General features: G+C 69.4%; 65 protein-coding genes, 4 tRNA genes and 1 pseudogene (1 of these 70 running past the window's edge). 7 read left to right on the top strand and 63 right to left on the bottom strand.

The window, feature by feature from the left end; translation table 11 throughout:
- From ABZ807_RS26095 to ABZ807_RS26085, 3 genes are all read right to left on the bottom strand, one after another.
- Positions 1-840, bottom strand: the 5' portion of a protein-coding gene (locus tag ABZ807_RS26095; protein ID WP_357163157.1) for an aldo/keto reductase. Its footprint begins 123 nt before the window's first position; the window shows 840 of its 963 coding nt (coding positions 1-840); it begins with the start codon at positions 838-840; its stop codon lies beyond the left edge, outside the window.
- Positions 841-938: 98 nt separating this feature from the next.
- Positions 939-2,618 (bottom strand): ATP-binding cassette domain-containing protein, encoded by a 1,680-nt coding sequence (locus ABZ807_RS26090; protein WP_357163154.1) that lies wholly within the window; start codon positions 2,616-2,618, stop codon positions 939-941.
- A 41-nt stretch (positions 2,619-2,659) separates the two neighbouring features.
- Positions 2,660-3,265: a methyltransferase gene (locus ABZ807_RS26085; RefSeq protein ID WP_357163151.1), complete on the bottom strand. Its 606-nt coding sequence runs from the start codon at positions 3,263-3,265 to the stop codon at positions 2,660-2,662.
- Positions 3,266-3,390: 125 nt separating this feature from the next.
- On the opposite strand from ABZ807_RS26085, the gene ABZ807_RS26080 reads away from it, so the two are divergent.
- The gene (locus ABZ807_RS26080; RefSeq protein ID WP_357163148.1) at positions 3,391-4,488 is read left to right on the top strand and encodes a hypothetical protein; all 1,098 of its coding nucleotides are present in this window, start codon (positions 3,391-3,393) and stop codon (positions 4,486-4,488) included.
- 101 nt (positions 4,489-4,589) lie between these two features.
- Here the strand turns inward: ABZ807_RS26080 and truA are convergent, their stop codons facing one another.
- The 58 genes and pseudogenes from truA to ABZ807_RS25790 form a co-directional block, all read right to left on the bottom strand.
- On the bottom strand, positions 4,590-5,420 hold the full coding sequence (gene truA, locus ABZ807_RS26075; protein WP_357163145.1) for a tRNA pseudouridine(38-40) synthase TruA: 831 nt from the start codon (positions 5,418-5,420) through the stop codon (positions 4,590-4,592).
- Positions 5,421-5,488: 68 nt separating this feature from the next.
- A complete protein-coding gene (rplQ, locus tag ABZ807_RS26070; protein ID WP_357163142.1) occupies positions 5,489-6,061 on the bottom strand; it encodes a 50S ribosomal protein L17 in 573 nt (190 codons plus the stop codon).
- Between the two features lie 34 nt (positions 6,062-6,095).
- Positions 6,096-7,118, bottom strand: a complete 1,023-nt coding sequence (locus ABZ807_RS26065) for a DNA-directed RNA polymerase subunit alpha (protein WP_007073009.1) — start codon at positions 7,116-7,118, stop codon at positions 6,096-6,098.
- A 96-nt stretch (positions 7,119-7,214) separates the two neighbouring features.
- The gene (gene rpsD, locus ABZ807_RS26060) at positions 7,215-7,841 is read right to left on the bottom strand and encodes a 30S ribosomal protein S4 (RefSeq protein ID WP_357163138.1); all 627 of its coding nucleotides are present in this window, start codon (positions 7,839-7,841) and stop codon (positions 7,215-7,217) included.
- Positions 7,842-7,854: 13 nt separating this feature from the next.
- The gene (rpsK, locus tag ABZ807_RS26055; RefSeq protein WP_007073011.1) at positions 7,855-8,262 is read right to left on the bottom strand and encodes a 30S ribosomal protein S11; all 408 of its coding nucleotides are present in this window, start codon (positions 8,260-8,262) and stop codon (positions 7,855-7,857) included.
- A gap of 129 nt (positions 8,263-8,391) precedes the next feature.
- A complete protein-coding gene (gene rpsM, locus ABZ807_RS26050) occupies positions 8,392-8,772 on the bottom strand; it encodes a 30S ribosomal protein S13 (protein WP_130340099.1) in 381 nt (126 codons plus the stop codon).
- 260 nt (positions 8,773-9,032) lie between these two features.
- Entirely contained in the window at positions 9,033-9,146 is a 114-nt protein-coding gene (gene rpmJ, locus ABZ807_RS26045) for a 50S ribosomal protein L36 (protein ID WP_012184307.1), read from the bottom strand.
- Positions 9,147-9,239: 93 nt separating this feature from the next.
- Entirely contained in the window at positions 9,240-9,461 is a 222-nt protein-coding gene (infA, locus tag ABZ807_RS26040; RefSeq protein ID WP_007073013.1) for a translation initiation factor IF-1, read from the bottom strand.
- A gap of 305 nt (positions 9,462-9,766) precedes the next feature.
- Positions 9,767-10,375, bottom strand: a complete 609-nt coding sequence (locus tag ABZ807_RS26035; RefSeq protein ID WP_357163134.1) for a DUF1707 domain-containing protein — start codon at positions 10,373-10,375, stop codon at positions 9,767-9,769.
- Between the two features lie 149 nt (positions 10,376-10,524).
- A complete protein-coding gene (map, locus tag ABZ807_RS26030) occupies positions 10,525-11,376 on the bottom strand; it encodes a type I methionyl aminopeptidase (protein ID WP_357163131.1) in 852 nt (283 codons plus the stop codon).
- 94 nt (positions 11,377-11,470) lie between these two features.
- The gene (locus tag ABZ807_RS26025; protein ID WP_200206271.1) at positions 11,471-12,124 is read right to left on the bottom strand and encodes an adenylate kinase; all 654 of its coding nucleotides are present in this window, start codon (positions 12,122-12,124) and stop codon (positions 11,471-11,473) included.
- Entirely contained in the window at positions 12,125-13,453 is a 1,329-nt protein-coding gene (gene secY, locus ABZ807_RS26020; protein WP_357163128.1) for a preprotein translocase subunit SecY, read from the bottom strand. It abuts the gene before it with no gap.
- Between the two features lie 233 nt (positions 13,454-13,686).
- Entirely contained in the window at positions 13,687-14,130 is a 444-nt protein-coding gene (rplO, locus tag ABZ807_RS26015) for a 50S ribosomal protein L15 (RefSeq protein WP_357163125.1), read from the bottom strand.
- Positions 14,130-14,312: a 50S ribosomal protein L30 gene (rpmD, locus tag ABZ807_RS26010; RefSeq protein WP_334488289.1), complete on the bottom strand. Its 183-nt coding sequence runs from the start codon at positions 14,310-14,312 to the stop codon at positions 14,130-14,132. Before rpmD ends, rplO begins: the two co-directional genes overlap by 1 nt.
- On the bottom strand, positions 14,312-14,926 hold the full coding sequence (gene rpsE / locus ABZ807_RS26005; protein ID WP_357163120.1) for a 30S ribosomal protein S5: 615 nt from the start codon (positions 14,924-14,926) through the stop codon (positions 14,312-14,314). Before rpsE ends, rpmD begins: the two co-directional genes overlap by 1 nt.
- A 33-nt stretch (positions 14,927-14,959) precedes the next feature.
- Positions 14,960-15,337 carry a 50S ribosomal protein L18 gene (gene rplR / locus ABZ807_RS26000; RefSeq protein ID WP_357163163.1) on the bottom strand — a complete coding sequence of 126 codons (378 nt, stop codon included), beginning with the start codon at positions 15,335-15,337 and terminating at the stop codon, positions 14,960-14,962.
- 8 nt (positions 15,338-15,345) lie between these two features.
- Positions 15,346-15,888, bottom strand: a complete 543-nt coding sequence (gene rplF / locus ABZ807_RS25995) for a 50S ribosomal protein L6 (protein ID WP_357163117.1) — start codon at positions 15,886-15,888, stop codon at positions 15,346-15,348.
- A 16-nt stretch (positions 15,889-15,904) separates the two neighbouring features.
- On the bottom strand, positions 15,905-16,312 hold the full coding sequence (gene rpsH / locus ABZ807_RS25990; protein ID WP_067301438.1) for a 30S ribosomal protein S8: 408 nt from the start codon (positions 16,310-16,312) through the stop codon (positions 15,905-15,907).
- Positions 16,313-16,408: 96 nt separating this feature from the next.
- On the bottom strand, positions 16,409-16,594 hold the full coding sequence (locus tag ABZ807_RS25985) for a type Z 30S ribosomal protein S14 (RefSeq protein ID WP_007465272.1): 186 nt from the start codon (positions 16,592-16,594) through the stop codon (positions 16,409-16,411).
- 1 nt (position 16,595) lies between these two features.
- Entirely contained in the window at positions 16,596-17,165 is a 570-nt protein-coding gene (gene rplE / locus ABZ807_RS25980; RefSeq protein WP_357163114.1) for a 50S ribosomal protein L5, read from the bottom strand.
- Entirely contained in the window at positions 17,165-17,485 is a 321-nt protein-coding gene (gene rplX, locus ABZ807_RS25975; protein ID WP_357163111.1) for a 50S ribosomal protein L24, read from the bottom strand. Before rplX ends, rplE begins: the two co-directional genes overlap by 1 nt.
- Positions 17,482-17,850 (bottom strand): 50S ribosomal protein L14, encoded by a 369-nt coding sequence (gene rplN / locus ABZ807_RS25970; protein ID WP_007465279.1) that lies wholly within the window; start codon positions 17,848-17,850, stop codon positions 17,482-17,484. Before rplN ends, rplX begins: the two co-directional genes overlap by 4 nt.
- 99 nt (positions 17,851-17,949) lie before the next feature.
- On the bottom strand, positions 17,950-18,225 hold the full coding sequence (rpsQ, locus tag ABZ807_RS25965) for a 30S ribosomal protein S17 (protein WP_357163108.1): 276 nt from the start codon (positions 18,223-18,225) through the stop codon (positions 17,950-17,952).
- The gene (gene rpmC, locus ABZ807_RS25960; RefSeq protein ID WP_357163105.1) at positions 18,222-18,458 is read right to left on the bottom strand and encodes a 50S ribosomal protein L29; all 237 of its coding nucleotides are present in this window, start codon (positions 18,456-18,458) and stop codon (positions 18,222-18,224) included. The genes rpsQ and rpmC overlap by 4 nt, the downstream gene beginning before the upstream one ends.
- On the bottom strand, positions 18,458-18,883 hold the full coding sequence (gene rplP / locus ABZ807_RS25955) for a 50S ribosomal protein L16 (protein WP_088647000.1): 426 nt from the start codon (positions 18,881-18,883) through the stop codon (positions 18,458-18,460). Before rplP ends, rpmC begins: the two co-directional genes overlap by 1 nt.
- 3 nt (positions 18,884-18,886) lie before the next feature.
- Positions 18,887-19,744, bottom strand: a complete 858-nt coding sequence (gene rpsC / locus ABZ807_RS25950) for a 30S ribosomal protein S3 (RefSeq protein ID WP_357163101.1) — start codon at positions 19,742-19,744, stop codon at positions 18,887-18,889.
- On the bottom strand, positions 19,744-20,202 hold the full coding sequence (rplV, locus tag ABZ807_RS25945; protein WP_334528503.1) for a 50S ribosomal protein L22: 459 nt from the start codon (positions 20,200-20,202) through the stop codon (positions 19,744-19,746). The genes rpsC and rplV overlap by 1 nt, the downstream gene beginning before the upstream one ends.
- Before the next feature lie 40 nt (positions 20,203-20,242).
- Positions 20,243-20,524 carry a 30S ribosomal protein S19 gene (gene rpsS / locus ABZ807_RS25940; protein ID WP_007073032.1) on the bottom strand — a complete coding sequence of 94 codons (282 nt, stop codon included), beginning with the start codon at positions 20,522-20,524 and terminating at the stop codon, positions 20,243-20,245.
- A gap of 12 nt (positions 20,525-20,536) precedes the next feature.
- On the bottom strand, positions 20,537-21,376 hold the full coding sequence (rplB, locus tag ABZ807_RS25935; RefSeq protein ID WP_357163097.1) for a 50S ribosomal protein L2: 840 nt from the start codon (positions 21,374-21,376) through the stop codon (positions 20,537-20,539).
- 12 nt (positions 21,377-21,388) lie between these two features.
- Complete coding sequence (gene rplW / locus ABZ807_RS25930; RefSeq protein WP_073834931.1) at positions 21,389-21,691, bottom strand: 50S ribosomal protein L23; 303 nt, start codon at positions 21,689-21,691, stop codon at positions 21,389-21,391.
- Positions 21,688-22,338: a 50S ribosomal protein L4 gene (gene rplD / locus ABZ807_RS25925; RefSeq protein ID WP_357163095.1), complete on the bottom strand. Its 651-nt coding sequence runs from the start codon at positions 22,336-22,338 to the stop codon at positions 21,688-21,690. The genes rplW and rplD overlap by 4 nt, the downstream gene beginning before the upstream one ends.
- Entirely contained in the window at positions 22,335-23,000 is a 666-nt protein-coding gene (gene rplC / locus ABZ807_RS25920) for a 50S ribosomal protein L3 (protein ID WP_357163092.1), read from the bottom strand. The genes rplD and rplC overlap by 4 nt, the downstream gene beginning before the upstream one ends.
- Before the next feature lie 11 nt (positions 23,001-23,011).
- Positions 23,012-23,320: a 30S ribosomal protein S10 gene (gene rpsJ / locus ABZ807_RS25915; protein WP_007073037.1), complete on the bottom strand. Its 309-nt coding sequence runs from the start codon at positions 23,318-23,320 to the stop codon at positions 23,012-23,014.
- A 353-nt stretch (positions 23,321-23,673) separates the two neighbouring features.
- Positions 23,674-24,867 carry an elongation factor Tu gene (gene tuf / locus ABZ807_RS25910; RefSeq protein WP_357163089.1) on the bottom strand — a complete coding sequence of 398 codons (1,194 nt, stop codon included), beginning with the start codon at positions 24,865-24,867 and terminating at the stop codon, positions 23,674-23,676.
- A 221-nt stretch (positions 24,868-25,088) separates the two neighbouring features.
- Complete coding sequence (gene fusA / locus ABZ807_RS25905; RefSeq protein WP_357163086.1) at positions 25,089-27,185, bottom strand: elongation factor G; 2,097 nt, start codon at positions 27,183-27,185, stop codon at positions 25,089-25,091.
- 75 nt (positions 27,186-27,260) lie between these two features.
- The gene (gene rpsG / locus ABZ807_RS25900; protein WP_091079418.1) at positions 27,261-27,731 is read right to left on the bottom strand and encodes a 30S ribosomal protein S7; all 471 of its coding nucleotides are present in this window, start codon (positions 27,729-27,731) and stop codon (positions 27,261-27,263) included.
- Position 27,732: 1 nt separating this feature from the next.
- Positions 27,733-28,107: a 30S ribosomal protein S12 gene (gene rpsL / locus ABZ807_RS25895; RefSeq protein ID WP_007465318.1), complete on the bottom strand. Its 375-nt coding sequence runs from the start codon at positions 28,105-28,107 to the stop codon at positions 27,733-27,735.
- Between the two features lie 463 nt (positions 28,108-28,570).
- The gene (locus tag ABZ807_RS25890; protein WP_357163160.1) at positions 28,571-28,942 is read right to left on the bottom strand and encodes a hypothetical protein; all 372 of its coding nucleotides are present in this window, start codon (positions 28,940-28,942) and stop codon (positions 28,571-28,573) included.
- Positions 28,943-29,521: 579 nt separating this feature from the next.
- The gene (locus ABZ807_RS25885) at positions 29,522-29,890 is read right to left on the bottom strand and encodes a hypothetical protein (protein ID WP_357163083.1); all 369 of its coding nucleotides are present in this window, start codon (positions 29,888-29,890) and stop codon (positions 29,522-29,524) included.
- Between the two features lie 120 nt (positions 29,891-30,010).
- Positions 30,011-33,898 (bottom strand): DNA-directed RNA polymerase subunit beta', encoded by a 3,888-nt coding sequence (locus ABZ807_RS25880; protein WP_357163080.1) that lies wholly within the window; start codon positions 33,896-33,898, stop codon positions 30,011-30,013.
- 80 nt (positions 33,899-33,978) lie between these two features.
- Positions 33,979-37,410, bottom strand: coding sequence for a DNA-directed RNA polymerase subunit beta (locus tag ABZ807_RS25875; RefSeq protein WP_357163077.1), 3,432 nt, complete (start codon positions 37,408-37,410; stop codon positions 33,979-33,981).
- 575 nt (positions 37,411-37,985) lie between these two features.
- Positions 37,986-38,369, bottom strand: a complete 384-nt coding sequence (rplL, locus tag ABZ807_RS25870; RefSeq protein ID WP_357163074.1) for a 50S ribosomal protein L7/L12 — start codon at positions 38,367-38,369, stop codon at positions 37,986-37,988.
- A 54-nt stretch (positions 38,370-38,423) separates the two neighbouring features.
- On the bottom strand, positions 38,424-38,969 hold the full coding sequence (gene rplJ, locus ABZ807_RS25865; protein WP_130328959.1) for a 50S ribosomal protein L10: 546 nt from the start codon (positions 38,967-38,969) through the stop codon (positions 38,424-38,426).
- A gap of 367 nt (positions 38,970-39,336) precedes the next feature.
- Positions 39,337-40,025 (bottom strand): annotated as a pseudogene (locus tag ABZ807_RS25860) (hypothetical protein).
- Positions 40,022-40,987, bottom strand: a complete 966-nt coding sequence (locus ABZ807_RS25855) for an ATP-binding cassette domain-containing protein (RefSeq protein WP_357163071.1) — start codon at positions 40,985-40,987, stop codon at positions 40,022-40,024. Before ABZ807_RS25855 ends, ABZ807_RS25860 begins: the two are co-directional and overlap by 4 nt.
- 79 nt (positions 40,988-41,066) lie before the next feature.
- Entirely contained in the window at positions 41,067-41,786 is a 720-nt protein-coding gene (rplA, locus tag ABZ807_RS25850; protein WP_357163068.1) for a 50S ribosomal protein L1, read from the bottom strand.
- 82 nt (positions 41,787-41,868) lie between these two features.
- Positions 41,869-42,300 (bottom strand): 50S ribosomal protein L11, encoded by a 432-nt coding sequence (gene rplK, locus ABZ807_RS25845; RefSeq protein WP_357163065.1) that lies wholly within the window; start codon positions 42,298-42,300, stop codon positions 41,869-41,871.
- A 195-nt stretch (positions 42,301-42,495) separates the two neighbouring features.
- Positions 42,496-43,218, bottom strand: a complete 723-nt coding sequence (gene nusG / locus ABZ807_RS25840) for a transcription termination/antitermination protein NusG (RefSeq protein WP_357163062.1) — start codon at positions 43,216-43,218, stop codon at positions 42,496-42,498.
- Between the two features lie 38 nt (positions 43,219-43,256).
- The gene (gene secE / locus ABZ807_RS25835) at positions 43,257-43,655 is read right to left on the bottom strand and encodes a preprotein translocase subunit SecE (protein WP_357163059.1); all 399 of its coding nucleotides are present in this window, start codon (positions 43,653-43,655) and stop codon (positions 43,257-43,259) included.
- A 210-nt stretch (positions 43,656-43,865) separates the two neighbouring features.
- Positions 43,866-43,938 (bottom strand) — tRNA-Trp (locus tag ABZ807_RS25830).
- 120 nt (positions 43,939-44,058) lie between these two features.
- Positions 44,059-44,457, bottom strand: a complete 399-nt coding sequence (locus ABZ807_RS25825; protein WP_357163056.1) for a MaoC family dehydratase — start codon at positions 44,455-44,457, stop codon at positions 44,059-44,061.
- 1 nt (position 44,458) lies between these two features.
- A complete protein-coding gene (locus ABZ807_RS25820; protein WP_357163053.1) occupies positions 44,459-44,905 on the bottom strand; it encodes a MaoC family dehydratase N-terminal domain-containing protein in 447 nt (148 codons plus the stop codon).
- A 122-nt stretch (positions 44,906-45,027) separates the two neighbouring features.
- Entirely contained in the window at positions 45,028-45,195 is a 168-nt protein-coding gene (gene rpmG / locus ABZ807_RS25815) for a 50S ribosomal protein L33 (protein ID WP_013288652.1), read from the bottom strand.
- Positions 45,196-45,329: 134 nt separating this feature from the next.
- Positions 45,330-45,402: transfer RNA gene (locus ABZ807_RS25810), tRNA-Met, on the bottom strand.
- A 26-nt stretch (positions 45,403-45,428) separates the two neighbouring features.
- Positions 45,429-45,501 (bottom strand) — tRNA-Thr (locus ABZ807_RS25805).
- Positions 45,502-45,596: 95 nt separating this feature from the next.
- Complete coding sequence (locus ABZ807_RS25800; protein ID WP_357163050.1) at positions 45,597-48,158, bottom strand: bifunctional diguanylate cyclase/phosphodiesterase; 2,562 nt, start codon at positions 48,156-48,158, stop codon at positions 45,597-45,599.
- Positions 48,159-48,254: 96 nt separating this feature from the next.
- Positions 48,255-48,401 (bottom strand): hypothetical protein, encoded by a 147-nt coding sequence (locus ABZ807_RS25795; protein WP_357163047.1) that lies wholly within the window; start codon positions 48,399-48,401, stop codon positions 48,255-48,257.
- Between the two features lie 487 nt (positions 48,402-48,888).
- Entirely contained in the window at positions 48,889-49,176 is a 288-nt protein-coding gene (locus tag ABZ807_RS25790; protein ID WP_357163044.1) for a DUF1905 domain-containing protein, read from the bottom strand.
- A gap of 243 nt (positions 49,177-49,419) precedes the next feature.
- Here ABZ807_RS25790 and ABZ807_RS25785 point away from each other — a divergent pair, with 243 nt between their 5' ends.
- From ABZ807_RS25785 to ABZ807_RS25770, 4 genes are all read left to right on the top strand, one after another.
- Positions 49,420-50,184 carry a hypothetical protein gene (locus tag ABZ807_RS25785; protein WP_357163041.1) on the top strand — a complete coding sequence of 255 codons (765 nt, stop codon included), beginning with the start codon at positions 49,420-49,422 and terminating at the stop codon, positions 50,182-50,184.
- A 7-nt stretch (positions 50,185-50,191) separates the two neighbouring features.
- Positions 50,192-50,869, top strand: coding sequence for an ion channel (locus ABZ807_RS25780; RefSeq protein ID WP_357163038.1), 678 nt, complete (start codon positions 50,192-50,194; stop codon positions 50,867-50,869).
- Between the two features lie 290 nt (positions 50,870-51,159).
- Positions 51,160-51,495 (top strand): PadR family transcriptional regulator, encoded by a 336-nt coding sequence (locus tag ABZ807_RS25775; RefSeq protein WP_357163035.1) that lies wholly within the window; start codon positions 51,160-51,162, stop codon positions 51,493-51,495.
- Positions 51,492-52,400, top strand: coding sequence for a hypothetical protein (locus ABZ807_RS25770; RefSeq protein WP_357163032.1), 909 nt, complete (start codon positions 51,492-51,494; stop codon positions 52,398-52,400). The genes ABZ807_RS25775 and ABZ807_RS25770 overlap by 4 nt, the downstream gene beginning before the upstream one ends.
- Before the next feature lie 304 nt (positions 52,401-52,704).
- Here the strand turns inward: ABZ807_RS25770 and ABZ807_RS25765 are convergent.
- Positions 52,705-52,788 (bottom strand) — tRNA-Tyr (locus ABZ807_RS25765).
- A 150-nt stretch (positions 52,789-52,938) separates the two neighbouring features.
- Between ABZ807_RS25765 and ABZ807_RS25760 the strand changes: the two genes are divergently transcribed.
- Positions 52,939-53,433: a YajQ family cyclic di-GMP-binding protein gene (locus ABZ807_RS25760; protein WP_357163029.1), complete on the top strand. Its 495-nt coding sequence runs from the start codon at positions 52,939-52,941 to the stop codon at positions 53,431-53,433.
- 452 nt (positions 53,434-53,885) lie between these two features.
- The gene (locus ABZ807_RS25755) at positions 53,886-54,491 is read left to right on the top strand and encodes an AAC(3) family N-acetyltransferase (RefSeq protein WP_357163026.1); all 606 of its coding nucleotides are present in this window, start codon (positions 53,886-53,888) and stop codon (positions 54,489-54,491) included.
- Here ABZ807_RS25755 and ABZ807_RS25750 read toward each other — a convergent pair.
- Positions 54,464-54,737, bottom strand: a 274-nt coding sequence (locus ABZ807_RS25750; RefSeq protein ID WP_357163023.1) for an integrase core domain-containing protein, incomplete at its 5' end; no start/stop codon positions are given. The two genes, ABZ807_RS25755 and ABZ807_RS25750, sit on opposite strands and share 28 nt — an antisense overlap.

The following is a 54,737-nucleotide window of genomic DNA, read 5'->3' as shown; positions in this document are numbered from 1 at the left end:
GGCGGCCAGCCCGCCGATCGCCACCTGGAGCATCGACAGGCCCCGCTCGGCGGCGTACGCCTCGATCGCCTCGATGGTGTCCCAGTCCGCGGCGGCGAGGCGCTGCGCGTACCGGCCGCCGCCGGCGAGCCGGCTGCCGGCGGGCGGCGCCTCGTTGCGCTTGTACTTGCCGGTGAGCAGGCCGTTGGCGAGCGGGAAGAACGGCAGCATGCCGAGGCCGAACCGCTCGCAGGCGGGGATCACCTCGGTCTCGACCGACCGCTCCAGCAGGCTGTAGTGGTTCTGGGCGCTGACGAACCGGGCCCGCCCGTTGGACGAGGCGACCCAGTCGGCGTCGGCGATCTGCCAGCCGGCGAAGTTGGAGTTGCCGAGGTAGCGCACCTTGCCGGCATGCACCAGGTCGTCCATGGCGGCCAGCGTCTCGTCGATCGGCGTGCCCGGGTCGGGTTCGTGCATCTGGTACAGGTCGATGTGGTCGGTGCCGAGCCGGCGCAGCGACGCCTCCACCGCCCGGGCAATGTAGCGGCGGGCGCCCCGGGCACCGTGGTCGGGCCCGTTCATGCCGTGCATGTCCATGCCGAACTTGGTGGCCACCACCACGTCGTCCCGGCGCCCCTTGAGCGCCTGGCCGAGCAGTTCCTCGGAGGCGCCCTGCGGCTCGCCGTAGATGTCGGCGGTGTCGAAGAAGTTGATTCCGGCGTCGAGCGCGGCGTCGACCACCGCCCGGGTGCCGTCGAGGTCGAGCTTGCGGCCGAAGTTGTTGCAGCCGATGCCGACCACGGACACCACGAGTCCGGAGTCGCCCAACCGGCGGTAGGTCATCTCAGTCACGAGATCCACCCTATGCCGGCCCGCGGGCCGCCGGTCCGCAAGACCGCCCGCCCGGACACCGCCCGCCCGGACACCGCCGGTCCGCAAGACCGCCAGCACACCGCCCGTCAGCGCACGTCCCACACCGGTTCCGGGGTCTCCACCACCTCGCCGTCGCCGCCGAACAGCACGAACCGACCGAAGGATCGGGTGAACCAGCGGTCGTGGGTGACCGCGACCACCGTCCCCTCGAACGCGGCCAGCCCCGCCTCCAGCGCCTCCGCGGAGGCGAGGTCGAGGTTGTCCGTCGGCTCGTCGAGCAGCAACAGGGTCGCCCCGGACAGCTCCAGCAGCAGCACCAGGAAGCGTGCCTGCTGCCCACCGGAGAGGGTGCCGAAGCGCTGGTCGCCCTGGGCAGCCAGCTCGTACCGGCTGAGCGCCGCCATCGCCGCGTGCCGGTCCATCCCGGCCCGGTGCTCGTCGCCCCGCCAGAGGATGTCGACCAGGGTCTTCGCCACCAGCTCGGGCCGGTCGTGGGTCTGCGAGAAGTGGCCGGGCCGGACCCGCGCGCCGAGGCGCACCGTGCCGTCGTGGGCCACCGGGGCCAGCGCGGCGGCACCGTCGACCGGGCCGCTGGCCGGGTCCGGGTCGGTGCCGCCCCGGGCCAGCAACCGCAGGAAGTGCGACTTGCCGGTGCCGTTGGCGCCGAGCACGGCGACCCGGTCGCCGTACCAGAGCTCCAGGTCGAAGGGGTAGGTCAGGCCGTCGAGCTCCAGCTGGTCGCAGATGACCGCGCGCTTGCCGGTCCGCCCGCCGGCCAGGCGCATCCGGATGTCCTGGTCCTTCGGGGGTACGGGTGGCGGCCCGGCCTCCTCGAACTTGCGCAGCCGGGTCTGCGCCGACTGGTACCGCGAGGCCATGTCAGCGTTGTACGCGGCCTTCTGCTTGTACATCAGCATCAGCTCGCGCAGCTTCTGGTGTTCCTCGTCCCACCGCTTGCGCAGCTCGTCGAGGCGGGCGTGCCGGGCCACCCGCGCGGCGTGCCAGCTGGCGAAGCCCGCCGGGTGCACCCAGGCGCCGCCGCCCTCGACGGCGACCACCCGGTCGGCGGTCTGCGCCAGCAGTTCCCGGTCGTGCGAGACGTAGAGCACCGACTTGGCCGAATCGCGCAGCCGGGCCTCCAGCCAGCGTTTGCCGGGCACGTCGAGGAAGTTGTCCGGCTCGTCGAGGAGCAGCACCTCCTCGGTGCCGCACAGCAGCAGTTCCAGGGCGAAGCGCTTCTGCTGGCCGCCGGAGAGGGTCCGCACCGGACGTTTCCGGGCGGCGTCCCAGGGCAGGTCGAGCACGATGGTGGCGACCGTGTCGAAGAGCACCTCGGCGTCGTACCCGCCGGCCTCGCCCCAGGCGGCGAGCGCGTCCGCGTACGCCAGTTGGGCCTTCCCGGCGGCGGTGCTGTACTTGCCGCGCAGCTCGGCCGACCGCATGGCCGCCTCGGTCTCGGCGAGCCGGCGGCCGGCGTCGCGCAGCGCCGGCGGGGCGAGCGAGAGCGCCAGGTCGGCGAGCGTGGAGTCGTCCCCGATCATGCCGATGAACTGCCGCATCACGCCGAGGCCGCCGGCCCGGGCGACGACGCCGGTCTTCACCGGCAGGTCGTCGGCGACCATCCGCAACAGCGTCGTCTTGCCCGCGCCGTTCGGGCCGACCAGGGCGACCTTTGCGCCCTCACCGACCCGGAACGACACGTCGGTGAAGAGTTCCCGGCCGTCGGGCAGGATGTGCCCGACCCCTGCCACGTCCACGTATCCCACGCCGGCATCCTGCCGGAGCGGCCGGTGCGGGCGACACTCGATTACCGGGTGACCCGCAACACCCGGTAGCCCTTCTGGCTGGCGTGCCGCTCGACCTGCCAGCCCTCGTCGACCAGCCAGCGGTGCAGCGAGTCGCCGCCGAGGTGGCGGGCCACCACCAGCCAGGCGGCGCCGTCCGGGGCGAGCCGGGGCAGCCAACGCCGCAGCAGCTCGTGCAGTTCGGCCTTGCCGATCCGGATCGGCGGGTTGGACCAGATCTGGGCGAAGGTGACCTCGGCCGGCACCTCGTCCGGGGCGACCGCCCGGACGCGGTCGGCGGCGCCGAGCCGGCGGGCGTTCTCGGTGGTGAGGGCGCGGGCCCGCGCGTTGACGTCGACCGCCCAGACGGTGGCGGCGGGCGCGGTGGTGGCCAGCACGCAGCTGATCGGCCCGAAGCCCGAGCCGACGTCGAGCAGGTCACCGCCGGTGGTGGCGGTCGGCAGCTCGGCCTTGCGCAGCAGGACGGCGGTGCCGGGGTCGAGCCGGTCGGCGGAGAAGACCCCGCCGGCGGAGGCCAGGGTGTAGTCGCGCCCGGCGACGGAGAACTCGACCTCCCGCGGCTGCGCCGCGACGGTGGGTTCAGAGGTGAAGTAGTGGTCACCGGTCACGTCAAGCATTCTCCCACCGGCCCGGAACCCGCTCGCGGTCGCCTCGGCGGGAGGACCCCGACCCGCCGCGCCAGAATTTCCTATTATTACCCCCTAAAGGGACAATGGCCCCTACTCTGGGCGGCATGGTGTATCGGTACGAGTCCGATGAGGACGCCTTCGTGGAGTACCCGCGGTCCGGGTCGGACCTGCCGGAGTTCGCCCCCGGCCCGCCCGCGCCGGCCGGACCCTCCCCGTCCCGCTTCCCCACCCCGTCGCTGCCGCGGACCACCCGGCCGGCACTTCCGGCCGCCGAGCCGATCCCGGTCCGCTCGTCCGTCCAGATCCCACCGCCACCCACCCTCCCCCACGAGTACGTCCCGACCGAGCCGCTGGACCCGCCCCGGTCCCGCCGGTCCGGCTCCGGGCGGGGCGGCGGTCGGCTCTGGCAGGTGCTCGTCGGCGGCGCGGCCGTGCTGGTGCTGCTGGCGCTCTGCGGTCTCGGCGCGGCGGCCCTGCTCGTCGACCGCTCCCCGGCCGACGACCCGACCGCGGCGGCCCCGCAGCCCACCACCGCCGCCCCGGTCGCCGAACCGCCCGCCGGTGACCTCGACTCCCGCGACACCGACCAGCAGCCGCTGACCGCCCGGGAGGTCTTCCCCGGCATGAAGCTGGTGGTGGCCGACGGACGACCCGCGTACGACGTGCTGAAGACGCACTCCGGCGGCAGTTGCGCGGCGGCCGCCACCGGCGAGATCGCCGACCTGCTGGTCCGGCTCGGGTGCAGCCAGGTGGTCCGGGGCACGCTGCGCTCCCCCGACGGCGAGCACCTGATCACCGCCGGCCTGTTCAACCTGACCGACAAGGCCAGCGCGCAGCGTGTCCGGGACCGGATCCGGCAGCTGCTCGACGAGCGGCAGGGCCGCTTCCGCGGCCTGGCGGCCGGTGACGGCACCGAGGCGGTCACCACCGCCGCAGCCCGGGTCGGCTGGCAGGTACGCGGCCACTACGTCGCCTACTGCCTGGTCGTCCGGGCCGACGGCGGCGCCGTGCCGACCGGCGACACGGCACTCCGCGAGATCATCTACGACATGGTCGAGCTCCACCTCGGCGAGGGTGTGCTCGGGCGCCGGGCCGCCGGAGGCACGGCAGTCCAGCCCACCGCGACGGCGACCGAGGGCACCGGCACCCAGCACGGCACCAACGGCGGTAACGCGACCCCGCAGGAGCTGCCCGGCGAGTGAGCCAGCCGGTCGACGGCAACGCGAGGCCCGGTCCGAGTTCGGTGGACCGGGCCTCGTCACGGGTCCGACCCCGCCGAGAACCCTCGGACCTTGGTCCCGGGTCAGGCTTCGGTGGGGACCCGCAGGCGGCGGGTGAGGTCGGCGTGGCGGGCGTACTCGGACGGGTCGTCCGGGTAGCCGACCGCGACCAGGGTCAACCCGTGCGCCGCCGCGACGGTCACCTCGCTGGAGCGTTCCCGCCGGCTCAGCAGGCTCGCCGGCCACTCGACCGGCCGCCGGCCGTCGCCGGCGACCAGCATCGCGCCCACCAGGCTGCGCACCATCGCCTGGCAGAACGCGTCGGCCTGCACGGTGGCGACGAGGATGCCGTCCGGGTCGCGCCGCCAGTCCAGCCGGGTCACCTCGCGCAGCGTGGTGGCGTTCTCCTTGCGCCGGCAGTATGCGGCGAAGTCGTGTTCCCCCACCAGCCCGGCTGCGGCGGCGTTCAGCGCGGCCAGGTCCAGCGGCTTCGGCCAGGCGAGGGTGTCGTGCCGGCGCAGTGGCTCGGCGCCCCACGGGGCGTCGGTCACCCGGTACTCGTAGCGGCGGAAGGTCGCCGAGAAGCGGGCGTCGAAGTCGCCGGGCACCTCGCTCATCGCGCGGACCCGCACGTCGGTGGGGAGCAGCCGGGCCAGCCGGCGCAGCAACCGGCCGTCGTGCTCCCGCCAGACGGCGGTGGGCAGGTCGAGGTGGCAGACCTGGCCGGTGGCGTGCACCCCGGCGTCGGTGCGCCCGGCCACGGTCAGCCCGGTCGCCGTGCCCGCGCCGAGGACCAGATCAAAGGTCTCGACCAGCACCCCGGCGACCGTGCGCCGGGTCGGCTGGGCGGCCCAGCCGGAGAAGCCGGTGCCGTCGTACGAGACGTCCAGCCGCAGCCGGGTCCGCTCGTCCACCTCGTACCTCCCGTCACGCAGCGGGCCCGACACCCCGCGAGGGGTGCCGGGCCCGACGAAGACCCTGATCAGGCCTTGTTCTGCTCGTTGTTCTCCTCGGTGGCGAGGTCGCTGTCCTCGCGCGCCTCGGCGGTGTCGCCCGCCGCCGAGACCGGCGCCTCGGAGTCCTGGTCGGCCGGGGCCGACTCCGGGGTCTCCTCGGCCGGGGCGAGAGCCTCGAGCTTGTCCTGCTGCGCGGCCTTGCGGGCGGCGGTCTTCTTGTTCGCCTTCGGCTCGGCGACCTGCAGCTCCTCGACCAGCTCGATGATGGCCATCGGAGCGGCGTCACCCTTGCGCGGACCGGTCTTCACGATCCGGGTGTAGCCACCGTTGCGGTTGGCGTACCGGGGCGCGATCTGGTCGAACAGGGCGTACACCACGTCCTTGTCCTTCACGACGCCCAGCACCCGCCGGCGCGACGCGAGGTCACCGCGCTTGGCCTTGGTGATGAGCTGCTCGGCGAGCGGACGCAGCCGCCGGGCCTTCGTCTCGGTGGTCTGGATCTTGCCGTGCTGGAACAGCGCGGTGGCCAGGTTGGCCAGCATCAGCCGCTCGTGCGCGGGGCTGCCGCCGAGGCGGGGGCCCTTGGTGGGCGTGGGCATGCTTGGTGCTCCTCAGGTGTGGCGGCAGCGCGGACTAGAGCTGCTCGGTCTCGCGGTAGTCGTCGGTGTCGTAGTCGGCCTCGCCGAAGGCGTCCACGACGTGCGCCGGGTCGAAGTTCGGGGCCGAGTCCTTCAGCCCGAGACCCATCCCGGCGAGCTTCATCTTGACCTCGTCGATCGACTTCTGACCGAAATTCCGGATGTCGAGGAGGTCGGCCTCGGTGCGCCCGATGAGCTCACCAACGGAGTTGATGCCCTCGCGCTTGAGGCAGTTGTAGGAGCGGACGGTCAGGTCCAGCTCCTCGATCGGCAGGGCCAGGTCCGCCGCGAGCTGGGCGTCCTGCGGGGACGGCCCGATGTCGATGCCCTCGGCGGTCTCGTCCAGCTCCCGGGCCAGCCCGAAGAGCTCCACCAGCGTCGACCCGGCCGAGGCCAGCGCGGTACGCGGGCCCATCGACGGCTTGGTCTCGACGTCGATGATCAGGCGGTCGAAGTCGGTCCGCTGCTCGACACGAGTCGCCTCGACGCGGTACGTCACCTTGAGCACCGGCGAGTAGATCGAGTCGACCGGGATCCGGCCGATCTCGGCGCCGGCCTGCTTGTTCTGCGCCGCCGTGACGTAGCCCCGACCCCGCTCGACGGTCAGCTCCATGTCGAGCCGGCCCTTGCCGTTCAGGGTGGCGAGCTTCAGGTCCGGGTTGTGCACCGAGACGCCGGCCGGAGGCTGGATGTCGCCCGCGGTCACGTCGCCCGGGCCCTGCTTGCGCAGGTACATGCTGACCGGCTCGTCGTGCTCGGAGCTGACGCAGAGCTCCTTGATGTTCATGACGAGCTCGACCACGTCCTCCTTGACCCCGGGGATCGTGGTGAACTCGTGCAGCACACCGTCGATCTTGATCGAGGTGACCGCGGCACCCGGGATGGACGACAGCAGCGTACGACGCAGCGAGTTGCCCAGGGTGTAGCCGAAGCCCGGCTCCAGCGGCTCGATGGTGAACCGGGACCGGGTCTCGTTGATCGACTCTTCGGAGAGAGACGGTCGCTGGCTGATGAGCATTTCTTCTCTTCTCTTCCGGGACGCCCGCTATATGACGCCCACGACACGAACTGTTCCGGTGGCCCGCCCCGGGGGGGCGGGCCACCGAACGAGCCCTTACTTGGAGTAGAGCTCGACGATCAGCTGCTCCTGGACCTGGGTGTCGATCACCTGGCGGGCCGGGAGCGAGTGCACGAGAACCTTCATCTGGCTCGGGATCGCCTCCAGCCACGCCGGAACGCTCCTGGAGCCGGCCTCGGCCTGCGCCACGATGAACGGGGTGAGCTCCTTGCTCTTGCCCCGGACCTCGATGATGTCGTGCTCCTTGACGCGGTACGACGGGATGTCGACCTTCTTGCCGTTCACGGTGAAGTGGCCGTGCTTGACCAGCTGGCGGGCCATGTCCCGGGACTTGGCGTAGCCAGCCCGGTAGACCACGTTGTCCAGCCGCGACTCGAGGATCTGCAGGAGGACCTCACCGGTCTTGGCCTGCTTGCCCACGGCCTCCTCGTAGTAACCGCGGAACTGCTTCTCCAGCACGCCGTAGACGCGGCGGGCCTTCTGCTTCTCACGGAGCTGGAGCAGGTACTCCGTCTCCTTGGTGCGGCCGCGGCCGTGCTGTCCGGGCGGGAACGGCCGGGACTCGAACGGGCACTTCGGGCCATCGCACTTGCTGCCCTTGAGGAACAGCTTCATCTTCTCCCGCCGGCAACGGCGGCAGTCAGCACCGGTGTAACGAGCCATCTCTCTCTACCTCTCAGACCCGGCGACGCTTCGGCGGACGGCATCCGTTGTGCGGCTGCGGGGTGACGTCGGAGATCTGCCCGACCTCCAGCCCGACGGCCTGCAGCGAACGGATCGCGGTCTCCCGGCCGGAGCCGGGGCCCTTGACGAACACGTCGACCTTGCGCATGCCGTGCTCCATCGCCCGACGCGCGGCAGCCTCGGCGGCCAGCTGCGCGGCGAACGGGGTCGACTTGCGCGAGCCCTTGAAACCGACCTGGCCGGCGGAGGCCCAGGAGATGACCGCACCGGTCGGGTCCGTGATGGACACGATGGTGTTGTTGAAGGTGCTCTTGATGTGCGCCTGCCCGTGGGCGACGTTCTTGCGTTCCTTGCGCCGGACCTTCTTGACGGCGGCTCCGGCACGAGCCTTCGGTGGCATAAGTCTGTGCGCTCCTGTATTGGTTCTCGATCGGGTTCTGGCTCTTCGCCCCGTTGATTTCGTAGACACCGGTTCCGGTTGGAGCCCGGCCTACCTCGGCGGAGAACGACCAGAATTCCGGTTTAAGAACTACTTCTTGCCGGGCTTCTTCTTGCCGGCGACGGTCCGCTTCGGGCCCTTCCGGGTCCGCGCGTTGGTCTTGGTCCGCTGGCCACGAACGGGCAGGCCCCGGCGGTGCCGGATACCCGCGTAGCAGCCGATCTCGACCTTGCGGCGGATGTCAGCGGCGACCTCGCGGCGCAGGTCGCCTTCTACCTTGTAGTTGCCCTCGATGTGGTTGCGGAGCTGGACCAGCTCCTCGTCCGTGAGGTCCCGAGCGCGCTTGTCCGGCGAGATGCCGGTAGCGGCGAGCGTCTCCAGGGCGCGGGTACGGCCGACCCCGAAGATGTAGGTGAGCGCGATCTCCATCCGCTTCTCGCGGGGGAGGTCCACGCCGACTAGACGTGCCATGTGCGGGCGTACTCCTCGTGATGTTGTGGCGGAGGTGTGGACCCGTCCCACCCCGCTACCGGCCGTCCCGTCCTTCCGACGCTGTCAGCGCCGGCGACCGGGATCGGTCGTGCCCAAGCGGGCCCCGGCCTCCGACCGGGGGTCAACCACGTTGAGTACGCGCTGCGTACCGCTCGCGGCTGGAACGAGCTGGTGATGTGCTGTCTGGATCTGCGGCCCGGACCGATCCGACCGGCCGTGTCACGACCGGTGGGACTGGTTCAGCCCTGGCGCTGCTTGTGGCGCGGGTCGGTGCAGATGACCATGACCCGGCCGTGCCGACGGATCACCCGGCACTTGTTGCAGATCCTCTTGACGCTCGGCTTGACCTTCACGGTTGCCTTACTTCCCATCTGGCCCGGTGGCGCGACAAGGCGCGGCGCCGGACGTCGAAGACGGACACGGGGACGTCCCGGCCGTCGTCAGGACTACTTGTAGCGGTAGACGATGCGCCCGCGGGTCAGGTCGTACGGCGAGAGTTCGACGACGACCCGGTCCTCCGGCAGGATGCGGATGTAGTGCTGCCGCATCTTGCCGCTGATGTGAGCCAGCACCTTGTGGCCGTTCGCGAGCTCCACCCGGAACATAGCGTTCGGCAGGGGCTCGATGACCCGACCCTCGATCTCGATGGCTCCGTCTTTTTTCGGCATGTCCTCCGCTGTCCTGACGTCGGTTACTCCGGACGGCCCACAACGTCTTACACGGGCGCCGATCGAGATCGGGGGCCCGCGCCAGCCGCGGCTCCGACTCCCACCGAAGCGCGTAGTGGGCATGCCGGAGTGGACGCTGTGCGCCGATCAGAAAGTCTACGCCGCGTGCGGGCCGTCGCCAAACCGGCCACCCGGGACGTCGCCCGCCCGGAGGAAAACGGACACCACCGCCCTCATCGCCGACGATTGCCGGCCGTCGGCCGCGTCCGCCGGTCGGCTCCGGGCCGCTCGGGATCGACCGGCCGTCACCGCCCGCGCCGACGGTGCTCCCGCCGGGCCCGGCGCCGATCGGCACGCTCCGCCCGGCGCCGGCCCCACCGGTCGACGTCCCGCCCGGGCGCTCCCGTGGCGAACCCGCCCGCGGTACGGACGAGCAGCACCGCGCCCCACGGGCCGAGCGCCCACAGCGGCCAGTAGAACAGCAGGTCCCGACTGCCGGCCGAGGAGATCAACCAGATCGCGGTGAGGATCGCGGCCACCCGCAGCCACGAGCCCCACACCTCGGCGAGCCAGCGGGCGGAGGTGCCGCCGGCCGGCGCGCCGGCCGCCACGTCCCGGCCCGGCCCGGCCGTACCGTCCGGGGAACCGTCCGGGCCGGGCTGGAGCCCGCCCGGGGCGGCCGGGACGCCAGCGGGCTCCCGCGGCGCCAAGGCGGAGCGCTGAGCCGGGGCCGGCCCCGGCAGATCCGCCAGTACGGCGTCCAGCTCCGCGTAGGTCTTCGCCCCGTACGTCTGTTGCAGGCGCTCGTCGTACTCGTGCAGGTCGAGCCGGCCCTCCTCCAGCGCGACCCGGAGCCGTTCCGCCGTCGCCGCCCGATCCGTGTCGGCCGCCCGCATCCCGCCCTGCCTTTCCATGCCGGCAAGCATGACACCGCCCCGCCAGCGTCGCCGCCCTGGGCTGCCGCGCATTCGTGACCGGCTCCAGCCCCATCCCCGGCCCCGCCCCGAAGATCGGCGGACCCGCCAGGGGGCATGCGGTCAAGGTCGCCTCGGCGGGCCGTTGTTCAGGCGGCCGGTGAGCCCGCCGGCTGCCGGGAGGTGACCAGGTCGCCCAGGCGGGCCCGTCCGCCGTCGAACGCGGTCAGCACCCAGACCCCGTCGGGCAGCAGCGCCATCGAGTGCTCCACGTGCACCGCCATCGACCGGTCCCGGGTGACCACGGTCCAGCCGTCGGCCAGCTCCACGGTGCGGGGCGAGCCCATGGTGATCATCGGCTCGATGGCGAGCGCCAGGCCCGGCACCAGGCGTGGGCCCTTGCCCGGCCGGCCGTGGTTGAGCACGTGCGGGTCCTGGTGCATCTCGGTGCCGATGCCGTGCCCGCCGTAGCCGTCGACGATGCCGTACCGGCCGCCCTTGCGGACCGCGTTCTCCACCGCATGCGAGATGTCGGTCAGCCGGCCCCTGCCGCTGGCGGCGCCCCGCGCCGCGGCGGCGATCCCGGCCCACATGGCGTCCTCGGCCACCTCGGCCATCTTCAGCAGCGCCGGGGCGACCTCGCCCACCCCGACGGTGATCGCCGCGTCGCCGTGCCAGCCGTTCAGCACCGCGCCGCAGTCTATGGAGATCAGGTCACCGTCGCGGAGCACCTGCTGCGCCGACGGGATGGCGTGCACCACCTGCTCGTTGACCGACGAGCAGATCGAGGCGGGGAAGCCGTGGTAGCCCTTGAACGAGGGGGTCGCCCCCGCCTCGCGGATCGTCGACTCGGCGATCGCGTCCAGGTCGGCGGTGCTGACCCCGGGCGCGACGGCCTCCCGCATCCGACGCAGGGCCTCGGCGACCACCAGGCCGGCGGCCCGCATCTTCTCGACCTGGTCGGGGGTCTTCAGCTGGATGTCCAGCTGGGGACGGCGCATGGAGCGGTTACCTTTCGTTGCCGGACAGCGATCAGCGGGGCACGTCGCACGTACCCCGCTGTTCGCACTCTATCCGCCGGATCCCGGCAGGACCTCAGCCGCCGTACGACCGCAGCGCGTCGATGGCGCGGACCGTGACGTCCTCCACCGGCCCGGTGGCGTCGATCCCGACCAGCTTGCCCTGGGCGCCGTAGTAGTCGACCAGCGGCGCCGTCTTCTCGGCGTACTCCCGCAGGCGGGCCGCTATGGTCTCCGGCTTGTCGTCGTCCCGCTGGAACAGCTCGGCGCCGCAGCGGTCGCAGATGCCCTCGCGGGTCGTGGCGTCGAACTCGACGTGCCAGATCTTGCCGCAGCCCCGGCAGGTGCGCCGGCCGGAGAGCCGCCGGATCACCTCGTCGTCGTCGACGACCAGCTCCAGCACCAGGTCCAGCGCGGTGCCGAGGTCCGCGAGGAGCTTGTCCAGCGCGGCGGCCTGCGGCGTCGTACGTGGGAAGCCGTCGAGCAGGAAGCCCTCGGCGGCGTCCGGCTCGGCGAGCCGGTCCCGGACCATGTTGATGGTGACCTCGTCGGGGACCAACTTGCCGGCGTCCATGTACCGCTTGGCCTCAACACCCAGCGGCGTACCCTGCGAGACGTTCGCCCGGAAGATGTCACCGGTCGAGATCTTCGGCACCGAAAGGTGTGCGGCGATGAACTCCGCCTGTGTGCCCTTGCCCGCGCCCGGCGGGCCAACCAGAACGAGTCGCATCTACCGCAGGAACCCTTCGTAGTTCCGCTGCATGAGTTGGCTCTCGATCTGCTTCACGGTCTCGAGACCGACGCCGACCATGATGAGCACAGCGGTGCCGCCGAACGGGAAGTTCTGGAACTGCTGGCTGTTCAGCCAGATGAAGAAGAAGTTCGGCAGGATCGCGATGATGCCCAGGTAGAGCGCGCCCGGCAGGGTGATCCGGCTGAGGATGAAGTCGAGGTACTCGGCGGTCGGCTTGCCGGGGCGGATGCCCGGCACGAAGCCGCCGTACTTCTTCATGTTGTCCGCGACCTCAGTCGGGTTGAACGTGATCGACACGTAGAAGTACGTGAAGAAGATGATCAACAGGAAGTAGATCGCGATGTGCTCCGGCGCGCTCGCCTTCACGATGTGGTTCTGGATCCAGGCCTGGGTCTTGCCCGGGTTGGTCTGGTCGAAGAACTGGAGCGCCAGCGTCGGCAGGTAGAGCAGCGAGGAGGCGAAGATGACCGGGATGACACCCGCCTGGTTGACCTTCAGCGGAATGTAGGTCGAGGTGCCGCCGTACATCCGCCGGCCGATCATGCGCTTGGCGTACTGCACCGGGATCCGGCGCTGCGCCTGCTCGATGAAGCAGACCGCGGTGATGACCAGCAGGACCAGAACGAGGACGAGGGCGAACTTGCCCCAACCCTCGCTGGTCTTGATCTTCCAGCCCTCGCTGGGGAGCCGGGCGGCGATCGAGGTGAAGATGAGGACGGACATGCCGTTGCCGACGCCGCGGTCGGTGATCAGCTCACCGAGCCACATCACCATGCCGGTGCCGGCGGTCATCGTCATGACCAGGACCGACAGCGTGAGCCAGTTCGGGATGCCGGTGCCCTCGGGCACGATCGGGAACTGGTCGCAACGGTTCTGGAACAGCTGCCCGGAGCGGGCCAGCGCCACGAAGGCCGACGACTGGAGGACGCCCAGGCCGAGGGTCAGGTAGCGGGTGTACTGGGTGATCTTCGCCTGGCCGGCCTGGCCCTCCTTGCGGAGCTGCTCCAGCCGCGGGATGACCACCGTCAGCAGCTGCAGGATGATCGACGCGGTGATGTAGGGCATGATGCCCAGCGCGAAGACCGAGAGCTGCAGCAACGCTCCCCCGGAGAAGAGGTCCAGCAGGTTGAGCACGCCGGTGCCCTGGCCCTGCATGATCTCGAGGCACTTCTGCACGTTGCCGTACGAGACGCCGGGGCTGGGCAGAGTGGCGCCGAGCCGGTAGACCGCGATGATGCCTACTGTGAACAGCAGCTTCTTGCGCAGGTCAGGCGTACGGAACGCACTGAGAAAGGCGGACAGCAACTTTCTTCCTCCTGCGCGAGGCGGGCCGCCGGTGATCCGTGGCGGGGCGGGGTGGGTGCCGGGCGAGCGCCCGATATCCATAGCTGGGAAGGGACTCTAACAGCCCGCTCCCGGTCCGGGCAGATGTGCCCGGCTACATAAAACGAATCCGATGTTACCTGGCGCACACAGGCCCAGGAGACCATGGTGCCCGCCCAGTTGCAGACAACTGAGCGGGCGCCATGGTTCGTGCCCTACAGCTCGGTGGCGGAGCCACCGGCGGCGGCGATCTTCTCCTTGGCCGACGCGCTGAACGCGTGCGCCGAGACCTGGAGAGCCACACCGCCGAGGTCGCCGGTGCCGAGGACCTTGACCGGCTGGCCCTTGCGGACCGCGCCGGCGTCGACCAGCTCCTGCGGGCCGACCTGGCCGCCGTTCGGGAAGAGCTCGGCGAGCCGGTCCAGGTTGACCACCTGGAAGACGACCTTGAACTTGTTCTTGAAGCCCTTCATCTTCGGCAGGCGCATGTGGATGGGCATCTGCCCACCCTCGAACGCCGCCGAGATGTTCTTGCGGGCCTTGGAGCCCTTGGTACCGCGACCGGCGGTCTTGCCCTTGGACGCCTCACCGCGACCCACCCGGGTCTTCGCGGTCTTGGCGCCCGGGGCCGGGCGCAGGTGGTGAACCTTGATCGTCATTACTCGACCTCCTCGACCTTCACGAGGTGGTTGACCGCGAAGATCATGCCGCGAATCTCGGGCCGGTCCTCCTTGACCACCACGTCGTTGATCCGCTTCAGGCCGAGCGAACGCAGCGACTCACGCTGGTTGTGCTTGGCCCCGATCTCGGACCGGAGCTGGGTGACCTTGAGACGTGCCATCAGGACGCCACCCCCGCCCGCGACGCCAGCATCGCCGCCGGCGCGACATCCTCGACCGGCAGACCACGACGGGCCGCGACCTGCTCCGGGGACTCGAGGCCCTTCAGAGCCGCCACCGTGGCGTGCACGATGTTGATCGGGTTGGACGAGCCGAGGCTCTTGGAGAGCACGTCGTGGATGCCCGCGCACTCCAGCACGGCGCGCACCGGCCCACCGGCGATGACACCCGTACCGGCCGAGGCCGGCTTGAGCAGCACCACACCGGCGGCGTCCTCGCCCTGCACCGGGTGCGGGATCGACTTGCCGATCCGCGGCACCTTGAAGAAGTGCTTCTTGGCCTCCTCGACACCCTTGGCGATCGCCGCGGGCACCTCCTTGGCCTTTCCGTAGCCCACGCCGACGGTGCCGTCGCCGTCGCCCACGATCACCAGGGCGGTGAAGCTGAAGCGACGACCACCCTTCACGACCTTGGCGACGCGGTTGATCGCGACGACCCGCTCGAGGTGCGGGGTCTTCTCGACGGGCGCGTTTCCGCGGCCGCCCTCACGGCGGTTGTCGCGGCGACCACCCTCGTTGCCACCGGACCCGCCGCCACGGCGCTGTTGACCTGGCATCAGCAGCCTTCCTTATCTCTCGTGACGGGGTTTCTAGAACTCGAGCCCGGCTTCGCGGGCGGCGTCGGCAAGCGCGGCGACCCGCCCCGCGTACCGGTTGCCACCGCGGTCGAAGACGACCTTCGAGACGCCGGCGGCCTTGGCACGCTCGGCGAGCAGTGCGCCGACCTTGCCGGCCAGGGCGCTCTTGTCGCCCTCCGTACCGCGCAGCGAACCGTCCAGGGTCGAGGCCGACGCCAGGGTGTGACCCTTGGTGTCGTCCACGATCTGGGCGACGATGTGCCGCAGGGAGCGGGTGACGACCAGGCGGGGACGCTCGGCGGTGCCGCTGACGTTCTTGCGGACCCGGAAGTGCCGGCGCGCACGCCCGACGGCCCGCTTGGCGGCGACGCCGCGGCGACGCTTGAGCAGCGTGGCGCTCACTTCTTACCTGCCTTTCCAGCCTTGCGGCGGATGACCTCGCCCTGGTACTTCACGCCCTTGCCCTTGTAGGGCTCCGGCGGGCGGATCTTCCGGATGTTGGCGGCGATCTCGCCGACCTGCTGCTTGTCGATGCCGGCCACGTGGAACAGCGTCGGCTTCTCCACCGTGAAGGTGATGCCGTCCGGGGCCGGGACCAGCACCGGGTGCGAGAACCCGAGCGCGAACTCCAGGTCCTTGCCCTTGGCGGTGACGCGGTAACCGGTGCCGGCGATCTCCAGGCTCTTGCGGTAGCCCTCGGTCACACCGACGATCATGTTGGCGACCAGGGTACGGCTCAGGCCGTGCAGCTCCTTGGCCTTGCGCTCGTCGTTCGGCCGGTTGACGTGCAGCTGGCCGTCCTCGCCCCGCTCCGCCGTGATCGGCTCGGCGAGCGTGTGCGACAGCTCGCCCTTCGGGCCCTTGACCTTGACGGTCTGGCCCTCGATCGTGATGTCGACGCCGGAAGGTACCGGGATCGACTTACGTCCAATACGCGACATTTCTACCTGTCTCCCGTTACCAGACGAAGGCGAGGACTTCCCCGCCAACGCTCCGCTTGCGGGCCTGCCGGTCGGTGAGCAGCCCCTGGGACGTCGAAATGATCGCCACGCCCAGCCCGCCGAGCACCCGCGGGAGCCCGTCCGACTTGGCGTACACCCGGAGACCGGGCTTGGACACGCGCTTGATGCCGGCCAGGCTCCGCTCGCGGTTCTGGCCGTACTTCAGCTCGACGACCAGTCGCTTGCCGACGGCGCCCTCCTCGGGCTCCTCGACCAACCAGGTGGCGATGTAACCCTCGGCCTTGAGGACCTCGGCGATGTTCGCCTTGATCTTCGAGTAGGGCATCGTCACCCGGTCGTGGTACGCCTGGTTGGCGTTCCGCAGACGCGTGAGCATGTCTGCGATCGGGTCGGTCATCGTCATGAAATTCGTCAACCTTTCTCGCCGGGGTTCCCCGGGCTGGGCCCGGGGCCTACGGCGAAGAGACAGTTCAGCTGACGCGCGGAGCGCGCCGGGCTATTACCAGGAAGCCTTGGACACGCCGGGCAGCTCACCGCGGTGGGCCATCTCCCGGATGCACACCCGGCAGAGACCGAACTTGCGGTAGACCGCCTTCGGACGCCCGCACCGCTGGCAGCGGGTGTACGCGCGAACCGAGAACTTCGGCTTCGCGGCCGCCTTGATGATCAGCGCCTTCTTGGCCATCTCAGTTCTCCTTGAACGGGAAGCCCAGAAGCTTGAGCAGCGCCCGGCCCTCGTCGTCGGTCGTGGCGGTCGTGACCACCGTGATGTCCATGCCCCGCTGGCGATCGATCTTGTCCTGATCGATCTCGTGGAACACCGACTGCTCGGTCAGACCGAACGTGTAGTTGCCGTGCCCGTCGAGCTTGCGCCCGTCCAGACCGCGGAAGTCGCGGATACGCGGCAGCGCGATCGACAGCAGCCGGTCCAGGAACTCCCACATCCGGTCGCCGCGCAGGGTCACCTTCGCGCCGATCGGCATGCCCTCACGCAGCTTGAACTGCGCGATGGACTTGGTCGCCCGCCGCACCAGCGGCTTCTGGCCGGTGATGGTGGCCAGGTCGCGGACCGCGCCGTCGATCAGCTTGGCGTCCCGAGCGGCCTCGCCGACACCCATGTTGACGACGATCTTGACCAGCCCGGGCACCTGCATGGGGTTGCCGTACTGGTGCTGCTCCTGCAGCTGCGCCACGATCTCGTTGCGGTACCGCTCCTTGAGGCGCGGCATGGTCTTGGTTTCGGTAGCCGTGGTCATCACAGGTCCTTACCAGTGCTACGCGCGATGCGGACCTTCTGGCCGTTGTCGTCGATCCGGTACCCGACGCGCGTCGGGTTCCCGTCGGAGTCCAGGACCTGCACGTTGGAAACGTGGATCGGGGCCTCCTGGGTGACGATGCCACCGGTCTTGGCGCCACGCTGGGTGGTGCTGATGCGGGTGTGCTTCTTGACCCGGTTCACGCCCTCGACCAGGACCTTGTCCTGCCGCGGGTAGGCCACGATGACCTTGCCCTTGGCACCCTTGTCCTTGCCGGCGATGACGACGACCGTGTCGCCCTTCTTGACCTTCACGGTCACAACACCTCCGGCGCGAGGGAAATGATCTTCATGAACCGCTTGTCCCGCAACTCCCGACCCACTGGGCCGAAGATGCGGGTACCACGCGGGTCCCCACCGTCCTTGATGATGACGGCGGCGTTCTCGTCGAAGCGGATGTACGAGCCGTCCGGCCGCCGCCTCTCCTTGGCGGTGCGGACGACGACCGCCTTGACGACGTCGCCCTTCTTGACACCGGCACCCGGGATCGCGTCCTTGACCGTGGCCACGATGACGTCGCCGATGCTCGCGTAGCGCCGACCGGAGCCACCGAGAACCCGGATGCACAGGATCTCCCGGGCACCCGTGTTGTCGGCGACGCGCAGTCGCGACTCCTGCTGAATCACGTCTATCTCCTATGTCTGCCGGTTCTCCGGCCGCCCCGGGGGCGGCCGGAGCCTGGCGGAACCTGCGCCCGACCGATACCGGCCGAGCTCGAGCCTTCGCTACTTGGCCTTCTCGAGGATCTCCACGATCCGCCACCGCTTGGTGGCGGAGAGCGGCCGGGTCTCCATGATCAGGACCCGGTCGCCGATACCGGCCGAGTTCTGCTCGTCGTGCACCTTCAGCTTGCTGGTCCGGCGCATGATCTTGCCGTACAGCGCGTGCTTGACCCGGTCCTCGACCTCGACCACAACGGTCTTTTCCATCTTGTCGCTGACCACGAGGCCCTCACGCACCTTACGGCGGGCCCGCGCGGCGGCGGTGGTGTTCTCGCTCATGATGCAGTCACCTCAGTCGGCGCGGCCGAGAGACCCAGCTCGCGCTCACGCATGATCGTGTAGATCCGGGCGATCTCCCGACGGATGATCTGCAGCCGCCGGTTGTTGTCCAGCTGCCCGGTTGCGGCCTGCACGCGGAGGTTGAACAGCTCCGCCTTGGCCTCGCGCAGCTTCGTGACCAGCTCCTCCTCGGAGAGCTCACGCAGCTCGGAAGCCTTAACGTCCGCTGCCATCAGGATTCACCCACTTCGCGCGTAACAATGCGGCACTTCATCGGGAGCTTGTGGATCGCGCGACGCATCGCCTCTCGCGCGATCTGCTCGTTGGGGAAGGACATCTCGAAGAGAACCCGCCCCGGCTTGACGTTGGCGACCCACCACTCGGGCGAGCCCTTACCGGAACCCATCCGCGTTTCCGCCGGCTTCTTGGTCAGGGCCTGGTCCGGGAAGACCGTGATCCAGACCTTGCCGCCACGCTTGATGTGACGGGTCATCGCGATACGCGCCGACTCGATCTGGCGGTTGGTCACGTACGCCGGCTCGAGAGCCTGGATCCCGAACTCGCCGAACACCACCCGGTTACCGCCCTTGGACGCGCCGTGGCGGTCGGGGTGGTGCGGCTTGCGGAAGCCCTTCGGGGGCTTGCGCGGCATCAGCATCTGTCAGCCCTCCTGCTGCGTTTCTGCCGCGGCGGCGACGGCGGAAGCATCCACCGGCTCGCCGCTCGGCGTCTCGGCCTGCTGAGCGATGGTGGTCGCAGCAGCCCGGCCGGCCTCGGTGCCACCGGCGGTCGTGCCAGACGAACCCGACCGGCCACGGCGCGGCCGCTCGGGGCGGTCGCCGCGGTCACGGCGCGGACGGGACGGACCGGCCTCGGCCGGAGCCTCCCGGCCCGGGACGGCGTCGCCCTTGTAGATCCAGACCTTCACGCCGATCCGGCCGAAGGTGGTACGGGCCTCGAAGAAGCCGTACTCGATGTTGGCCCGCAGCGTGTGCAGCGGGACCCGGCCCTCGCGGTAGAACTCGGTGCGGCTCATCTCGGCGCCGCCGAGCCGACCCGACACCTGAACCCGGATGCCCTTGCAGACCGGGTTCTTCATCGCCGACTGCATGGACTTGCGCATCGCCCGACGGAAGCTGACCCGGCTGGAGAGCTGCTCAGCGACGCCCTGGGCGACCAGCTGCGCGTCCGACTCGGGGTTCTTCACCTCGATGATGTTCAGCTGCACCTGCTTGCCGGTGAGCTTCTCGAGCTCGCCGCGGATCCGGTCGGCCTCCGCACCCTTACGGCCGATGACGATGCCCGGCCGGGCGGTGTGGATGTCCACGCGGACCCGGTCGCGGGTGCGCTCGATGTCGACCTTGGAGATGCCGGCGCGCTCGAGGCCCTTGGACATCATCCGGCGGATCTTGACGTCCTCGCCGATGTAGTCCTTGTAGAGCTTGTCCGCGAACCAGCGGGACTTCCAGTCGGTCGAGATGCCGAGCCGGAATCCAGTGGGGTGAACCTTCTGACCCATTACTCGGCGCCCTCCGTCTTGCTCTCCGTCTCAGCGGCCTCGGCCTGCTTCGCCGGGGCGGCCTTCTTCGCCGCGGACTTCTTCGGCGCGGCCGGCGCGACCGCCTCGACTGCCACGGTGATGTGGCAGGTGCGCTTGCGGATCCGGTACGCCCGGCCCTGCGCCCGCGGCCGGAACCGCTTCATGGTCGGGCCCTCGTCGACGAACGCCTCGCTGACGAGCAGCGCGTCGGGGTCCAGCCGCTCGTTGTTCTCCGCGTTGGCGATCGCGCTCGCGAGCACCTTGTACACCTGCTCGCTCGCAGCCTGCGGCGCGAACTGCAGCACCGTGAGCGCCTCCTTCGCGGGCAGGCCGCGGACGAGGTTGACCACCCGGCGCGCCTTCATCGGCGAGATGCGCACGTGCCGCGCAACCGCCCGCGCGCCCGGAAGCACCGGAGCGTCGCCCTTTCCTGGCATCGCTGTAACCCCTTGTTCCTCTATCCGTATGCCCGCGGCGTCAGCGCCGACGGCTCTTCCGGTCGTCCTTCTCGTGACCCTTGAACGTGCGGGTCAGCGCGAACTCGCCGAGCTTGTGCCCGACCATCGCCTCGGTCACGAACACCGGGACGTGCTTGCGTCCGTCGTGCACGGCGATCGTGTGACCCAGCATCTCCGGGATGATCGTCGAGCGCCGCGACCAGGTCTTGATGACGTTCTTCGAGCCCTTGTCGTTCTGCGTCTCCACCTTCTTGAGCAGGTGGTCGTCGACGAACGGGCCCTTCTTCAGGCTGCGAGGCATGTCTTATCTCCCTCAGCCGCGCTTACGCGTGGCGTAGCGACGGCGGACGATCAGCCGGTCACTCGGCTGGCCCTTACGACGGGTGCGGCCCTCGGGCTTACCCTGCGGGTTGACCGGGTGGCGACCGCCGGAGGTCTTACCCTCACCACCACCGTGCGGGTGGTCGACCGGGTTCATCGCGACACCACGGACGGTCGGGCGCCTGCCCTTCCACCGCATCCGGCCGGCCTTGCCCCAGTTGATGTTCGACTGGTCGGCGTTGCCGATCTCGCCGACGCTGGCGCGGCAGCGCACGTCGACCCGCCGGATCTCACCGGACGGCAGGCGGAGGGTCGCGTACGCGCCCTCACGGCCGAGCAGCTGGATCCCGACGCCGGCCGAGCGGGCCAGCTTGGCGCCACCGCCCGGACGAAGCTCCACGTTGTGGATCGTCGTACCGACCGGGATGTTGCGCAGCGGCAGGTTGTTACCCGGCTTGATGTCAGCGCCCGGGCCCGACTCCACGGCGTCGCCCTGCTTCAGGTCCTTCGGCGCGATGATGTACCGCTTCTCGCCGTCGGCGTAGTGCAGCAGCGCGATACGCGCGGTGCGGTTCGGGTCGTACTCGATGTGGGCGACCTTCGCCGGCACGCCGTCCTTGTCGACCCGCTTGAAGTCGATCAGGCGGTACTGCCGCTTGTGGCCGCCACCGTGGTGCCGGGTGGTGATCCGGCCGTGGGCGTTGCGTCCGCCCTTCTTCGGCAGCGGAGCCAGCAGCGACTTCTCAGGCGTCGACCGGGTGATCTCGGCGAAGTCGGCGACGCTGGAGCCACGCCGGCCCGGCGTCGTCGGCTTGTACTTACGGATAGCCATTGTCTACACCCCTCAGCTGACCGGGCCGCCGAAGGCCTCGATACGGTCACCGTCAGCGAGCTTCACGATCGCCCGCTTGGTGGCCTTGCGCTGACCGAAGCCGGTCTTGGTGCGCTTGCGCTTGCCCTCGCGGTTGAGCGTGTTGACCGTCAGGACGCGGACGTTGAAGATCTGCTGGATAGCGATCTTGATCTCGGTCTTGTTGGCGTCCGGGTGCACCAGGAAGGTGTACCAGTTGCGGTTCAGCTCGCTGTAGCTCTTCTCCGAGACGACCGGCGCGACGATGATGTCGCGCGGATCGGCGATCGTGCTCACTTGCCACCCTCCTCGGTGGTCTCGGCGGGAACGCCCAGGAACTCGTCCAGGGCCTCCTTGGTGAAGACCACGTCGTCGGCCACCAGCACGTCGTACGTGTTGAGCTGGCCGGCCTCGATCAGGTGCACGCGCGGCTCGTTGCGCAGCGACACCCAGTTCAGCTCGTCGATGCTGCTCAGCACGACCAGGACCCGACGGGCCTCGGTGAACTTGGCCAGCGCGGCCAGAGCGGCCTTGGTCGACGGCTTCTCGCCCGAGACGAACGCCTCGACGACGTGCACCTGGCCGGCGCGCGCCCGGTCGGAGAGGGCGCCACGCAGGGCGGCGGCCTTCATCTTCTTGGGGGTGCGCTGGCTGTAGTCGCGCGGGACCGGGCCGTGCACCACGCCACCGCCGGCGAACTGCGGCGCGCGGATCGAGCCCTGCCGGGCCCGACCGGTGCCCTTCTGCTTGTACGGCTTCTTGCCGCCACCGGCGACCTCGCCGCGGGTCTTGACCTTGTGCGTGCCCTGCCGAGCGGCCGCGAGCTGACCCACCACGACCTGGTGCATCAGCGCGAGGTTCGCCTGGACGTCGAAGATGTCGGCCGGCAGCTCGACGGAGCCGCTCTTGGCGCCTTCGACGTTGAGGACGTCAACGGTGGTCACTTGGCCGCACCGCCCTTCTTCACCTTGGTCTTGGCCGCGGTACGCACCAGGACCAGCGCGCCCTTGGGGCCGGGGATGGCACCACGGACGAGCAGGAGGTTGTTCTCGGTGTCGACCGCCTGGACGGTCAGGTTCTGGACGGTGTAGCGAACGCCACCCATCCGGCCCGCCATCCGGGTGCCCTTGAAGACGCGACCCGGGGTGGCGCAGGCGCCGATGGAGCCCGGCGAGCGGTGCTTGCGCTCGACACCGTGGCTGGCGCGCAGACCGTGGAAGCCGTGCCGCTTCATCGGGCCGGCGTAGCCCTTGCCCTTGGTCTTGCCGGTCACGTCGATGGTGACCCCGGCCGGGAACTCCTCGACCGTGACCTCCTGGCCCAGCGAGTAGTCCGCGGCGTCGGCGGTGCGCAGCTCGACGATGTGCCGGCGCGGCGCGACGTCCGCCTTCGCGTAGTGCCCGCCCAGCGGCTTCTTGACCTTGCGCGGATCGATCGTGCCGTAGGCGAGCTGGACCGCGGAGTAACCGTCCTTCTCGGCGCTACGAACCTGGCTGACGACGCACGGGCCGGCCTGAACCACGGTCACCGGGACAACTCGGTTGTTGTCCCAGACCTGGGTCATGCCGAGCTTTGCGCCCAGGATCCCCTTTACTTGCCTGTCCATTTGTCCGGTCCCTACAGCTTGATCTCGATGTCGACGCCAGCCGGCAGGTCGAGGCGCATGAGCGAGTCGACCGTCTTCGGAGTCGGGTCGATGATGTCGATCAGCCGCTTGTGCGTGCGCATCTCGAAGTGCTCGCGCGAGTCCTTGTACTTGTGCGGCGAGCGGATAACGCAGAAACGGTTGATCTCCGTGGGCAGCGGCACCGGGCCCGCGACCTGCGCCCCGGTACGCGTCACCGTCTCGACGATCTTCCGCGCCGAGGAGTCGACGACCTCGTGGTCGTAGGCCTTGAGCCGGATGCGGATCTTCTGTCCCGCCATGGTGGCTTCTGTTCCTTCTCTCGATGCCGCTGTGTTGCGGGCGCCTGTACCGGCTGGTACAGGCCCACTTCGCCGACCCCCGCGGTCGGGCGTGTCGCGCCCTCGGGCCAGGCTCCGCCCCGGGACTCCGGAGCGATTCTCAGACCACACGGTGGGTCAAGACGCCGATCGCATCACAGCGATCTGGACGCCGTGCGAGGGTGGTTGACCGCCAGGGGCGATCAACCACCCTACGCGCGATTGTTGGTCTCCCGGAGGTCCAGCATTCACCGGACGCAGGTGACCAACCGTCGTTACGCAACCTGACTAGTATGCCGTACGACCGACGGCAACGCTAATCGGGGTTACCTAGCTCACTTGATGATCTTGGTGACGCGACCCGCGCCGACCGTACGACCACCCTCGCGGATCGCGAACTTGAGGTTCTCCTCCATGGCGATCGGCTGGATCAGCTTCACGGCCATGGTGGTGTTGTCGCCCGGCATGACCATCTCGGTGCCCTCGGGCAGCGTGACGACGCCGGTGACGTCCGTGGTCCGGAAGTAGAACTGCGGACGGTAGTTCTGGAAGAACGGGGTGTGCCGGCCGCCCTCCTCCTTGGAGAGGATGTAGACCGTCGCCTCGAACTCCGTGTGCGGGGTCGTGGTGCCCGGCTTGACGACGACCATGCCGCGCTCGACGTCCTCGCGCTTGATGCCGCGCAGCAGCAGACCGACGTTCTCACCCGCGCGGGCCTCGTCGAGCAGCTTGCGGAACATCTCGATGCCGGTGCAGATAGTCTTCATCGACTTCTCGCGGATGCCGACGATCTCCACCTCCTCGTTCGGCTTGAGGATGCCGCGCTCAGCGCGACCGGTGACGACGGTGCCACGACCGGTGATCGTGAAGACGTCCTCGATCGGCATGAGGAACGGCTTCTCGGTCTCGCGCTCCGGCTGCGGAATCGCGGCGTCGACGGCGTTCATCAGCTCCATGAGGCGGCCGGTCCACTCCGGGTCGCCCTCGAGTGCCTTCAGCGCCGAGACCCGGACGACCGGCAGGTCGTCACCCGGGTACTCCTGCGAGGAGAGCAGCTCGCGGACCTCGAGCTCGACGAGCTCCAGGAGCTCCTCGTCGTCGACCATGTCGCTCTTGTTGAGCGCCACGACGATGTACGGCACACCGACCTGACGGGCCAGCAGCACGTGCTCGCGGGTCTGCGGCATCGGGCCGTCGGTCGCCGCCACCACCAGGATCGCGCCGTCCATCTGGGCGGCACCGGTGATCATGTTCTTGATGTAGTCGGCGTGACCGGGGCAGTCGACGTGCGCGTAGTGACGCGCCTCGGTCTGGTACTCGACGTGCGAGATGGAGATCGTGATGCCGCGGGCCTTCTCCTCCGGCGCCTTGTCGATCTGGTCGAACGGCGTGTACGGGTTCAGGTCCGGGTACTGGTCGTGCAGGACCTTGGTGATGGCCGCCGTCAGCGTCGTCTTACCGTGGTCGATGTGACCAATGGTGCCGATGTTGACGTGCGGCTTAGTCCGCTCGAACTTCGCCTTCGCCACTGGTGTCCTCCTGTGGACTTCTTGGTTCGTACGCCCCGGCGCGCCGATTGGCGCTTAGGACTCTGTCGACAGCCTTTCCGACCTGGCGGCCGGAGAGCTTGGTGGGTTCTGCGGCGATGAAGCCTACAGGCCCGGTCTCACGCAACCCGACCGAGGTGGCCGCGGGCGGGGAGTCCCTCCCGCGACCGACCTCGGATCATCGAATCAGCTCGGAGTGAGCGTCACTCACCCGTTGCCTTGGCGATGATCTCCTTCGCCACGCTCTGCGGAACCTCGGCGTAGGAGTCGAACTGCATGCTGTAGCTAGCCCGGCCCTGGGTCTTCGACCGCAGGTCGCCGACATAGCCGAACATCTCCGACAGCGGCACCAGGGCCCGGACGATGCGAGCGCCGTGACGCTCCTCCATCGCCTGGATGATGCCGCGCCGGGAGTTGAGGTCGCCGATGACGTCACCCATGTTCTCCTCAGGAGTGGTGACCTCAACAGCCATCATCGGCTCGAGCAGTGCGGGGTCGGCCTTGCGGGCCGCCTCCTTCATCACCATCGAGCCGGCGATCTTGAACGCCATTTCCGACGAGTCGACCTCGTGGTACTGGCCGTCCAGCAGCGTCAGCTTGACACCCACCAGCGGGAAGCCGGCGAGGATGCCGTACTGCATCGCGTCCTGGGCACCGGCGTCCACCGACGGGATGAACTCCCGGGGGATACGGCCACCGGTGACGGCGTTCGCGAACTCGTAGGTCGGCGAGTCGTTGTCCAGCGGCAGCGGCTCGATGCTCACGATCACGCGGGCGTACTGGCCGGAACCACCGGTCTGCTTCTTGTGGGTGTACTCGACCTTCTCCACCTTGCGGCGGATGGTCTCGCGGTACGCCACCTGCGGCTTGCCGATGTTGGCCTCGACGTTGAACTCGCGGCGCATCCGGTCGACCAGGATGTCCAGGTGCAGCTCGCCCATGCCGGAGATGACCGTCTGACCGGTCTCCTCGTCCAGCTTGACGCGGAAGGTCGGGTCCTCCTCGGCCAGCCGCTGGATGGCGGTGCCGAGCTTCTCCTGGTCGGCCTTGGTCTTCGGCTCGATGGCGACCTCGATGACCGGCTCCGGGAAGGTCATCGACTCCAGGATGACCGGCTTCGCCGGGTCGCACAGCGTGTCACCGGTGGTGGTCTGCTTGAGACCCTGCACCGCGATGATGTCGCCAGCCCTGGCGGAGCTGCGCTCCTCCCGCTTGTTGGCGTGCATCTGGTAGATCTTGCCGACGCGCTCCTTGCGGTCCTTGGTGGAGTTGACCACCTGGGTCCCGGACTCGACCACGCCGGAGTAGACCCGGACGTAGGTGAGCTTGCCGAGGTGCTTGTCGGTCTGAATCTTGAAGGCCAGGCCGGCGAAGGGCTCCGAGGTGGACGGCTTCCGCTGCAGCGGCGTCTCGCCGTCGGTCGCGGTGCCCTCGATGGCCGGGATGTCCAGCGGCGACGGCAGGTACGCGACGACCGCGTCGAGCATCGGCTGGATGCCCTTGTTCTTGAAGGCGGTGCCGGTGAAGACGGGGTTAGCCTTGCCGGCGATGGTGGCCCGGCGGATGGCGGCCTTGATCTCCTCGACGGAGATCTCCTCGCCCTCCAGGTACTTCTCCATCACCGCGTCGTCGACGTCGGCGAGGGTCTCCAGCAGCTTCTCGCGCCACTCGGCCGCGGAGTCGGCCAGGTCGGCCGGGATCTCCTCGATCGCGTAGTCCTCACCCTTCTGGGTCTCCCCGCGCCAGGTGAGGGCGCGCATCTCGATCAGGTCGACCACGCCGATGAAGTCGGCCTCGGCGCCGATCGGGATCTGGAGCACCAGCGGGGTGGCGTTGAGCCGGTCGATCATCATCTGCACGCAGCGGAAGAAGTCGGCGCCGGTCCGGTCGAGCTTGTTGACGAAGCACATCCGGGGGACGTTGTACTTGTCGGCCTGGCGCCAGACGTTCTCCGTCTGCGGCTCCACCCCGGCAACGCCGTCGTAGACCGCGACCGCACCGTCCAGCACCCGCAGCGACCGCTCGACCTCGACCGTGAAGTCGACGTGACCGGGCGTGTCGATGATCTGGATCGTGTGGCCCTTCCACTCACACTTGGTGGCAGCGGAGGTGATGGTGATACCACGCTCCTGCTCCTGCTCCATCCAGTCCATGACGGCACCGCCCTCGTGGACCTCACCGATCTTGTACGTGATACCGGTGTAGAACAGGATCCGCTCGGTGGTCGTGGTCTTACCGGCATCGATGTGCGCCATGATGCCGATGTTGCGTACGTTGGCGAGCGCGTCTGCGGCGGCCACTTCAATCCCTACTTATCGTCGTCCCGACACAACTGGTGGCGGTTCCGGCGCCGGTCCGGCGCCGGAACCAGGGTGTTACCAGCGGTAGTGCGCGAAGGCCTTGTTGGACTCGGCCATCTTGTGCGTGTCCTCGCGCCGCTTGACGGCGGCACCCAGACCGTTGCTCGCGTCCAGCAGCTCGTTCATCAGCCGCTCGACCATGGTCTTCTCACGACGGGCCTTGGAGTACGTCACCAGCCAGCGCAGGCCGAGCGTGGTCGCCCGGGCCGGACGGACCTCCACCGGCACCTGGTAGGTGGCGCCACCGACCCGGCGGCTGCGCACCTCCAGCGTCGGCTTGACGTTGTCCATCGCCCGCTTGAGGGTGACGACCGGATCGGTGCCGCTCTTCTCGCGGCAGCCCTCCAGGGCGGCGTACACGATGCGCTCGGCCAGCTGACGCTTGCCGCGCAGCAGGATCTTGTTCACCAGCTGGGTGACCAGCGGCGAGTTGTACACCGGGTCAGCGACCAGCGGCTTCCGCGGAGCGGGTCCCTTACGCGGCATGTCAGCTCTTCTCCTTCTTCGCGCCGTAGCGGCTGCGCGCCTGCTTGCGGTTGCGGACACCCTGGGTGTCCAGCGAGCCGCGGACGATCTTGTAGCGCACGCCGGGGAGGTCCTTCACCCGGCCGCCGCGGACGAGCACGATCGAGTGCTCCTGCAGGTTGTGACCGACGCCCGGGATGTAGGCGGTCACCTCGATCTGGCTGCTGAGCTTGACACGAGCGACCTTGCGGAGCGCCGAGTTCGGCTTCTTGGGGGTGGTGGTGTACACGCGGGTGCACACACCGCGCCGCTGAGGACTGCCCTTCAGCGCCGGGGTCTTGGTCTTGGTCGTCTTGGCCTGGCGGCCCTTTCGGACCAACTGTTGGATCGTGGGCACCGGGTCTCTCCGCTCCCTTCGGCCGCTGTCGCGACCGCACTGTCTGCTCGTAGCCGCCTGATGGTCGGCTCTCCTACATTCCGGCCAGGACCACCTGACGGAGGTCCCGACACCCGCGGTCGGGCGTGTCGCCCGGATCACGGTCCCGGTGCCGTCGCTCGCGCGCGCACCGGATTGTGGTCGCCGGCACGCGGTGAACCGTGCGCCGGGTCTTGGACTGTGTCGTGGGGCCGCTCGATCGCCGAATGAACCGGATCCCACGCACGCACCAGTTGCCCGGGCAGGCCCGGGCACAAGGGGAAAGACTACCTACCACAGCCTCGCAGGTCAAAACGGAATGGTCCGGGGGATCTCGAACCCCGGTCGGCCTCGCCGTCGTGCCTGCTCACCCGTGCTGGCACCTACAGCTCCAAGTGTACCGGCTGCCCACGGAAGCGGCCCCTCGCCCCTGCCGCGACGGCCGTCACGCGAACTGCAGCAGCAGCGCCACCGCCAGGCCCAGCAGGCAGAGCAGCAGGCCCACCGCGCCACAGCTGATCCCCGCTGTGGCCAGCCCCCGCCCGGTGAACCGGATCGCCGGCGGCGGCGCCGCCCGCCGGATCTGCCGCCGGGCCAGCAGGCCGGCGACGATCGCGGCCGCCCCGGCCAGCGCACCCGGCACCGTGAACGCCCCGGCCGCCCAGGCCCCCCCGTACCGCGCCGCCCCGACGCCGAAGCAGACGACCAGCAGCGACACCAGGATCGAACCCGCCCCGGCCACCAGCGAACCCACGGCGGGACCGGAGGTCACCGCCGGCACGTCGAGATGGACCACCCCGAAGGGCGTGCCCGGCACCGGATCGACCCGCCTGGGCGGTCTGGGCGCCTCCTGCGGCGGCGGAGGCAGCGGCCCCGGACCGAGCGGCGACGGCGGCGGCCACGCGCCGGCCGGCGTCCCACCGAGGTACGCCCCGGTCGGCACCGGGTACGGCCCGGAAGGCTGGCCCGGGCCCGTCGGCGGGAGGTGCTGTCCCGGGTACCCACCGGCCGGCTGGCCGGGGTACGCCGGCGCGGGCTGCCCGGGGTACGGCCCGGACGGCGGCAGCGGCGGCGGCGCGTACCCGATGGGGGCGGCCTCCGGCGGGGTACTGGCGCTCTGGTCCGACCGGTCGCCGCCGGCGGCCCCCTGCGGCGACCAGGGCGACAGCTCCGGCCCGGCGCTCGCGCCGCCGGGCGGGGCCGCACCTGCGGGGCCGGGCGCGCCCGCCTGCGGGGGCCCGGCGGGCTGCCCGCCCGGGTCGGCTCCCGACGGCGGCGCCGGTTCCGTCACGTGATCCTCCTGTCGACATGCCAGATCCCTCGCCACGCGACGGACACCGGCCAGGCTACCGTCGGCGCGCACCGCCCCGCAGGGCGCGCACGAGCAAAGCCACGCTCAGTCCACGTTCGGGGCGAAGTCCTGCCCGAACGGGGCGTCCGCCAGCCGGACCACGCCGATCACCACCAGCGTCACCACGGCCACCGCGACCAGCACCAGACCCGTCCAGGCCAGCCGCTCCCCCTGCCGCAGCCAGGCCGCGCCGGTGAGGTAGCCACCCGAGGCGTACGCCTCCCGCCGGGCCTGGCGGGCCAGCTGGAGCGCCACCGTCGCGGGCACCACCCCGCCGACGAACAGTCCGGTCAGCGCCCCGATCAGGCCGAGCGCGAAAACGGCGCGGGCCTTCGTCGCGCGCGCCGGGTCAGGATCGAGCGGGTGACGTGGCGGCTGGTGCGCCACGGGCAGCTGCCCGGGAGCGGTCGTCATCCCCCCATCATGCCCGCCGGCCCGCGCCGGGACCGGGCACCTCCGCCGGAGGAGGTACGACCAGTCCGGAACGCGACGAGGCCCCCGGCGTCAGCCGGGGGCCTCGTCGTTCGTTACTACTTAGCGGTACGACCCGAAGTCGAAGTCGTCCAGCGGCACGGCCTGGCCGCTGGCCGGCCCGAAGCCGTAGTCGGTCTCCGGGTAGCCGGTCATCGAGTAGACCTTGGCCTTCGCCTCCTCGGTCGGCTCGACCCGGACGTTGCGGTACTTGCTGATGCCGGTACCGGCCGGGATGAGCTTACCGATGATCACGTTCTCCTTGAGGCCGACCAGCGAGTCGCTGCGCGAGTTGATCGCCGCGTCGGTCAGCACCCGGGTGGTCTCCTGGAAGGAGGCCGCCGAGAGCCAGGAGTCGGTGGCCAGCGAGGCCTTGGTGATGCCCATCAGCACCGGGCGACCGGCGGCGGGCTCGCCGCCCTCGGAGACGAGTCGGCGGTTCTCCGACTCGAACAGCGCCCGGTCGACCAGCACACCCGGCAGGAACTCGGTCGAGCCGGAGTCGATGACCGTCACCCGCTTGAGCATCTGCCGGATGATGATCTCGATGTGCTTGTCGTGGATGAGCACACCCTGCGAGCGGTAGACCTCCTGGACCTCCTGGGTCAGGTGGACCTGGACCGCGCGCGGGCCGAGGATGCGCAGCAGCTCGTGCGGGTCGATGGTGCCCTCGGTGAGCTTCTCGCCGACCTCGACGTGACCGCCGTCGTGGGTCCGCAGCCGGACCCGCTTGGAGATCTTGTCGTAGACGATCTCCTCGCTGCCGTCGTCCGGCACCACGATGATCTTCCGCGACCGCTCGCCGTCCTCGATCCGGATCCGGCCCGGGGTGTCGGCGATGGGCGCCTTGCCCTTCGGGATCCGGGCCTCGAAGATCTCCTGGACACGCGGCAGACCCTGGGTGATGTCCTCACCCGCGACACCACCGGTGTGGAAGGTACGCATCGTCAGCTGCGTACCCGGCTCACCGATCGACTGGGCGGCGATGATGCCGACCGCCTCGCCGACGTCCACGGTCTTGCCGGTCGGCAGCGAGCGCCCGTAGCACGCACCGCAGACGCCCAGCTTCGACTCGCAGGTGAGCACGCTGCGCACCCGGACCGTCTCCACCCCGGCGGCGACGATCTTGTCGACCCCGATGGAGTTGATGTCCTGACCCCGCTCGGCGACGACGGTGCCGTCCGGCCCCTTGATGTCGTCGGCCAGGGTACGGGCGTGCACGCTGGTCTCGGCGTGCTCGTGCACGACCAGCTTGCCGTCCAGCCGCTCGCCGATCTGCATCGGGATCGCCCGGTCGGTGCCGCAGTCCTCCTCGCGGATGATGACGTCCTGCGAGACGTCCACCAGACGACGGGTCAGGTAGCCCGAGTCGGCGGTACGCAGGGCGGTGTCGGCGAGACCCTTGCGGGCACCGTGCGTGGAGATGAAGTACTCCAGCACGGACAGACCCTCCCGGTAGCTGGCCTTGATCGGCCGCGGGATGATCTCACCCTTGGGGTTGGCCACCAGACCACGGATCGCCGCGATCTGCCGGAGCTGGAGCAGGTTACCGCGGGCACCCGAGTTGATCATCTTCCACAGCGGGTTCTCCTGCGGCAGCGCGGTGTCCATCTCCTTGGCGACCTCGTTGGTCGCCTTGGTCCAGATCTCGATGAGCTCGCCGCGACGCTCCTCGGCGGTCATCAGACCACGCTGGTACTGCTTGTCGATCCGGTCGGCTTCCTTCTCGTACCGCTCCAGGATCTCCCGCTTGCGCGGCGGAGCGATGACGTCCTCCATGCCGATGGTGACTCCGGACCAGGTGGCCCAGTGGAAACCGGCCTCCTTGAGCCCGTCGAGGGTTGCGGCCAGCGCCACCTTCGGGAAGCGCTCGGCGAGGTCGTTGACGATCGCGGAGAGCTGGCCCTTGCGGATCTCGTAGTTCACGAAGCGGTAGCCCTGCGGCAGCGTCTCGTTGAACAGGACCCGGCCGAGCGTGGTCTCCACGGTCAGCGGCTCGCCCTCGACCCAGCCCTCGGGCGCGACCCACCGCTCAGCGCCGGCGCCGTTGTCGACACCGACCACGCCGCGCAGCCGGATCTTGACCGGGGTCTGCAGGTGCAGCTCGCCGTTGTCGAACGCCATCCGCGCCTCGGCGTCCGAGCTGAACGCCCGGCCCTCGCCCTTGCCACCCGAGGTGAGGTGGGTGAGGTGGTAGAGACCGATGACCATGTCCTGGGTGGGCATGGTGACCGGCTTGCCGTCGGCCGGCTTGAGGATGTTGTTCGACGACAGCATCAGGATCCGCGCCTCGGCCTGGGCCTCGGCGGACAGCGGCACGTGCACCGCCATCTGGTCACCGTCGAAGTCCGCGTTGAACGCGGTGCAGACGAGCGGGTGGATCTGGATCGCCTTGCCCTCGACCAGCTGCGGCTCGAAGGCCTGGATGCCCAGGCGGTGCAGGGTCGGCGCGCGGTTCAGCAGCACCGGGTGCTCGCCGATGACCTCTTCCAGCACGTCCCACACAACCGGCCGCTGCCGCTCGACCATCCGCTTGGCGGACTTGATGTTCTGCGCGTGGTTGAGGTCCACCAGCCGCTTCATCACGAACGGCTTGAACAGCTCCAGCGCCATCTGCTTGGGCAGGCCGCACTGGTGCAGCTTCAGCTTCGGGCCGACCACGATGACCGAACGGCCGGAGTAGTCGACGCGCTTGCCGAGCAGGTTCTGGCGGAACCGGCCCTGCTTGCCCTTGAGCATGTCGGAGAGCGACTTGAGCGGGCGGTTACCCGGACCGGTGACCGGCCGGCCGCGACGGCCGTTGTCGAACAGCGCGTCGACGGCCTCCTGGAGCATCCGCTTCTCGTTGTTGACGATGATCTCGGGCGCGCCGAGGTCGATCAGCCGCTTGAGGCGGTTGTTCCGGTTGATCACACGGCGGTACAGATCGTTCAGGTCGGAGGTCGCGAAGCGGCCACCGTCGAGCTGCACCATCGGGCGCAGGTCCGGCGGGATGACCGGCACGCAGTCCAGCACCATGCCGAGCGGCGAGTTGCGGGTGTTCAGGAACGCCGCGACGACCTTGAGCCGCTTGAGCGCCCGGATCTTCCGCTGGCCCTTGCCGGAGCGGATGGTCTCCCGCAGGCTCTCGGCCTCGGCGACGAGGTCCATGTTCTGGACCAGCGCCTTGATGGCCTCCGCGCCCATGCCGCCGGTGAAGTACTCACCGAAGCGGTCACGTAGCTCGCGGTAGAGCAGCTCGTCGGTGACCAGCTGCTTCGGCTCCAGCTTGCGGAAGGTGTCCAGCACCTCGTCGAGGCGGTCGATCTCGCGCTGGGCCCGGTCGCGGATCTGGCGCATCTCGCGCTCTCCGCCCTCCTTGACCTTGCGCCGGACGTCCGCCTTGGCACCCTCGGCCTCCAGCTCGGCCAGGTCGGCCTCGAGCTTGGCGGCCCGCTTCTCGATCTCCGAGTCGCGGCTGTTCTCGGACTGCCGCTTCTCGGCGAGGATCTCGTTCTCGATGGTCGAGAGGTCACGGTGACGCGACTCCGCGTCCACGCTCGTCACGACGTACGAGGCGAAGTAAATGATCTTCTCGAGGTCCTTGGGGGCGAGGTCCAGCAGGTAGCCCAGCCGGCTCGGCACGCCCTTGAAGTACCAGATGTGGGTCACCGGAGCGGCGAGCTCGATGTGCCCCATCCGCTCACGACGGACCTTGGAACGGGTCACCTCGACGCCGCAGCGCTCGCAGATGATGCCCTTGAAGCGAACCCGCTTGTACTTACCGCAGTAGCACTCCCAGTCCCGCTGCGGACCGAAGATCTTCTCGCAGAAGAGCCCGTCCTTTTCCGGCTTCAGGGTGCGGTAGTTGATCGTTTCAGGCTTCTTGACCTCACCGTGCGACCACTGACGGATGTCGTCGGCGGTGGCGAGGCCGATGCGCAGCTCGTCGAAGAAGTTGACGTCGAGCACTATGTCCCCTATGTCGTCGTCTGTACTGCTAGCTAGTGGGTGGGGTCGGGAGCCGGCGAGCCGGCCCCCGACCACTCACCTCAGACCTCTTCGACCGAGCTCGGCTCGCGCCGGGACAGGTCGATGCCCAGCTCCTCCGCGGCCCGGAACACCTCGTCGTCGGTCTCGCGCATCTCCAGGGCCACACCGTCGCTGGAGAGCACCTCGACGTTGAGGCACAGCGACTGCAGCTCCTTGAGCAGCACCTTGAACGACTCCGGGATGCCCGGCTCGGGGATGTTCTCGCCCTTGACGATCGCCTCGTAGACCTTCACCCGGCCGAGGACGTCGTCGGACTTGATCGTCAGCAGCTCCTGCAGGGCGTAGGCGGCGCCGTACGCCTGCATCGCCCAGCACTCCATCTCACCGAAGCGCTGACCACCGAACTGCGCCTTACCACCCAGCGGCTGCTGCGTGATCATCGAGTACGGGCCGGTCGACCGGGCGTGGATCTTGTCGTCGACCAGGTGGTTGAGCTTCAGGATGTAGATGTAGCCGACCGCGATCGGGTCCGGCAGCGGCTCGCCGGAGCGACCGTCGAACAGCTGCGCCTTGCCGGAGGAGCCGATCAGCTGCTTGCCGTCCCGGTTGGGCAGGGTCGACGCGAGCAGACCGGAGATCTCCTCCTCGCGGGCACCGTCGAAGACCGGCGTGGCCACGTTGGTGTCCGGCTCGGACTCGTGGGCGTCGATCGAGCGGAGCTGGCGCTTCCACGCGACGTCGTCGCCCTGGACGCTCCAACCGGTCTTGGCCACCCACCCGAGGTGGGTCTCCAGGACCTGGCCGATGTTCATCCGGGAGGGCACACCCAGCGGGTTGAGCACGATGTCGACCGGGGTGCCGTCCTCCAGGAACGGCATGTCCTCGATCGGCAGGATCTTGGAGATGACGCCCTTGTTGCCGTGCCGGCCGGCGAGCTTGTCACCGTCCTGGATCTTGCGCTTCTGGGCGACGTACACCCGGACCAGCTCGTTGACGCCCGGCGGCAGCTCGTCGCCGTCCTCGCGGGAGAAGGTACGCACGCCGATGACCGTGCCGGTCTCACCGTGCGGCACCTTCAGCGAGGTGTCCCGGACCTCACGCGCCTTCTCACCGAAGATCGCGCGGAGCAGCCGCTCCTCCGGGGTCAGCTCGGTCTCGCCCTTGGGCGTGACCTTGCCGACCAGGATGTCGCCGGGGACGACCTCGGCGCCGATCCGGATGATGCCGCGCTCGTCGAGGTCGGCGAGCATCTCCTCGCTGACGTTCGGGATGTCGCGGGTGATCTCCTCGGGGCCGAGCTTGGTGTCCCGGGCGTCGACCTCGTGCTCCTCGATGTGGATCGAGGTGAGCACGTCCTGCTGCACGAGGCGCTGCGACAGGATGATCGCGTCCTCGTAGTTGTGGCCCTCCCAGCACATGAACGCCACGAGCAGGTTGCGCCCGAGCGCCATCTCGCCCTCGTCGGTGCACGGACCGTCGGCGATGACCTGACCGGCCTCGACGCGGGCGCCCTCGAAGACGACCGGCTTCTGGTTGACGCAGGAGCCGGCGTTGGAGCGGCGGAACTTGTGCAGCAGGTACGTCCGGCGGTGGCCGTCGTCCTGGTGGATGGTGATGTAGTCGGCGCAGAGGTCCTCGATGACACCGCCGACCTCGGCGACGACCACGTCACCGGCGTCGACCGCGGCCCGGTACTCCATGCCGGTGCCGACCAGCGGCGACTCGGCCTTGACCAGCGGCACCGCCTGGCGCTGCATGTTCGCGCCCATCAGGGCCCGGTTGGCGTCGTCGTGCTCGAGGAACGGGATCATCGCGGTCGCGACCGAGGTCATCTGCCGCGGCGACACGTCCATGTAGTCCACGGCGCCCGGCGCGACGTCCTCGGTCTCGCCGCCCTTACGGCGGACCAGGACCCGGTCCTCGGCGAAGGTGCCGTCCGCCTTCAGCGGAGCGTTGGCCTGCGCCTTGACGAACCGGTCCTCCTCGTCCGCGGTCAGGTAGTCGATCTGGTCGGTGACCCGACCCTCGACGACCTTCCGGTACGGCGTCTCGATGAAGCCGAACGGGTTGACCCGGGCAAAGGTGGAGAGCGCGCCGATCAGGCCGATGTTCGGGCCTTCCGGCGTCTCGATCGGGCACATCCGGCCGTAGTGGGACGGGTGCACGTCACGGACCTCGAAGCCGGCCCGCTCCCGGGACAGACCACCCGGGCCGAGCGCGCTCAGCCGCCGCCGGTGGGTCAGGCCCGCCAGCGGGTTGGTCTGGTCCATGAACTGGGACAGCTGCGACGTGCCGAAGAACTCCTTGATCGCCGCCACCACCGGGCGGATGTTGATCAGGGTCTGCGGCGTGATCGCCTCGACGTCCTGCGTGGTCATCCGCTCGCGGACGACCCGCTCCATCCGGGACAGGCCGACCCGGACCTGGTTCTGGATGAGCTCGCCGACCGTACGCAGGCGCCGGTTGCCGAAGTGGTCGATGTCGTCGGCCTCGTAGCCGTCCTCACCGGCGTGCAGCCGGCAGAGGTACTCCACGGTGGCGACGATGTCGTCCTCGGTGAGCGTGCCCGTGGTGATCGGGACGTTCACTTCGAGCTTCTTGTTGAACTTGTAACGACCGACCTTGGCGACGTCGTACCGCTTCGGGTTGAAGAAGAGGTTGTCGAGCAGGGTCTGGGCGTTCTCGCGGGTCGGCGGCTCGCCAGGGCGGAGCTTCCGGTAGATGTCGAGCAGCGCCTCGTCCTGGCCGGCGATGTGGTCCTTCTCGAGCGTGGTCATCATCAGCTCGGACCAGCCGAACCGCTCGCGGATCTGCTCGGCCGACCATCCGATGGCCTTGAGCAGGACCGTGACGGCCTGCCGGCGCTTGCGGTCGATACGGACGCCGACCGTGTCGCGCTTGTCGATGTCGAACTCCAGCCAGGCACCCCGACTCGGGATGACCTTGACGCTGGAGAGGTCGCGGTCGGAGGTCTTGTCCGGCTGCTTGTCGAAGTAGACGCCCGGGGACCGGACGAGCTGGCTGACCACGACGCGCTCGGTGCCGTTGATGATGAAGGTGCCCTTCGGCGTCATCATCGGGAAGTCACCCATGAACACCGTCTGGCTCTTGATCTCGCCAGTGGTGTTGTTGGTGAACTCCGCGGTCACGAACAGCGGCGCGCAGTAGGTCAGGTCCTTCTCCTTGCACTCCTCGATCGAGGCCTTGACCTCGTCGAAGCGCGGAGCCGAGAAGGAGAGCGACATGGTGCCGGAGAAGTCCTCAATGGGACTGATCTCTTCGAGGATCTCCGCGAGACCCGAGCGTGCGTGCGGGTCGTCCGCCGATCGGCCCTGCCAACCCTCGTTGCCGACGAGCCAGTCGAAGGACTCGTTCTGGATGGCGAGGAGGTTGGGGACCTCGAGGTGTTCGGTGATCCTGCCGAAAGAAACTCGGCGGGGAGCGAAAGCGCTCGACGTACGACTGGTCTTCGCAGGGCGGGAAGCTGCCAAGATGCGTCCTTCCGAGGACCGGTGCTGCAGAACGGCTGGTACGCGTGCACTCCAATGACCCCACCAGAAGTATCCGTAAACGGACATTTCCGCGCAGGGGTCAAGACGGAAGGCAGCGCAAACTAGCAGTGTAGCCGAGAGGCTAACCGCTGTCCAGCCCACCCCGCAGGTCGTCGCGGAACGCGCCTCGGGACCCCGGGAAAAACCGGGTCTGCCGGGCCGCTCGGAACGCGTCGTTCCTGCCGGGCCGCTCGGGTGCCGCAGCCGATGGTGCTGCCGCTGCCATTACCCAAGAGGTGGCCGTCGCAAGCGCGGAGGTCTTGCTGGTGTCAGCGTGCCTGGGAGTCCGGTGCCGCGTCAAGGGCCGCTGTCGGGTCGCCGCCCTCTTTCCCACCACAGGACCACCGCCAGGCACCCGTGGGGCCCGTACGCCGGGCGTCGGACGTCCTGCTCACGCCGCAGCCACCGGTAGCCACCAACCACGGCGGGCGGTGATCCGGTCCCGGATCACCGCCCGCCGCGATGCGGTGTGCCGCGGCTCACGTGAGCCGGGCGCGCGCCTGGTCGTACCTCAATTACTTGAGGGTGACCTTGGCGCCCTCGCCCTCGAGCTTGGCCTTGGCCTTCTCGGCGGTCTCCTTGTTGACCTTCTCCAGGACGGCCTTCGGCGCGGCCTCGACCACGTCCTTGGCCTCCTTGAGGCCCAGGCCGGTCAGCTCACGCACGACCTTGATGACCTGGATCTTCTTGCCACCGTCAGCCTCGAGGACGACGTCGAACTCGTCCTTCTCCGGCTCGGCCTCGGCTGCGGCGCCACCCGGGGCGGCGGCGGCCATCGCGACCGGGGCCGCAGCGGTGACCTCGAAGGTCTCCTCGAACTGCTTCACGAACTCGGAGAGCTCGATCAGCGTCATCTCCTTGAACGCGTCGAGCAGCTCGTCGGTGCTGAGCTTCGCCATGTCTGGCGTCCTTTCCTCAATCTGTTAGGTAAGAACTAGGTGCGCCGGGAGGCCTCAGGCCGCCTCGGCGCCCTCCTTCTCGCGCTTGTCCTGCAGGGCGGCCGCCAGACGGGCGGTCTTGGAGAGCGGAGCCTGGAACAGGGCCGCGGCCTTGCTCAGGTTGCCCTTCATCGCGCCGGCCAGCTTGGCCAGCAGCACCTCACGGGACTCCAGGTCGGCGAGCTTCGTGACCTCGGCCGCGGAAATGGCCTTGCCCTCGAAGACACCGCCCTTGATGACGAGCTTCGGGTTGGCCTTCGCGAAGTCGCGAAGCCCCTTCGCCGCCTCGACGACGTCGCCCGAAACGAAAGTCAGCGCGGTAGGACCGGTGAACAGCTCGTCGAGGCCGGAGATGCCCGCCTCGGTCGCGGCACGCTTCGCCAGCGTGTTCTTCGCGACCGTGTAGGTGGTCTCCTTGCCGAGCGAGCGCCGCAGCTGGGTGAGCTGGGAAACCGTCAGACCACGGTACTCAGTCAGCACCGCAGCGCCCGCGTTACGGAAGCTGTCGGTCAGCTCAGCGACGGCCGTGGCCTTGTCGGCCCGGATCGGCTTGTCCGCCATGTCCCTCCTCTCTCGTTGCTCGAGGCTGGTCGCCGTCGGCAGGCCGGGAGGGCCTGGGACGGCGGCGGAGGATCACGACAACGAGAAAAGCCCCGGCGCAGGGCGCACGGGGCGAGGGCCGGCACGATCACCATGGTCGGCGGACCACGGGAAGAGCCGATTTTCGCTTGCCGCCCTGCGCGGGTCGCCCGTCATCGCGGGACCTTCGACCGTGCCGGAGCACGGTGACCAGCGGTCTCTGGGTGGAACTTCGCCACCAGGTTACGCCACGCGGTGGTGAGCACCAAATCGCCCCCCACGTGCGCCCGGTCACTCCCGGCGGCCGACACCCGTCACGGTCGGCGCGGCGACGCCGGACACGCCCCCATCACGGGCGGACCCGGCGTCGCCAGGCGTAGCCGGCCAGGGCCACCGCGGCCCAGGCCAACGCCCCCGCGCTGAGCAGGAGCGCCGTCGAGGCGGCCAGCGGGCCGGTCAGCGCCCGGGCGGTCGCCATCACCGGCGGCACCAGCCAGGGCACCACCGAGCCGCTCAGGCCGAGCACCAGGGTGCCGACCGCGCCCAGGGCCAGCACCGCGACGCGTAACCGGCGCTGCCGGTGACCGCCCGGCTGGCCAGGGCGCCGAGCGCCACCGCCGCCGGCAGAGCGAGCAGGTGGGCCCAGAGCCCGAGGGCGAGGCCCGCCGCCAGCGACCGGTCGCCCGACCCCACCGGGCCGGTCACCCCGCCCACCAGCCAGGGGAGGAGCATCGCGACGGCCACCGTGCCGAGCCCGGCCACGGTCGCCGCCAGCAGACCGGCCGCGCGTTCCCGGGCCGGGCCGACGACAACCACGGCCAGCCGGCGCTGCACGTCCGGCTCCACGTCGAGCAGGATCCTGGTCTGCCAGGCCAGCACCGGGAAGAGCACCACCGCGGAGACGGCGTACGCCTCCGCCGGCTGGGCCCGGCCGCCGCCGTACAGGACGCCGAGGGCGAGCAGGCCGGCAAGCAGCGGCGCCAGCGCCCGTCCGGTACGCAGGAAGCCGGCCAGCCGCAGCCGCGCCAGCGCGGTCACCGGGACGCCTCCCGCGCCGGGCCACCCGCTGCGGCGCCTCCTCCCGGCGCCCCGTCAGCCCGCCCCACCCCGACCGGCCCGGCGTCTACCGGCCCGGCGTCTACTGGCCCCGCCTCGGCCGGCCCGATCCGGGCCGGTGCGTGGTCGACCGGACGGTGCTCAGGTGACGCGGCGTCGGGCGGGGCGGCATCGGGCGACGCGGCGTCGGGTGACGCGGCGTCGGGTGACGCGGCATCGGGGCGTACCCGGAGGACATGGTGGCCCTCGGCGCGCAACCGGGCGACGGCGCCGGCCACCCGCGCGGCCGGTACGGCTAGCTCGACCACGGCCATCGGCTCCGCCCCGACGGACGTCTCCTCGGTCACCGCGCCGTCGGCCACCGTCCAGCGCCGGGCGCCCGGCAGTCGGACGGTCTCCCCCCGGTGGTCGCTGAGCAGCACCGACCCGCCGGCCGCCAGCACCTCGTCGACCAGGGCGGGAACCAGGTCCCGGGCGGCGGCGTCCAGGCCCTCCCAGGGCTCGTCGAGCACGAGCAGGCCGGGCCGGCGGAGCATCACCTGGGCCAGCCCGACCTTCTGCGCGGTGCCCTTGGACAGCTCGGGCAGCCGCACGCCCCGGAACCGGGCCAGGCCCAGCCGCTCGGTCCACTGGTCGGACTCCCGGAGCGCCCCGGACCGGGACAGCCCGGCGACCCGGCCCATCGCGGTGAGGTAGCCCTCGACGGTGAAGGGCTGGTCGGCGGGGAAGCGTTCCGGCACCCAGCCCACCTGGCGGGGCCGGTCGACCACCCGGCCCTGACCCGGTCGGAGCACCCCGGCCGCGAGCTGGAGCAGGGTGGACTTGCCCACGCCGTTGCGGCCGAGCACGACCGCCAGCTCGCCCGGCTCGATCCGGGCCCGCACCGCTCGCAGCACCCACGGGCCGCGCCGGTGATACCGGAGCCAGACGTCCTCCAGCCGCATGCCGCGAGCCTGCCACAGTCGGGCGAACGGAAGGGGCCCCGCCACGAGTCGTGGCGGGGCCCCTTCGCGGGAGTCGTGCTCAGCCCTCGGCCGAGCCCTCCTCCCGGAGGTTCTTCACCAGGTTCGGGTCGACCGGGACGCCCGGGCCCATGGTGGTGGTCAGGGTGACCTTCTTGAGGTACTTGCCCTTGGACGCCGACGGCTTGGCGCGCAGCACCTCGTCGAGGACGGCGGCGTAGTTGTCCACCAGCTGGGTCTCGGAGAACGAGGCCTTGCCGATGATCAGGTGCAGGTTGGAGTGCTTGTCCACCCGGAAGGTGATCTTGCCGCCCTTGATGTCCTGGACGGCCTTGGTGACGTCCATGGTCACCGTGCCCGTCTTCGGGTTCGGCATCAGGCCGCGCGGGCCCAGGATCCGCGCGATCCGGCCGATCTTGGCCATCTGGTCCGGGGTGGCGATCGCGGCGTCGAAGTCCAGCCAGCCGCCCTGGATCCGGGCGACGAGCTCGTCCGTGCCCACCTCGTCGGCACCGGCGGCGGCGGCCTCCTCGGCCTTCGCGCCGGCGGCGAACACGATCACGCGGGCGGTCTTACCGGTGCCGTGCGGCAGGTTGACCACACCGCGGACCATCTGGTCCGCCTTACGGGGGTCGACGCCGAGGCGCATCGCGACCTCGACCGTGGCGTCGAACTTGACGTTGGTGGTGTCCTTGGCCAGCTTCACGGCCTCGGCGGGGGTGTAGAGCTTCGACCGGTCGATGACGTCGGCGGCCTTGCGGTAGCTCTTGCTGCGTGGCATTTCTGACTACTCCTGTGGTCTCTGGCGGGCCGCGGTGACCGCGCGCCCTCCCACGAACTGATCGGGAAAGTGCTGACCGACGTCAGTCGTTGACGATGATGCCCATCGACCGGGCGGTGCCGGCGATGATCTTCGCAGCCTGGTCGATGTCGTTGGCGTTGAGGTCGACCATCTTCTTCTCGGCGATCTCCCGCACCTGGGCCTGACTCACCGAGCCGACCTTCTGGCTCTGCGGCACGCCGGAGCCCTTCTCCACACCGGCGGCCTTGAGCAGCAGCCGGGCGGCGGGCGGGGTCTTCAGGACGAAGGTGAAGGTCCGGTCCTCGTACACGCTGATCTCGGCGGGAACGATGTCGCCCCGCTGAGCCTCGGTCTGCGCGTTGTAGGACTTGCAGAACTCCATGATGTTCACGCCGTGCTGACCGAGCGCGGGTCCCACCGGCGGGGCCGGGGTCGCCTGGCCCGCCTTCAGCTGAAGCGTGAACGTCTTGACGAGCTTCTTCTTCGGAGGCATGTCACTTCCTGGGGCTTGGAACTGGGAAAGGTGCCGGCTGCGGGCGCGCACGGTCAGCGCGATGCGACAGCGACGACGTTCTAGGGTAGCGCAGCGTTCCACCGCCCCGTCCGTCGAGGTCCGCCGAGGTCCGGCGGAGGGGCGGAAACGGGTACGCCGGCGGCGGGCGAGCGCCCACCGCCGGCGACCCGGACGTCAGATCTTGGCGACCTGGTTGAAGTTCAGCTCGACCGGAGTCTCCCGGCCGAAGATCGACACCAGCACCTTGAGCTTCTGCTGGTCGGCGTTGATCTCACTGATCGTCGCCGGCAGCGAGGCGAACGCGCCGTCGGTGACGGTGACCGAGTCGCCGACCTCGAAGTCGAGGACCCTGACCTCGGGCTTGGCCTTCTTCTGCTCGGTCTCGATCGCCGGGGCCAGCCACTTCAGCACCTCGTCGAGGCTCAGCGGCGCCGGCCGGTCGGCCCGGTCGGTCGCACCGACGAAGCCGGTGACCCCCGGCGTGTTGCGCACGCAGGAGTACGACTCGGCGGTCAGCTCCATCCGGACCAGGATGTAGCCCGGGAAGACCTTGGCCTGGACCTGGGACCGCTTGCCGTTCTTGACCTCGACCTCTTCCCGGGTCGGCACCTCGACCTGGTAGATGAAGTCCTCCATGTCGAGGGAGGTGATCCGGGTCTCAAGGTTGGTCTTGACCTTGTTCTCGTAGCCGGCGTACGAGTGCACCACGTACCAGTCGCCGGGGGCGTAGCGCAGCTTCTGGCGCAGCTCGGCGACCGGGTCGTACTCCTCGTCCGGGGCCGGCTCGGTGGTCGGGAATTCCGGCTCGCTGGCGGCCTCGACCGACTCGTCACTGGCCGCCGTCGCCACCGTGGACTGCTCGTCCGTGGTCTCGGCGGTCTCGTCGTACTCAGGCACGCTCGCTCACTTCCGTCACTATCGGCTCAGTCGGCCGGTCAGCTGGGGTTGCCGAAGACCCACAGCACGCCCTTCGCGAAGGCGAGGTCGAGAAGGCCGACGATCGTCAGCATCACCGCGACGAACGTCACCACCACGGCCGTGTAGGTCAGCAGCTCCTTGCGGGTCGGCCAGATGACCTTACGCAGTTCGGCGACCACCTCGCGGAAGAAACGCGCGATGCGGGCGAACAGCCCGACCCGGTCGGTGCGGGTCTTCGGCTTGCTGTCCGCCGACCCGGCACGGGCCCGCGCGCGGGTCGCGGTACCGCCCCGGGAGACCGGCTCGTCCGCGCCGGTGGCGTCGTCGTCGTCGGCCACGTCGTCGACGAGCTCGTCGCGCTCGTCGCGCAGACCCTCGTCGCCGGCGTCCTCGCCGCGCCGCTTGCTCTCGGCCACTTCGCCCTCCGTCGCGGGATGTCGGTCGCACGCCGATGGGCGTACGCGGCGCTGGTCACGCCGGCCGGACCAGCCGTCCCGCGACGGGCCGCGGCCGGCGGACCGGACGAAGGGGCCCGATGCCTCGGAACCACCCCGCCGATGCCACCACCACGGGCCGGACGCCGCCGGTTGGCGGCGCGACCCACGGGAACGGTCAGGCCTGAGGCGCAGGGGTGACAGGACTTGAACCTGCAGCCTGCGGTTTTGGAGACCGCTGCTCTGCCAATTGAGCTACACCCCTGTGCGGCAACGCTCGCCCCGCCCGGCCAAGAGGGCCGAGCAGGGGTCACTTGCCCCACGGCGGACCAGTGTACGGGTAGTCCCCCGACTTTCCCAACCGGTACCGCCCATCACGTATCGGTCAGCGGTCGGCGGGGGTCCGGACGGTCGCCCGGGCCTGCGAGAGGACCTTGTCCCCCAGGCAGGTGGCGGTCACGTCGAGCCTGGTCAGGCCCTCCTCGGTGACCTCCTTCACCACCGCGTTGACCTCGATCTCGGTGCCCTGGTCGTCGTCCGGGACCACCACCGGCCGGGTGAACCGGACGCCGAAGTCGACCACCGCGTCGGGCGCGCCCGCCCAGGTGGTGACCGCGCGGCCGACCAGCGCCATGGTGAACATCCCGTGGGCGATCACCCCGGGCAGGCCCACCTTGGTGGCGGTCCGGTCGCTCCAGTGGATCGGGTTGAAGTCGCCGGACGCGCCCGCGTAGCGGACCAGGTCCGCCCGGGTGATCCGGAACGTCTGAGTCGGCAGCTCCATGTCAGGCCTCCCCGCGTACGACGATCTTTGACCAGACGGCGACCACCGGCTCGCCGGCGGTGGTGCTGACGTCGGTGCGGGTGGTCAGGAAACCGTGCCCACCCCGGGTGGTGACGTCTTCGATGGTGTTGACGCAGACCAGCTCGTCCCCGGCCACCACCGGGCGGGTGTACCCGAAGCGCTGGTCGCCGTGGACCACCCGGCTGTAGTCGACGCCCAGCGCCGGGTCCTCGACGATCTGCCGGCTGGCGGCCATCGTGATCACCACAGGGAAGGTCGGCGGGGCGACCACGTCCGGGTGGCCCAACGCCCGGGCCGCCTCCGGATCGTGGTGGGCCGGATCGGTGGCGCCGACGGCGGTGGCGAACTCGCGGATCTTTTCTCGGCCCACCTGATAGGGGGCGGTCGGCGGATAGGTCCGGCCGACGAAGGACGGGTCCAGAGACATGCCGCCGAACCTACACGGAAAGCACGAACGCCGATCCGCGCGGGAGGGGCGGCTGGTGCCGCGCCATCCGTGCGGATCGGCGTCCGGTGAAGCGGGGACAGGCCGGCGATGCCGGCCGCGGGTCAGCGGGTCTCGCGGTGGACCGTGTGCTTGCCGTCCCGGGGGCAGAACTTCTTCAGCTCGATGCGGTCCGGGTCGTTACGACGGTTCTTGCGCGTGATGTAGTTGCGCTCCTTGCACTCAACACACGCCAAAGTGATCTTCGGCCGAACATCGGTCGCCTTCGCCACGGCGGAGTGCCTTCCTCGCTAACGGGTATCAACTACGACGCATCAGCCTACGCGACCAATGCGCGGACATGCAAAGTGGGCGCCAATGGCGCCCGTCCCACCGACCGCCGGGAACGAAGCCCGGTGGACGAGAGTAGCGGTGGCCGGACTTGAACCGGCGACACAGCGATTATGAGCCGCTTGCTCTGCCATCTGAGCTACACCGCCGCGGGCGGGTCCAGCCGGACCCTCTGAGCCCCCTTACGGAATCGAACCGTAGACCTTCTCCTTACCATGGAGACGCTCTGCCGACTGAGCTAAGGGGGCCTGCCCGATCACCCGGAGGGCGTCGCGCAGAGGTAACAGTACATGACCTCATCGCCGAGGTGAAATCGGATCCCCCTCCACCGCGTTTCCGCAGATCAGGGCACGACCCGCAGTCTCGGCGACTCGCCGGCGGAGATCGTCTCCGGGTCCACCTGGGCGCCGAACCAGGCCTCCAGGCGCTCGTACGGCAGCGGCCGGCTGAACAGGAAGCCCTGGCCGATCTCGCAGCCGATGTCCTGGAGCAGCTCCAGGGTCAGCTCGCTCTCCACGCCCTCGGCCACCACAGCGAGGCCGAACTGCTGGGAGAGCGTGACCACCGCGTTGACGATCGCCAGGTCCCCCGGATCGGTCGCCATGCCCTGCACGAAGGAGCGGTCGACCTTGACCTCGTGCACCGGCAGGCGGCGCAGGTGGGCCAGCGAGGAGTCGCCGGTGCCGAAGTCGTCCACCGAGAGCCGTACGCCGAGATCCCGCAGCCGGCGCAGGGTCGGGATCGGCCGGTCGGTGCCGTCCAGCACCCCGGACTCGCGGATCTCGAAGGTGAGTCGCTGTGGCGGGACGCCGTACTCGGTCAACAGCTCGCGTACCCGGTCCGGGAAGTGCTGATCGGTCAGCGTACGCGCGGCGAGGTTGACCGCGACGGCGAGCGGCTGGCCGGTGTGGCTCCAGTCCCGGCTGCGCCGCAGCCCCTCCCGCAGCACCACCTCGGTGAGCCGGCCCAGCTGGCCGGTGTGCTCGGCCACCGCGACGAAGTCCTCCGGGCTCACCGTCCCGTGCGTCGGGTGTTCCCAACGGGCCAGGCACTCGACCCCGATCAGCCGTCGGTCCCGCAGCGTCACCTTCGGTTGGAAGTAGACCCCCAGCTCGCCTTCGTCGAGCGCACGACGCAGGTCGCCGGCGAGGCCGAGCCGGCGCAGCGACCGGGACTCCAGCGCCGGGTTGAACAGCTGCACGCTGCCCGGAACCGACTTGGCCGCCGTCGCGGCCAGGTCGACCCGTTGCAGCAGCGAGGCGGCGTCGCTGCCGTGGTCCGGGTGCACGGCGACCCCGACCGCGGTGTCCACGTCGAGGGTGAGGGCGTCGAAGACCATCTCGTCGCGGATCTGGTCGCGCAGCTGGGCGGCCAACTCCAGCGCCACCTCGGCGTTCTCCAGCCGGAGGGTGACCAGGAACTCGTCCCCGCCGGCGCGGCCCACCAGGGCCGACGAGGGCGCGCAGGCACGCAGCCGCTCGGCCACCTCGACGAGAACCTTGTCGCCCGCGGCGTGGCCGAGGGACTCGTTAACCTGGCGCAGGCCGTCCACGTCGAAGAGCAGCACCGCCACCACCTCGCCGGGCGCGCGGATCTTGACCGCCTCGTCGAGCGCGCCGGTGATCCGCCGGCGGTTGGGCAGCTTGGTGAGCGCGTCGTGGTACGCGTCGTGCCGCAGCCGGTCGACCAGGCGGGAATTCTCCAGGGCGACCGCGGCGTGCGCCGCGACGGTCTCGAAGATGGGGATGTCGCTGGCGGTGAAGTGGCCGACGTCGCTGAGCCGGTTGGCCACCTCCAGGGTGCCGATGACGGCCTGCCCGGAGCGCAGCGGTACGGCGATGACGTCCTTGACGCCGGTGGTCCGCAGCGACGCCCGCAGTTTTTCGTCCCCGCCGAGCCGGACGCCGAGCGCCAGGCTCCGCTGCTGCCGTCGGGTCTCCTCCCGGATCACTTCGGGAGTGGGTGCGACGTCGAGCAGGCCGGAGTTGTCCACCCGGGCGGTCAACATGACCTCAGGGTGCCGGCCCTGGGCGGGCAGCCAGAGGGTGGCGTACTCGGCCTGCATGAGCGCCCGGATCCGGCCGAGCAGGACGTCCACCAGGTTGCCGCTCTGCCCCTCCGCGGTCATCGCCTTGGTCAGCCCGTACATGCCGCCGAGCGTCCGGTGCTGACGGAAGAACTGGGCGTAGGAGCGGTAGACCATGGCCGCGGCGCCGGCGAGCACGGCGATGAGGACCGCCGACCACCAGGTGGTCTTCAGCGCGATGAGCACGACCAGACCGACCACCACATTGATCGTCTGAGTCAGCAGCGGCGGCACCTGGTTCCGCAGCACCCCCGCGCCGGCCTGCCAGCCATGCATGACCGTGATGACCCCCGCCACGCCGACCAGGGTGGCCAGCGTGAAGGTGCTGACCGAGGCGAAGAGCACGCCCCAGGTGCCCGGCCCCACCCCACGGATCGGCGGCAACGCCAGCAGCACCAGCGCGGCGAAGGACGCGGCGGCGGAGGCATTGGCCACGTTGAACGCGAGTTTCGCGAAGCCGAAGCGGTATCGCAGATGGGTGATGAGGGTGGCCAGGGTGTAGGCCAGCACGACCATCAGCGGTGGCAGGAAGTAGAAGGCGAGGACGAGCGGGATCTCGGTGAGTCGTACACCGAAGGACTGCCGGCCGATCACGAAGTTGAGCATCGGCAGGCCGGCCACCACCATGACGGTGAGCAGGACCCCGGCCAGGCGCCACGACCCGAAGGGGTGCAGCCCGAAGGGGTGCGGCGTGACCAGGCCGATCGCGGTGCAGAAGACGACGGCCACGAGGGCCAGCGGCCCCGTGACCAACCAGGCGTGCTCAGCGGGCCGTCGAGGAGACGCCGCTCCGGCCGAGGACGACCGACGATCGGCCATAACACTCCTCATCAGTCACTGGCCGGGGGCCGTCGACGGATCGGCGTCACGCCGCCGCCGGCAGGTGCACCCGACCCGCGACGGACGCCGACGGAGTTAGCGAGCCGGCGGCGTCGTCCAGACGTAGTCAAAGGTCCGCAGCTCGGTGATCCCGTCGCCGAGCAGCGCGGTGCCGAATCCAGCGGCGAGGGCGGCGAGTACGAGCATCACGCTCACCCGCCGGGCCAGTCTTTGACCAGACATTTGTGTGCTCCTGTCGGCAGTTGGGTCGGAGGTGAAGATTCCACGATCGTGCCACAAGCGGGCTGACCCGCAAAGCGCACGGACGGCCGATCAGCATGGTCCGTACCGGCCGGTTGGGACGGTCGACGACAAGTCACCAGACGGGGCGGCCCGCGGGCCTGACCAGCATCCAGATGACGCGCCTTCCGTCTTTAGCCGCGATTGCCTCGTCCACCGCCGAGTTGGACTTTTGCTCCGAGACCCGGCCAGTCAGAAGATCCGGTCAGAAGCCACCGGGCGGGGTACGCCCGGGAGCGACCTCGCCTCTCCCGGCAGGCCGGGGCGCCGGCGCGGCCCGCCGTCGCCCAGGGAGTGCCCGGGCGCGGGGATCGGGCGACCGGCGCTCCGCCGACAGTCGACACATCCGCGACCGTCAGAATCCTCCACACCACCCCGAAGCACCAGCCCCTATCCGACACGGCAGGCGGCAGCTGGTGCAGCTTACCGGTCAGACGTCGACCACCAGACGGACCGCCACCACGTCGCCGACCTTGAGCCCTTCGGCCTCTCGCACGCCCACCTTCACCGGCACGACGTACCGCCGGTCCTTGGGGAACAGCGACGTCGTCCACCGGGTCTCCCCGATCTGGGCCGCGACCGGGATCATGCCCCAGCCGTAGCTCACGGACGCGGACATGGCGTCCAGCTCATGGCAGTCCCCTTCTGGAACGGTGATGAAGTGCCATGGCGCCGGGCCCTTCCAGAACCACACCTCGCCGCTGAACTCCAGGTCCATCGGCTCAGGATAGGAGCGCAACCATCCGGGCGTACGGATGGACCTTGCTGTTCACGAACTCTTCCGCACCTGTTGCGACAAGCACTGGGACGCGCCGGAACCACGTAGTCGGTTTTCAGGTGGAGCCGACGTGTTTCTGCCCCAGGTTCAGGGGTAGGCGACCGCCGTGGCGTTGACACCGAGACCGGCGGCTGGTCCGTGACCGCGGCGGGCCAACCCCTGCGGCTCCCCGACGCGTTCCGCATGGAGCTGCGCCGGGCGTTCCACAAGCCGTTCGACGTTCCTCTCATCGTCGCCGGCAACGGGACTGCCCTTACGCTCGCATGGTTCCTCCTTCCCCCGAGCCTGATCAACCTGCTGTTCACCTTTCATGGACCGCTGGCGTTCCCGGTGGTCCTCGCCGGGTGGATGTACTCCGACGTGCCGGCGACCAACCTGCTCGGCTCCGACGGCCAGCGCAGTATCAGAGTGCTGGGAGACCGGACGGCGCTACGCCATAGGCAGCGTGCCAAGAACCTGGTGCTTTGGCTGCTCGTCTCGCCTCTCGCGGCGGCCATCGCGGTCGCGGTAGGGATCCACGACACGCGACCGTTGGCCACGGTCTTCACCGTGTTGTGGATCGCTGTAGTGCCGCTCGGCGCGCTCGGCGTCGCGGCCTGGCTTGGAGTGTTCTTCCCGTACCACGCGGTTCCCCTGAAACAACGGTGGGTGCACCGCAAGCCGTTCCGCCGCAAGATCGTCCGCTGGCTCATCGTCGCGATGATCCCGTGGATGCTGATACCAGGCCTCGTGTTGCTGATCAGCCTCCCCACCGTCGGGTTGTGGACGGCCACCTACCACAGCTGGCGCGGCCAGCGGATCCCAGAAACCTTGTTCGTCGTCGGCGTGACGATGGGCTGCGCCGTGGCAGTATTGTTCTGGATCTTCGGCGCACGCCTGGGCGCCCGGTTCGCGCAGCGACGCCGGGACAAGCTGGCCAGCTTCCTCGCCGATCCCGATCAGGGTTGACCGGGCCGTGGGAGAGAGCACGGCGCCGCCGGACCCCGACAAGGGCGTCTCTGCACCTGACCGCTACGGCTTGGTCCTCGCGCTGCTGTTGATCAGCTTCCTGCTGACCGCGTTCCTGCCCGGCGAGCGCGCACGTCCCTTGCCGCTGCTGCTCTACCTGACCGCGTTGACATTGGCGCTGCGCAGCGCACATCCGGAGCAACCAGGCTCCCGCCGGCTGTTCTGGGTTCTGGCGGTCGCGTCGGCGGTCGCCGCCATCCTCCTCATCGTGGAGCCAAATCGTGCCGTGCATGGGCTGATCTCGCTGTGGATGGCCGCGATCCTGGCACTAGCGATAGTGTCGGTGGTACGGCGCGTGCTGGCTCACCGGATAGTCACGCTGCAGACGATCTTCGGTGCCCTGAGTGCGTATCTTCTGATCGGCTTCTTCTATGCCGCGCTGTTCTCAGCCGTAGCACAGTTTCAGGGGGCCGCCCTTTTCTCCAACGGACAGCCGGCCAACAACAACACTATTCAATACTTCAGCTTCATCACCATGACCACGGTTGGGTACGGCGACTTCACGGCCGCCAACGAACCCGGCCGCACCCTGGCCGTGTTTGACGCGCTGACCGGCCAGATCTTCCTGGTTACCCTGGTCGCCCGGCTCGTATCTACTTTCGGGGTCGCGCGTCGCGGACAATAGCCGGCTCACGGCGCCGACCCGGGAGGCGATGGGCACCCTCCACCTCAGGGCGGATTTTCGCGAGCTGACCGGTCAGCACCACGATCGCCCGACGCAGCTTCACCCGGCCCTCCGCCGTCCGACTGATCCGACCTACCCGATCGGGCAGACGACAGGGGTCGACAGTGGCCAAGACGGTCATGAGCGACAAACGCCATCCACTCCGCGTAGCCGCCGTTGCGCTCATCGAGTCTTGACCTATGCATTGATCATCTGCTTATGTTGACAGCATGACTGGATCCTTCGCGTCGATGCGCGAACCCACCTACTTCATCTTGGCCGCGTTGCAGGACGAACCCTTGCACGGCTACGCGATCGTCAAGCGGGCGCAGGAGTTGTCCGACGGGCGGGTGCGCCTCACGACGGGCACCCTCTACGCCGCTTTGGACCGGCTCACCCGTGAAGAGATGGTGCGGGTGGCCGAGGAAGCGGTGGTCAACGGCCGGGCCCGCCGCACCTACGAGCTGACCCAGCGAGGTATGTCCGCGCTGCGTGCGGAAGCAGAGCGGATGGCTGCGGCGGCGAGCGTCGTTCGTGACCGTTCCGTCCGCTCGACGACTGCGGCGGCTTGGGTGGTGCCGGCATGACTGAGCTGGAGCGCCGTTACCGGTGGCTACTGCGGGCCTACCCCCGCGCCTACCAGCAGTACCGCGCCGACGAGATGCTCGAAACCCTGCTCGCCACGGCCGACGACGAGCGGCGGCGGCCGAGCCTTCGAGAAGCGGCGGCGCTCGTGGTCGGAGGGCTACGCGCCCGCACCGGCGTTGACCGTCTCGGCTCGCGATCGGCGCTGGGATACTCCGCGCTGCGACTGTCCGCGCTGTCCCTGCTCGTGTACGGCATGACGCTCTGGGCCGGGAGTCCGATCTCATTCTTGGTGACGATGCTGTCGGAGGGTCCGTACAAACCCGACACATGGTGGTACATGCACATTGCCATTCCGGCGCTGCTGACCATCGCTCTTTTCGCTGCGGCGTGGGGTAGCTACCGGCTGGCATTCGCTGCGACGATACTGACCGTGGCCGCGCAACTCTGGTCGGCAAACCCATCGCTCTGGTCGGTTTATAGCCTCCAGAGCGCGATTGTTCCCAAGTTCTGGCCAGCGCTGCTGGCTTCGCTCGCCTTGCTGGGACTGCTCCGCGCACCCCGAACGCCCGTGACCAGACCGTGGGCCTGGCCCGTCCTCGGGGCACTGGCAGTCGTCGCTTTGACGCCGAGCCCGATCAACGGCTGGTCGGACGCACCACTGATGTCCCTGTACGCGTTCGCCGCACTGGCCGTCATCACCGCGCCCATCGATGCACGGATGCCCATCGTCGCCTCGGTGCTTCTCCTGGCGCCAGCCTTGGCGCAAGCCACCTTCGAGCTCTACTTCAAGCAAGCAGGGTGGGAACTAGAAACCTCCATCACCACGATCCTTATCCTCACGGCCGTCATGGTGATCACGCTTGCGGCCGGCACAATTGCAGGCCGCCGCCAAGCCCGCATGTAGACACGGAAGCGTCCCGCCACCAATTCTCGTAGAGAGAGAGCGGCGGGGCGCACCTGTCGCGCCGATAACTCGGGTCGCCCGTCTTCCCACCTGCAACCCCGCCGGCCAATGAACGAATCCACCCAGCTGCGGCCGGCGACGCCGCCTGACGGAACCCGCCTGGCGGCTTCCGTCACCCGATGATCTCGCCGACACGTATGCGACACGGCCAGCGAGATCGAGCGGGCTGGAGCGGGACTGAGTGAGACTCACGAAAGAGGCCCTTGACCGGCGTTCGCGCTGGTCAAGGGCCTCTTTCTGCACCTGGTGGCGGGTAGAGGATTCGAACCTCTGAAGCTTTCGCGACGGATTTACAGTCCGCTCCCATTGGCCGCTCGGGCAACCCGCCAGGGCGTACCACCGCACTCGCGCGCGGCAGCGGAGCCAAGGATAGCGGTTGCCCCCGGGGCCGCCGCAACCGGGTACGGTCAGGGGGTCGTGCCGCTGGTCACAGCGGGCGACGGTACGTGACTGACCGCCGGACAGCAGGAGCATGAGCATGGCAGCGAACCCGTCGTTCGACATCGTGAGCAAGGTCGACCGCCAGGAGGTCGACAACGCACTCCGCCAGGCGGAGAAGGAGCTCGCGACGCGGTTCGACTTCCGCGGCACCGGCGCGGAGATCTCCTGGTCGGGCGAGGAGGCGATCAGCCTCCAGGCGGAAACCGAGGAGCGGGTCCGGGCCGCGCTGGAGGTCTTCAAGGAGAAGGTGATCAAGCGGAACATCTCGCTGAAGTCGCTGGACGCGGGCGACCCCCGCCCGTCGGGCAAGATCTTCAAGATCGACGCGAAGGTGATTCAGGGCATCGACTCGGACAAGGCCAAGGCGATCAGCAAGAAGATCCGCGACGAGGGCCCGAAGGGCGTCCAGGCCCAGATCCAGGGCGACCAGCTCCGGGTCACCGGCAAGAAGAAGGACGACCTCCAGGCCGTCATCGCACTGCTCAAGGCCGAGGACTTCGGCGTCGCCCTGCAGTTCACCAACTACAGGTAAGCAGGCTTCGGCCGGCCTGGTCATCGGGCCGACCACGCCTTGTCACCTGGGCAGACGTCGTCACCAGTGGTCGTCGTTGGTCGCTCCCGATCGACCTCCGACGGCCTGGTGACGGCCTGGACCTGGTCCTCGTCGACCCCCTTGACCCCCAGGCAACCAACACGGCTCGCTGACCTGCATCGCCAAAGGGATCTAGCTGCGGCAACCATCCACCAGAGTCCGTGGACGTCCACCACCGCTCGTGCCCGTCGTCACCCAGGTAGTCACCCACCTCACGCTGTTGCAGGGAGGACCGACAGGCCATGGCGTCTCCGAGCGTGATCCGCCGTCCGTGATGCCAGGAACGTCTGCTCGTGGTGGCCGTGGCGCTGGCCGTTCGTGCCCGCCCATGACCGCTTGGCCTCGTTGTTACCGGCCCATGGATGGCCCGGCATCCGTCTACATTGCGCCGAATGGACCAGCCGTTGCCCCACACCGTTCAGTCGCTTGCGTTCGACCTGCGTGCGCTCGGCATCGCTTCGGGCGACGTCCTGCTGCTGCACTCGTCGAACCGGAGCCTCGGGTTCGTTGCCGGAGGCACCCAGGCAGTTGTGCAAGCGCTGCTGGATGTGCTCGGCCCGGAGGGCACGCTCGTCGTGCCAACCCATACGCCCGAGAACACGGACCCGGCCGGGTGGCAGCATCCGCCTGTCCCGGAGGCGTGGTGGCCCGCGATCCGCGAGCAGGCTCCCGGCTTTGACCCGTTGTGTACGCCGAGCCGATGGATGGGTGTCATCGCCGAGGCGGTCCGCACGTGGCCGGGTGCACTGCGCAGCGATCATCCGCAGGTCTCCTTTGCCGCACTCGGCAGGAACGCTGCGGGCATCGGGGGCGGGCACCAACTCGACGATGCGTTGGGCGAGAATTCACCGCTCGGCGCGGTGTACCGGCTCAACGGCAAGGTGCTACTGCTCGGATGCGGTTACAGCTCCAACACCTCGCTACACCTCGCGGAGCGGAACCTGTCAAGTCAAGTGAGACGTTTTCGTGGTCAGGTGTTCTGTAGATCTGCGGGTTGAGCTGCTGGTTTGTTGATCCACACGGTGTCGGGCAGGGCGGGTGGTCGGGGTCGGCGGGTGAACCGGTCGGGGTGGGCTCGCCAGGCGGCGTCGAGGGTGGCCTGCCGCTGGTCGTGCACGTCGCTGGCGGTGTCGTAGTGCACTGAGGCGGGGGTGTGCAGGCCGATGCCGCTGTGGCGGTGTTCGTGGTTGTAGTAGGTGAAGAACTCGGCGGCGAACTCGCGGGCGTGGTGCAGGGAGTCGAAG

The sequence above is a fragment of the Micromonospora sp. NPDC047548 genome, from assembly GCF_040642975.1.
Classification (GTDB): Bacteria; Actinomycetota; Actinomycetes; order Mycobacteriales; family Micromonosporaceae; genus Micromonospora.
The sequence above is the reverse complement of the archived record's forward strand: the minus strand, read 5'-3'. Positions and strand labels throughout refer to the sequence as shown.

Excerpts from the sequence above, each read along its gene's own strand:
- ABZ807_RS26080 (WP_357163148.1), top strand. The coding sequence starts at position 3,391 with ATGGTGTATCGGTACGAGTCCGATGAGGACGCCTTCGTGGAGTACCCG.
- rplQ (WP_357163142.1), bottom strand. The coding sequence starts at position 6,061 with ATGCCCACGCCCACCAAGGGCCCCCGCCTCGGCGGCAGCCCCGCGCAC.
- ABZ807_RS26065 (WP_007073009.1), bottom strand. The coding sequence starts at position 7,118 with ATGCTCATCAGCCAGCGACCGTCTCTCTCCGAAGAGTCGATCAACGAG.
- rpsD (WP_357163138.1), bottom strand. The coding sequence starts at position 7,841 with ATGGCTCGTTACACCGGTGCTGACTGCCGCCGTTGCCGGCGGGAGAAG.
- rpsK (WP_007073011.1), bottom strand. The coding sequence starts at position 8,262 with ATGCCACCGAAGGCTCGTGCCGGAGCCGCCGTCAAGAAGGTCCGGCGC.
- rpsM (WP_130340099.1), bottom strand. The coding sequence starts at position 8,772 with ATGGCACGTCTAGTCGGCGTGGACCTCCCCCGCGAGAAGCGGATGGAG.
- infA (WP_007073013.1), bottom strand. The coding sequence starts at position 9,461 with ATGCCGAAAAAAGACGGAGCCATCGAGATCGAGGGTCGGGTCATCGAG.
- ABZ807_RS26035 (WP_357163134.1), bottom strand. The coding sequence starts at position 10,375 with ATGGAAAGGCAGGGCGGGATGCGGGCGGCCGACACGGATCGGGCGGCG.
- map (WP_357163131.1), bottom strand. The coding sequence starts at position 11,376 with ATGCGCCGTCCCCAGCTGGACATCCAGCTGAAGACCCCCGACCAGGTC.
- ABZ807_RS26025 (WP_200206271.1), bottom strand. The coding sequence starts at position 12,124 with ATGCGACTCGTTCTGGTTGGCCCGCCGGGCGCGGGCAAGGGCACACAG.
- rplO (WP_357163125.1), bottom strand. The coding sequence starts at position 14,130 with ATGACGATCAAGGTTCACCACCTGCGCCCGGCCCCGGGCGCCAAGACC.
- rpmD (WP_334488289.1), bottom strand. The coding sequence starts at position 14,312 with ATGGCACGTCTCAAGGTCACCCAGCTCCGGTCCGAGATCGGGGCCAAG.
- rpsE (WP_357163120.1), bottom strand. The coding sequence starts at position 14,926 with ATGCCAGGTCAACAGCGCCGTGGCGGCGGGTCCGGTGGCAACGAGGGT.
- rplF (WP_357163117.1), bottom strand. The coding sequence starts at position 15,888 with ATGTCGCGTATTGGACGTAAGTCGATCCCGGTACCTTCCGGCGTCGAC.
- rpsH (WP_067301438.1), bottom strand. The coding sequence starts at position 16,312 with ATGACGATGACCGACCCGATCGCAGACATGCTCACGCGTCTGCGGAAC.
- ABZ807_RS25985 (WP_007465272.1), bottom strand. The coding sequence starts at position 16,594 with ATGGCCAAGAAGGCGCTGATCATCAAGGCGGCCGCGAAGCCGAAGTTC.
- rplE (WP_357163114.1), bottom strand. The coding sequence starts at position 17,165 with ATGACCACGGCTACCGAAACCAAGACCATGCCGCGCCTCAAGGAGCGG.
- rpsQ (WP_357163108.1), bottom strand. The coding sequence starts at position 18,225 with ATGAGCGAGAACACCACCGCCGCCGCGCGGGCCCGCCGTAAGGTGCGT.
- rpmC (WP_357163105.1), bottom strand. The coding sequence starts at position 18,458 with ATGGCAGCGGACGTTAAGGCTTCCGAGCTGCGTGAGCTCTCCGAGGAG.
- rplP (WP_088647000.1), bottom strand. The coding sequence starts at position 18,883 with ATGCTGATGCCGCGCAAGCCCCCGAAGGGCTTCCGCAAGCCGCACCAC.
- rpsC (WP_357163101.1), bottom strand. The coding sequence starts at position 19,744 with ATGGGTCAGAAGGTTCACCCCACTGGATTCCGGCTCGGCATCTCGACC.
- rplV (WP_334528503.1), bottom strand. The coding sequence starts at position 20,202 with ATGCCAGGAAAGGGCGACGCTCCGGTGCTTCCGGGCGCGCGGGCGGTT.
- rpsS (WP_007073032.1), bottom strand. The coding sequence starts at position 20,524 with ATGCCTCGCAGCCTGAAGAAGGGCCCGTTCGTCGACGACCACCTGCTC.
- rplB (WP_357163097.1), bottom strand. The coding sequence starts at position 21,376 with ATGGCTATCCGTAAGTACAAGCCGACGACGCCGGGCCGGCGTGGCTCC.
- rplC (WP_357163092.1), bottom strand. The coding sequence starts at position 23,000 with ATGGACAGGCAAGTAAAGGGGATCCTGGGCGCAAAGCTCGGCATGACC.
- rpsJ (WP_007073037.1), bottom strand. The coding sequence starts at position 23,320 with ATGGCGGGACAGAAGATCCGCATCCGGCTCAAGGCCTACGACCACGAG.
- rpsG (WP_091079418.1), bottom strand. The coding sequence starts at position 27,731 with ATGCCGCGTAAGGGACCCGCTCCGCGGAAGCCGCTGGTCGCTGACCCG.
- ABZ807_RS25885 (WP_357163083.1), bottom strand. The coding sequence starts at position 29,890 with ATGACGACCGCTCCCGGGCAGCTGCCCGTGGCGCACCAGCCGCCACGT.
- rplL (WP_357163074.1), bottom strand. The coding sequence starts at position 38,369 with ATGGCGAAGCTCAGCACCGACGAGCTGCTCGACGCGTTCAAGGAGATG.
- rplJ (WP_130328959.1), bottom strand. The coding sequence starts at position 38,969 with ATGGCGGACAAGCCGATCCGGGCCGACAAGGCCACGGCCGTCGCTGAG.
- ABZ807_RS25855 (WP_357163071.1), bottom strand. The coding sequence starts at position 40,987 with ATGCGGCTGGAGGACGTCTGGCTCCGGTATCACCGGCGCGGCCCGTGG.
- rplA (WP_357163068.1), bottom strand. The coding sequence starts at position 41,786 with ATGCCACGCAGCAAGAGCTACCGCAAGGCCGCCGACGTCATCGACCGG.
- rplK (WP_357163065.1), bottom strand. The coding sequence starts at position 42,300 with ATGCCTCCGAAGAAGAAGCTCGTCAAGACGTTCACGCTTCAGCTGAAG.
- ABZ807_RS25825 (WP_357163056.1), bottom strand. The coding sequence starts at position 44,457 with ATGGAGCTGCCGACTCAGACGTTCCGGATCACCCGGGCGGACCTGGTC.
- ABZ807_RS25820 (WP_357163053.1), bottom strand. The coding sequence starts at position 44,905 with ATGTCTCTGGACCCGTCCTTCGTCGGCCGGACCTATCCGCCGACCGCC.
- ABZ807_RS25800 (WP_357163050.1), bottom strand. The coding sequence starts at position 48,158 with ATGGCCGATCGTCGGTCGTCCTCGGCCGGAGCGGCGTCTCCTCGACGG.
- ABZ807_RS25795 (WP_357163047.1), bottom strand. The coding sequence starts at position 48,401 with ATGTCTGGTCAAAGACTGGCCCGGCGGGTGAGCGTGATGCTCGTACTC.
- ABZ807_RS25790 (WP_357163044.1), bottom strand. The coding sequence starts at position 49,176 with ATGGACCTGGAGTTCAGCGGCGAGGTGTGGTTCTGGAAGGGCCCGGCG.
- ABZ807_RS25785 (WP_357163041.1), top strand. The coding sequence starts at position 49,420 with ATGGAGCTGCGCCGGGCGTTCCACAAGCCGTTCGACGTTCCTCTCATC.
- ABZ807_RS25775 (WP_357163035.1), top strand. The coding sequence starts at position 51,160 with ATGCGCGAACCCACCTACTTCATCTTGGCCGCGTTGCAGGACGAACCC.
- ABZ807_RS25770 (WP_357163032.1), top strand. The coding sequence starts at position 51,492 with ATGACTGAGCTGGAGCGCCGTTACCGGTGGCTACTGCGGGCCTACCCC.
- ABZ807_RS25760 (WP_357163029.1), top strand. The coding sequence starts at position 52,939 with ATGGCAGCGAACCCGTCGTTCGACATCGTGAGCAAGGTCGACCGCCAG.
- ABZ807_RS25755 (WP_357163026.1), top strand. The coding sequence starts at position 53,886 with ATGGACCAGCCGTTGCCCCACACCGTTCAGTCGCTTGCGTTCGACCTG.